The following is a 55,862-nucleotide window of genomic DNA, read 5'->3' on the forward strand; positions in this document are numbered from 1 at the left end:
TACAGATCGTCTCACCAACGGCTATTGCGCCAGCGTGCTCACAATCGTGAGTACACCCGCTGAGTACACAAGCGTGGTTTCACCTCGCAAAAAATGACAGAAAACCGTGGGCTTCCACCCCTCCCGACCCCTCCCGTAGGGATCACCACGCTAGAGCGCGCGGTCGGCGCGACATTATCCGCACTTTGGCGTTTGAGACTGCACGGTTCTGCCTGACTGCTAAGACGCCTTAGCCGATGTCGGTCCACTTAACGCGCGGCCGCGACAGATACCGATCGGTGATCGCCGCGTCCAAGCGGCCCGCTCAAATCATAACTTGCAATCGCCCGTGTGTGGATTCATCGTAGTTTCACAGGGGCCACGGCTAGGTGCCACGGGGTGTGGCCTCCGTAATTGATACGCAGAGATTCGTTCTTGTTTTCAGATAGTTGAAAAGCTGCACCGGCTGGCTGGGGCGGCAGGATTCGAACCTGCGCATGGCGGCATCAAAAGCCGCTGCCTTACCGCTTGGCGACGCCCCATCGGGCCGGTGCGAGGCGCGCTCTATAGCGGGTCGCCGCCTTTGGCAAGCCAGCCTTCGGCAGCCTCGGGCGCACGACGCACCCTGCGCGATGCCGCCGAAATCAGAGCCGCGTGACCCAGCCATGCGGATCGGCGGCACGGCCGCGCTGGATATCGACCAGCTTGTTCTTGAGCACGCCCGTCACCTGTCCGGGGCCGCCGGCACCGATCGTGAAACTGGTCTCCCCGCGCGTGACCCGGCCCACCGGAGTCACCACCGCCGCAGTGCCGCAGGCGAAGCTTTCGGTCAGGCGGCCGCTTTCCGCATCGGCCTGCCATTGATCGATCGAATAGCGCTCTTCGCGGACGACCAGCCCCGCGTCGCGAGCCAGCGTGATGATCGCATCACGGGTGATGCCGGGCAGGATCGTCCCGGTCAGCGGCGGAGTGACGATGCTCCCGTCGTCGAACACGAAGAACATGTTCATCCCGCCGAGTTCCTCGATCCAGCGATTTTCCGCCGCGTCGAGGAAAACGACCTGATCGTGCCCCTTGGCGATCGCCTCGCTCTGCGCGATCAGGCTCGCGGCATAATTGCCGCCGCATTTGGCCGCGCCGGTCCCTCCCGGTGCGGCGCGGGTATAATCCTCCGACACCCACAACGACACCGCGGGGGCACCCGACTTGAAATAATTGCCGACCGGTGAAACGATGACGAGGAAATGATATTCGGCCGCGGGTTTCACGCCCAGAAACACTTCGCTCGCGTACATGAAGGGCCGAAGGTAGAGCGCGCCGCCCTCTACCGGCGGGAACCAGTCGGCGTCGACCGCCACGGCTTCCTTCACCGCCGCGATGAAAAGCTCTTCGGGCAGTTCGGCCATGGCCATACGCCGCGCGCTTGCATTGAAGCGGGCCGCATTCGCCTCGACACGGAACAGCGCCATCGACCCGTCGTCGAGGCGGTAGGCTTTCAGCCCTTCAAAGATTTCCTGCGCATAATGAAGCACGGCCGTCGCCGGATCGAGCAACAGCGGTCCGCGCGGCATCACCTGTGCATCGTGCCAGCCCTTCGCATCCGAATAGCGGATCGAGACCATATGATCGGTGAACACGCGCCCGAAGGCGGGATCGGCGATCGCCGCCGCGCGGACATCCTCCGCCGTCGGAGCGGGATGAGGCAAACGTCGGAAGGCGGGAGCGAGCATTGCGATACACCTGATGAATCGGGGACAAACCTGCGCGCCTCTTGCCAAACGAGGGCGCGCGGCGCAACGGTAGTGACTATGCCGAATGAAAATTTTCTTTCACAAGTACCCGCCGCTTCTGCCCTTTTCTTGCGCGAGGATGAAGTGCGCCGGGGTATCGAATATTTGTTTTTCGGCCATGGCGCCCTCTGGCGTGCCATCGACACGCGGCTGGCCGAGAATGAGCTGGGCCGTGCGCATTACCGGGCGCTCTACTTCATCGCGCGCGCGCCGGGGATCACGATTTCGGACCTGCTCGCGCTACTTGGCATCACCAAACAGTCGCTGGGCCGGGTCGTAAAGGAGCTGGAGGCGCGCGATTTCCTGACAACCCGCCCCGGCAATCGCGACCGCCGGCAGAAGGAGCTTCGTCTGACCTCCGGCGGACGCGCGGTAGAGGCTGCGATCTTCGGGCAGCTTCGCGATGCGATGAGCCGCGCCTACACGCACAGCGGCCAGCAGGCCGTGACCGGATTCTGGCAGGTCAGCGAGGCATTGATGACGCCGCGCGAACGCGCGCGCGTTGCAAAGCTTGGCGCCGACGGCGGCTAGGGCGAGGATCCTAAGGCCGAGACGCGATCAACCCTGACCCCGCGCCAGATCGGCGAGTTCGCGTCCGCGGTCGCGCGCCGCGCGAAGCACGTTGGTGAACAGCGCCGCCAATTGCCCATCGCTGTCGAGCACGTCGAGCCCCGCCTGCGTCGTCCCGCCCTTGCTCGCGACCTGCGCGATCAGAGTCCCCGGCTTTTCAGCGCTGTCGGCCAGCAGCGCAGTCGAGCCGCCGAAGGTCGCGATCGCGAGCTTGAGCGCATCGTCCGCCGACAGGCCCAGTCGCTCGCCCGCGGCCGCATAGGATTCGATCAGCCGGAAAACGAACGCCGGGCCGCTGCCGGTAAAGGCCGTGACCAGGTCCATCGTCGAATCGTCGGCCAGCGTGACCACGGTGCCGAGCGGCTTCAGCAGCGCATCGATCGCGGACGCATCGGAATCGCCGTGGCTGGCGACCGCAGAAACACCGGCGCCGATCCGGGCCGCGAGGTTCGGCAGGATGCGCACCTGCGCTCTGGCTTCGGGAAAACGCTGGGCGAGATCGGCGAGCGAAACGCCGGCGAGGATCGACAGCAGGTGGACGTCGGCCGACAGGACGGGCGCAAGATCATCCGCGACTTCGCCCAGTTGCTGCGGCTTCATGCCGAGCATGATCCAGTCGGCGGCGCCGCCGGCGTCCTTCCACGCGGCAAGCGATGCGAAGTGCGGCACGCCTTCGCGCGGCGTGGCGAAGGGATCGGCGATCGCCACCGCCGCAGGGTCCAGCCCCGCAGCCAGCCAGCGATCGAGCATCGCGCCCGCCATATTGCCACACCCGACGAGCAGCAGCCGGCCGGAAAATTTCCGTAAAGTCTTCGTCATCATCCCCGTTCTTCTTTATCTATCGACAACTGCTTTCCGGCCCCGACAGAAGGTCCAGACAGCGGCCGTCGATCTTGCCCGCGTCGACCGGCACCCCGATGACCGACGCCAGCGTCGGCAGAATGTCCACCGTCATCACGGCATTCGGTTGCTCGAATCCGGTCAGCCCCTTGCGCCAGAAGAGGATCGGCACGCGCCGGTCGTAATCCCACACCGATCCGTGCGTCGCGACATAGCCCATGCCCGATTCGGGGATCGGCGTCACGCGCGGCTTCAACACGACGATGAAATCGCCCGACCGCTGCGCATTATACGACGCGCGAAGCTTGTCCATCAGCGTCCAGGTGTCGGGGGAACGCCTCGAGATCGGATAGGCGGCGAGTTCCTCGCCAGTCACCACCGCCTCGACCTGCCGCTGCGCCCTGAAACGCGCAGTCAGTTCGGCCATCGCCGCCTTTCGCTGCGCGGCAGTCAGGGTCTTCGACAGATACATGTCGCCGAACGGGCCGTCGCTGTAGAGGAGCGGCTGCGGCAACCCCAGCTTTTCGGCAACGGCCTTTCCGATCGCGTCAGGATCGAGCGCCTTGTCGACACGCTCGGCCATCGGCAATGCGTTCTGACGGTTGCGTTCGGGGATGTCGTGCCCGCCGTGATCGGCGGTCAGCGCTACCATATAGTCGATCCCCGTGGCGTCGAGCCGAGCAAAAAAGTCGCCGAGCTCGCGGTCGAGCGCGAGCATCTGGGTGCACATTTCGCTGCCCGCGGTGCCGGTGCCGTGCCCGATATAGTCGGTCGCCGACAGGCCGAGGATCAGCAGGTCGGTTGCGTCGCCCTCACCCATCTTGCGCGCGGCGCGCAGCGCAGCACCCGTCGCCAGAACCGCACCGTCGGCTTCGGGCGATGCCATGAAGCGGCGGAAATCGCCGCCATCACGCTGAAATCTCCAGGTTCCCACCGTGGCACCCTTATCGCCAACAGGGATCGCGATGTCGTGCGATGCACAATCGGCGGGAAGCGCCAGCGCCGGACGCGGCGCGGCGATCGCCGCCGCGATCGCGGTGCTCGCCTGCTGCGCGGTCGGGGACAGGGTCGTTCCGCGATAACTCGTCAGCCCGCCGGGAAAGAGCCACATCAGCTCGTCGGCCTTGCGCCCGCCCATCATGATCGCGGCCCGGTCCTTGCCCGCGACCGAAACGACCTGCGCTTTGGGACTGGCGGCTTTCATCCAGTCGCCAAGCGTCGCGACCATCAGATGGTTCACCGACGCCACATATTTCCCGCTCTTCGAGCTGGTGTCGGGGAGAGTTTCATCTTCGGCGCAATAGAGCCGCTTGTCCTCTCGCGCGATCGACAGGTCGAAGAAATTATTGGCGATGATGCCCGTGTGCGCGGGATGATTGCCTGTCAGGATCGTCGAATGACCCGGGCAGGTCTCGGTCGCGCCGTGCGCCTGATAGCCCGACGGAAAGACGACGCCCTGCGCGAGTCGCGCGAGGCCGCCGGTGAAATGGCTGCGATATTCGGCGAAAAGGTCGGCCGAAAACTGGTCGACCGCGATGACGACAACCAGCTTTGGCGCGGGCGTCGCCGCCGTGACCTTTGCCGCAGGAGCGGGCGCGGAATCCTGCGCAAAGCCTGTCCCGATCGTCGTCAGGGACAGCGCGCCGGCAAGAACTGTGGTCAGATTTTTCAATTTCACGATCAGCTTCTCCGTGCGGGGCGTCGGCGCGGGCTGTCCTCTCGACGAAAGCTGCCTATATGGCAAGTATCGAGAGACGAACGGCGCGGGCGGACAGTGGAATTGCGTAGGCATGTTTTTGTGACAATTTGCTGGCGGACTGCGCTGGCGATTCTGATGCTCGCCGTGCTGGCGCTTCAGCCCGCCCGCGCGCAAAACCCGCATATCGCAGCAAGGCTCGTTGCCGAAACACCGGTTCCCGCGCCGGGCGGCGCCACCGCAATCGCCCTCACGATGGCGCCCGAAAAAGGCTGGCACGGCTATTGGATGAATGGCGGCGATGCAGGCTTCGGCCTGGCGGTCGACTGGAACCTGCCCGAAGGCGTATCGGTCACACCCTTTCGCTATCCGGTGCCGGAGGCGCTGATTCTCTTCGGCATGATGAATCATGTCTATGAACACCCCTATGCCCTGCTCGCCGATGTCCGCGTCGACAGCAAGGTCATGCCCGGAACCGATCTGACGCTGACCGGCATCGCCCACTGGCTCGCCTGCACCGACAAGGTGTGCGTTCCCGAAAAGTCGGTGATCGCGGTCGCGCTGAAGGCGGGGGACGGTACGATCGCGCCCACGACGCGCGAGCGGTTCGACGCCTGGCGTGCGAAACTGCCGCAGCCGCTTGATCGCGCCGGGGCGTGGGAACGCAAGGGCAAGATGGTCCGCTTTGGCATTCCCCTGCCCGAAGGTGCAGCCATCGACGCACCGCACCTGTTTCTCGAAACCCAGAACGTCGTCGATTATCCGGCGCCGCAGGAGTTCAGCCGCAACGGCAACTGGATCGTCGTCGAGGCGAAGGCGAAAGGCGATGCGGCGGACGTCGTGCAAGGCCTGCTCAAACTCGGCGACGGGCGCGGACTCGCGGTCCGGTTCGCGCCGGGGCCGGTACCCACCGCCGGACAGGCGATAGCAACGCGCGGCGGCGGTATCGACCTGACGCTCTTTTGGAGCGCCCTCGGCGGCGCAATATTGGGCGGGCTTATCCTCAACCTGATGCCCTGCGTCTTCCCGATTCTCAGCCTCAAGGCGCTCAGCCTCGCGCGATCGGGCGGCGACGCCCGCACCGCAAAGATCGAAGCACTCGCCTATACGGCGGGCGCGATCGTAACCGCGCTGATCCTCGGCGGTGCGCTGCTCGCGCTTCGGGCGGCGGGCGAGCAGGTCGGATGGGCCTTTCAGTTGCAACATCCGGTCAGCGTGCTGGCGCTGCTCGTGCTGGCCATCGCGATCACGATGAACCTGCTCGGTGCCTATGAGCTGCCGTCATTTGGCGGGGGTCAGGCTCTGGCGGAAAAGAGCGGCGCGGCAGGCGGCTTCTGGACCGGCGCCCTTGCCGCGTTCGTCGCGACTCCGTGCAGCGGACCGCTGCTCGGCGCGGCGCTCGGCGCCACGCTGGTATTGCCGGCCTGGGCGGCGTTGCCGGTGTTCGGCGGCCTCGGCCTCGGCCTTGGCCTGCCCTTCCTCGCGATCGGCTTCCTTCCCGCCTTGCGCGGCCGCCTGCCCAAGCCGGGACCGTGGATGGGACGATTCCGCAAATGGATGGCGCTGCCGATGGGACTCACGGCCCTTGCGCTGGCCTGGCTGTTCTGGCGCCAGATCGGCAGCGGCGCACAGCTCGTCTGGCCGCTCGTAACGGTCAGCATGGCTGTCGTCCTATTCGCCCACTATGGCGCGATCCAGCGCGGCGACCGGCGTTCATGGCTGCTCGTCGCGGCTGGCCTGCTCTTTGTCGGCAGTCTTGTCGGCACGGTCGGCGACGTCGCCCGAACCAACCGCACTGTCGATATCGCCGGGACCGCTTACTCCCCCACCACGCTTGCCAAGGCGCGCGCCACCGGCAAGCCCGTCTTCGTCTATTTCACCGCCGACTGGTGCCTGTCGTGCAAGGCGAACGAAGCCGGAGCGATCGACCGCGAAGCCGTGCAAAGCGCATTTGCGAAGAAAGGCGTCGTGACTCTGGTCGGCGACTGGACCAATGGCGACCCAGCGATCACCCGCACCCTGGCCGAGCATGGTCGCAACAGCGTCCCGCTCTATCTCTGGTATGCACCGGGCAAACCGGAGCCCGAAATCCTGCCGCAGATCCTGACTCCCGGACTGCTCGTCGGCAAGGCGGGCGGCTGATGGCGAAGCAACGCGCCGACCAGCTAATCGTCGACCGCGGCCTTGCCGAAAGCCGGACCCGCGCGCAGGCGCTGATCCTTGCCGGCCTTGCCTTCGTCGGCGACCGCAAGATCGATAAGGCGGGTCAGCAACTCGCCGACGATGCGGACATCGTCGTCAAGGGCCGGGACCATCCGTGGGTGTCGCGCGGCGGGGTCAAGCTCGACCACGCGCTGACACATCTGGGCTGGGATGTTTCCGGCGCCGTCGCGATCGATGTCGGATCGTCTACCGGCGGCTTCACCGACGTGTTGCTCAGCCGCGGTGCGGTGCGCATCTATGCCGTGGATTCGGGCACCAATCAGCTCGCTTGGAAGCTGCGACAGGACGACCGGGTCGTCGTCCACGAACAAACGAGCGCGCGGATCCTGACCGCCGATCATATCCCCGAACCCATCGACCTGATCGTCTGCGACGCGAGCTTCATCGCGCTGTCAAAGGTTCTGCCGGTGCCGATGCGCTTTGCAAGGGCGGGTGCCCGCATGGTCGCCCTGATCAAGCCGCAGTTCGAAGCTGCGCGACACGAAGTCGGCAAGAAGGGCGTCGTTCGCGACGCGGCGGTCCACGCCCGTGTGTGCGAAGAAGTGCGCCTTTGGCTGGAGAGCGAAGGCTGGAGCGTCCTCGATCTCGTCGAAAGTCCGATCACGGGCCCCGAGGGGAATGTCGAATTCCTGATTGCTGCGACGCGGCGAAGCGCTTGACGGCGGCAATTCCGCCCGCAACACCTGTAACCTGCAGAATCGCAAAGGCAGAATCGCCAAAGTCAGGGACCGACCCCGCATGACCGAGATTGCTACTCCGGGCCAGTTACGCATGTCCTATTGGCGCTGGGCGATGGTTACCGTGCCCTCGATCGTGCTGGTCGGCACCGCGATGGGACTGTTGTCGAACAGCGGCTACGGCAATCGATGGTTCGCCGCGCTCGATCTGCCGGCCATCGTGCCGCCGGGATGGGTGTTCGGGGTCGCCTGGACGATCCTCTACATCTGCATGGGCCTCTCGCTTGCGATGGTCCTGCATGCGCGCGGGGCAAAGGGACGTGGGTTCGCGCTGCTTCTCTTCTTTGTCCAGCTCATCGCGAACTTCGCCTGGTCGCCGCTCTTTTTCGGCATGCATCAGGTGACGAACGCGCTGTACCTGATCATTTTCATCCTGATGGCGGCGGTCGCCACTGTCTTTGCCTTCGCACCGATCCGCAAAGCCGCCGCGTGGCTGCTCGTCCCGTACATCGCATGGCTCTGCTTCGCTGCGATCCTCAATTTCCAGATCGACCAGCGCAACCCCGACGCCGAAAGCAAGGGGGTTGTCGTCCCCGCCGCGACTACCCAGATAGGGTGAAGGCGCAAGGGTTTCTCCCCGACGAAGGAAGTTCAGGATGCAGAGCGAAAACCGATTTTTCGACGATCTGGCCAAGATGATCAATGGCGTCGCCGGAACCGTCGCCGGCGCCGGCCGCGAGGCTGAAGCCGCGATGCGCGAACGCGCGAAGGAATTTGTCGGCCGTATGGATTTCGTGAGCCGCGAAGAGTTCGAGGCGGTGAAGGAAATGGCCGCCAGGGCGCGCGCCGAGGCCGAAACGCTGAAAGCCCGGCTCGACAAGCTGGAGGGAGCGGCAAAGCCCGCAGCTCCGGCAAAGCCCGTGGCTCCGGCAAAGGCGGCTGCGGCGAAAGCGGCGGCGCCAAAGCCCGCCGCCAAGCCGGCCACGCGCAAGCCCAAAGGCTGACACCAGCCCATTTATGCACAGGAAAGTCCCCGAAGGCGGCGGGACGCGGACTCGCGTCTTCGCCGCTTTCGGTCTAAGGGCCGCGCATGACCGACGATATCTACGACGACGATGACGGGCAGGAAGCCGCGCCGATCGACATGATCGCTTCCTATTTCGCCGCGCACGACTGGCCGCACGAGATGGTCGGCGAGGACGAGATCGTCGCGACCGCGCAGGGCAGCTGGACGAGTTACGAAATGCGCGCGGTATGGCGCCCCGACGACGGGGTAATCCAGCTTCTCGCCTTCCCCGACATCCGCGTCGTCGAAGACAAGCGCGCGGTCGCACACGAAGCGCTCGCGATGATCAACGAGCAATTATGGCTCGGCCATTTCGAACTCTGGTCGAACAGCGGCACGATCCTGTTCCGCCACGGCATGCTGCTCGGCAGCGATGCGCAACTGCCGCTCGATCTGACCGAAACGCTGATCGAAAGCGCTATCGACGAATGCGAGCGCTTCTACCCGGTGTTCCAGTTCGTGTTGTGGGGCGGCAAGACTCCGGCCGAGGCACTCGCCGCCTCGCTCATCGAGACGCGCGGCGAAGCCTGATCGTTACCGCTTCTCGAAGCGCTGCAACCCCGGTCCCAGCTCGTTCGGTCCGATCGCCAAGGCTTCGCCGCTCCAGTCGGCGACGAAGAAGGATTTGCGGCCCATGTCGGCCGGCAGGCTCGCGCGATTGCCGCTGATCGAAAGCCCGCGCGACGGATTGCCGCGATCCTCGGCGGCTACGGCGATGAAGGCCGAGTAGTTTTCCTTGTTCCGACCTTGTACGAACAGATTGTCCGTGATGCTCCCCACCGAGCCCGACGGCAGGTCGATCATATAATTTGTCGCGGTGCCCTGTGTGTCGTCGAAGCTGTTATCGCGAATCTCGACCTGCTTCGCGCGCGTCTTGAGGTAATGGCCGCCGGTGCCCTTGTCGAAACGGGTGTGGGTGACGACGACGCGGCCATAAACACCGGTATAGACGCTGTGCGCACAGCTCAGCCCGCGGTCGCAGCGGCCGAGCCGCGAAAAGGTCGATCGATCGATCGTCAGCGTCGCTTCGGGGTCGTCCGCCGTCAGGATGCCCTCTTCGCTCGACCGAAACATGCTGTTGACGACGTCGAGGTCGCTCTTTTCGAGGCGGATGCCCGCGCCATTGCCATCGGGCACGCGCATGTTCTGAAACACGATGCCATCGACGCGCGCACCCGCGCCGCGCAGCACCAGCGCCGCCTTGCCTTCGCACGTCACGCCGTCAAAGATCACGCGGCCAGGCTCGGCCGCGACAAAGGCGATCCGCCCCGCGGTCTGGACGGCGCACTCGCCATGATAGCCGGGTGCGATGCGGATCGTTCCTTCACCGTCGCCAATCGCATCGACGGCATCCTGCAACCGGCCGAAAGCACGGCCGGTTTCCGCAACGACATAGGCGCCGGGACCGGACTGGGCGGGCAACGGCACGGGCGCCAGGAGCAGTGGAAGGGCGAGCAGCGGCAGTAATGGCCGGCGAAAGAACATCTGGAACATGCCCGCTTTATAGCGGCTTCCGACCCGCCAGTCGTTCGCGAAGCTGGTTAATCCCGCGCCTGTCCCCTATTCGGACAGGCGCGGATTACCCGGTTAATCGAGGTTCGGACGCAACCAGCGCGTCGCGGTCTGAATATCGACCCCGCGCCGCAAGGCATAATCGGCCAACTGGTCTTCACCCACCCGCGCGACGCCGAAATAACTCGCGTCGGGATGGCCGAAGTAAAAGCCCGAGACGGCAGCGGTCGGCAGCATCGCGAAATGATCGGTGAGCGTCGCGCCCGACGTGTTTCCAGCGTCGAGCAATTCGAAAAGGATGCGTTTCAGGCTGTGTTCGGGACACGCCGGATAGCCCGGCGCCGGACGAATGCCCCGATATTCTTCCTTGATGATCGCCTCCGGCGTCAGTTGCTCGCCGGGGGCATAGCCCCACAGGTCCGTGCGGACATGCGCATGAAGCCGCTCGGCAAAAGCCTCGGCAAACCGGTCCGCGAGCGCCTTCAGCAGGATGTCGCTATAATCGTCATGCGCCGCCTTGAAGCGCGCGAGATGCGGCTCGATACCGTGGATCGCAACCGAAAAGCCCCCGATCCAGTCGCCGTCGGCGCTCACGAAATCGGCGAGGCACATGTTGGGGCGCCCCTCGCGCTTCGCGATCTGCTGGCGAAGGAACGGGACCCGGACGTGGCGTTCCTCTTCCTCCAGGTGGATGACGACATCGTCCCCGTCGCGGCGGCACGGCCAGAGAGCCGCAACCCCCTGCGCGTGGAGCCAGCCTTCGCTGACGATATTCGCCAGCATCGCCTTCGCATCGGCGAACAGGCCGCGTGCGCTTTCCCCTACGATCTCGTCGTCGAGGATCGCGGGATAGACACCCGCAAGCTCCCACGCGCGAAAGAAGGGCGTCCAGTCGAACCATTCGACAAGTTCGGCCAGGTCCCAATTGTCGAAAGCATGGATGCCCGGCTTTTCGGGCGGAAAAGGCCGGATATGCTCGTCGATCGCAAAACCGTTGGCGCGCGCGTCCTCGATCGGGATCAGTGCGCTCTGCCCCTTGTTCGCGCGCACTTCGCGGACATGCTCATAGTCGGCCTTATATCCCTGGACAAAAGCGTCGCGACCGGTGTCGCTGACCAGCGACGTGGCGACGCCGACGGCCCGGCTGGCATCCAGCACATGCAGCACGGGACCCTGATAGGCAGGATCGATCCGGAGAGCGGTATGAACGCGCGAGGTCGTCGCGCCGCCGATCAGAAGCGGCATTGTCATGCCCGCGCGCTGCATTTCCTCGGCGACGGTTACCATCTCGTCCAGCGATGGCGTGATCAGACCCGACAGCCCGATCATGTCGGCGTCATTCTCGTTCGCGGCCTCGAGGATCTTCGACCAGGGCACCATGACGCCCAGATCGACGATTTCGAAGCCGTTGCACTGGAGCACGACGCCGACGATGTTCTTGCCGATATCGTGGACGTCGCCCTTCACGGTCGCCATCACGACCTTGCCCTTGCCCTTTGCGCCGGGCTCCTTCTGAGCCTCGATAAAGGGCAGCAGGTGCGCGACCGCCTTTTTCATCACGCGCGCCGACTTGACGACCTGCGGCAGGAACATCTTGCCCGACCCAAACAGGTCGCCGACGACGTTCATCCCGTCCATCAACGGCCCCTCGATCACCTCGATCGGCCGCGGCATTGCCAGACGCATCTCTTCGGTGTCATCGACGACATAGGCGTCGATACCCTTCACCAGCGCATGTTCGAGCCGCTTTTCGACCGGCCAGCCGCGCCATTCCTCGGCCGCCTTTTCCTGCGCCGCGCTGGTGCCCTTGTAGCGCTCGGCGAGCGCGATCAGGCGTTCGGTCGGCGACTCCGATTCCCCTTCGACCTTGCGGTTGAGAATGACGTCCTCGCACGCATGGCGCAGTTCGGGGTCGATCGTGTCGTAAACGTCGAGCTGGCCCGCGTTGACGATCGCCATGTCGAGCCCTGCCGGGATCGCATAGAAAAGAAAGACGCTGTGCATCGCGCGGCGGACCGTTTCATTGCCGCGAAAGCCGAACGACAGGTTCGACAGCCCACCTGAAAAATGCGCATGCGGACAGCGGACGCGGATTTCCTTCACCGCCTCGATGAAATCGACCGCATAATTGTCATGCTCTTCCAACCCCGTCGCGATGGCAAAAATATTGGGGTCAAAGATGATGTCCTCGGGCGGAAATCCGATGCCCATGAGCAGATCATATGCGCGGGCGCAAATCTCTATCTTGCGGTCTTTCGTGTCGGCCTGCCCGACCTCGTCGAACGCCATCACGACGACAGCCGCGCCATAGGCCATGCATTTGCGCGCCTGCGCGAGGAACGGCTCTTCCCCCTCCTTCATGCTGATCGAGTTGACGATCGGCTTGCCGGGAACGCATTTCAGTCCCGCTTCGATCACGGTCCATTTCGAGCTGTCGATCATCACCGGAACCCGCGCGATATCGGGCTCTGCGGCGATCAGCTTGAGAAAGGTCGTCATCGCATATTCAGCGTCGAGCAGGCCCTCGTCCATGTTGACGTCGATGATCTGCGCGCCATTTTCGACCTGCTGGCGTGCGACCTCGACCGCGGCGGCATAATCGTCCGCGAGAATCAGCTTCTTGAACGCCGCCGAACCCGTAACGTTGGTGCGTTCGCCGATATTGACGAAGGTGGAGGAGGCGGATGCATTCTCGGTCATGTGTCTTCCTGGCCCTCCCCGCTCGTGGGGACGGAAACCGCCGCAAGGCGGTGGTGGAGGGGGCTCTCCGCAAGAACCATGGCTGCTGACCGAGAGCCCCCTCTGTCAGCGCTGCCTGCTGCTGCCACCTCCCCGCGAACGGGGAGGGTCGTTATGCCGCCATCGTAAACGGCTCCAGCCCGGCGAGGCGCGTGCGCACCGGTACCTGGGGAACAGAGCGCGGGGCGAGACCCGCAACCGCCTTCGCCATCGCCGCGATATGCTGAGGCGTCGATCCGCAGCATCCACCGAGGATGTTGACCTGTCCATGCTCGGCCCATTCGCGCACGAGGCCCGCGGTGGTGTCGGGCAGCTCGTCGTATTCGCCGAGTTCGTTGGGAAGGCCCGCGTTCGGATAAACCATCACCAGCGCATCGGCGATGTCCGACAACACGCGAACATGGGGGCGAAGCTGCGCCGCACCGAATGAGCAATTGAGCCCGATCGTCAGCGGGCGCGCATGGCGCACCGCATACCAGAAGGCCTCGACGGTATGCCCCGACAGATTGCGACCCGACAGGTCGGTGAGCGTCATCGATATCATAAGCGGCAGGTCACGTCCCACCTTCGCCTCGGCCTCGATCGTCGCGGCGATGCCCGCCTTGGCGTTCAGCGTGTCGAAGATCGTTTCGATCAGGATGAAGTCCGCGCCGCCTTCGGCCAGCGCGACCACCTGGTCGAGATAGACGGCCTTCAGCTCATCGAAGTCGATTTCGCGAAAGCCCGGATTGTTGACGTCGGGCGACAGCGACAACGTCTTGTTCGTCGGCCCCACCGCTCCAGCCACGAACCGGCGGCGTCCATCCCGATCTGCGAATTTGTCCGCGGCTTCGCGGCCCAGCCGGGCGCTTTCGTGGTTGATGTCGGCGACCAGATGCTCAGCGCCATAGTCGGCCTGGCTGATCCGGTTTGCGCTGAACGTATTGGTCGATACGATGTCCGACCCGGCCGCCAGATAGGCCTCGCCGATCGCCGCGACGATGTCGGGCCGCGTCAGGGCAAGAATATCGTTATTGCCCTTTTGGTCATGTGACAGCCCCAGATTGCCGGCATAACAGGCCTCGGTCAGCTTGCGGAGCTGGATCTGCGTGCCCCAGCCGCCGTCGGTCAGCAGAATACGCTCCTTCGCGGCCGCCTGAAGCGCGCCGCGCGCATCGGTCTTTGCTCCGGAAGTCATGCCGCCTGGTCCTTTGCCGTCGCAACCGGCCGCAACCCCAGCAGATGACAGATCGCGTAGCTGAGTTCCGCCCGGTTGAGCGTGTAGAAATGGAAATCGCGCACGCCGCCCGCATAAAGGCGGCGGCACATTTCGGCGGCGATCGTCGCCGACACGAGCTGTCGCGCCGCCGGATGGTCGTCGAGCCCGTCGAACAGCGAGACCATCCACGCCGGGATCGCGGTGCCGCACATGTCGGCCATCCGCCGCGTCTGCGACACGTTCGACACCGGCAGGATGCCCGGGATGATCGGCGCGTCGATCCCCGCCGCGGCGGCCGCATCGCGAAAGCGCAGGAAGCTGTCGGGCGAGAAAAAGAACTGCGTGATCGCGCGCGTCGCGCCGGCATCAAGCTTGCGTTTCAGATTGTCGAGGTCCGACTGGGCGCAATCGGCGTCGGGATGCACTTCGGGATAGGCGGCAACCGAAATGTCGAACGGCGCGACGGCCTTCAGCCCGGCGACCAGTTCGATCGCATTGGCATAACCATCGGGATGCGCGCGATAGGGCGCCCCGCCCGGCACATCGCCCCGCAACGCGACGATATGTCGCACGCCCGCGTCCCAATAGGCTTGCGCGACCTCGTCGATCTCAGCGCGCGATGCCTCGACACAGGTCAGGTGCGCGGCGGGCGGCACGGCGCTTTCCGCGGCAATCCGCGCGACCGTCGCGTGGGTGCGTTCGCGCGTCGATCCGCCTGCTCCGTAAGTGACCGACACGAAGCTGGGGGCGAGCGGTTCGAGCGTGCGGAAACTATCCCACAATTGCGCTTCCATCTTCTCGGTCTTTGGCGGAAAGAATTCGAAGCTGACGCCGATATCGCCCGCAAGATCGGCGAAGAGCGGCGAGGCGGCGGCGCGGCGCGCTTCCGCCAGCGAGTTCAGATTCGACGTCATGCCGCCAGCCTTTTGCTTGGTCCGCTTTCGGTAGCGGGGTTTTGATCCTCGTCGCTCCGCCGCCGGCCGAGCCACAGCTTCACCGCAAGATCGCCGCCTCCCAGCGTCTGCGTCGTTTCGAGCAGCAGCCCAGCCGAAGCGAACCAACCGCGGATCTGCGCATCCGAAAAGCCGAGACGCGCATGCGCGGCAAGCGTGCGAAGGTCCTCGTCCTCGTGCGGGGCGAAATCGACGATCAGCAGATGCCCGCCGCCGCGCAACACCCTGCCCGCCTCCGCGATCACCCGGTCGGGTTCGTGCGCGAAGTGGAGCGCCTGATGGATGACGATGCTATCGGTGCTCGCGTCAGCCAGCGGCAAGTTCAGGAAGTCGCCCTGAAGCAGGTCGATCGGAACCGGTTGCCCGGCCAGCTTCGCCCGCGCGATGCGTAGCATTTCGGGACTGCGATCGAGTGCGGTGATACGACGGGCGGTCGGCGCGAAAATCTCGGCCATCCGGCCCGTCCCCGTGCCGATGTCCAGTAAATGGCCAAGCCGGCGGTTGTGCATCATCGCCAGCATCGCGGCCTCCACCTCGCTCTCGGCGATGTGGCGCGATCGGATCGCGTCCCATTCGGCGGCATGATCGGCAAAATAGCGGGCGGCCGCTGCCGCGCGTTCCTCACGAACCGCGGCCAGTCGCCGCGCGTCGTGCGCGATCACCAACGCCTCGCGGGCAGAAAAGGGCCATTTCTCCGCTTGCCCGATGATCTCACCGACCGCGCCGTTCGCAGCGATCCGCAGGAATACCCAGCTGCCCTCGCGCCGCCGATCGACAATCCCCGCCTCAACCAGAATGCGCACGTGGCGCGACACGCGCGGCTGGCTCTGCCCCAACACGGCGGCGAGTTCGCCGATCGCAAGCTCCATTTCACGCAGAAGCGCGACGACTCGCAGTCGTGTCGGGTCGGCAAGCGCCCGAAAAATATCAATCAACTCGGTCACGGACAGAGATATAAAGGATTCTTTATATCCGGTCAACAGACGGTGGGGCGCAGATTCCGGCGGCTCCCGCCTCGCGACCCCGAAATTGCGACGAAACACGGGATCAGCTCGAAAAAGGACATTGCACCGATTCTACCGAGGCGGTAGTTCTGCGCGCGATTGGCAGTTTCCGGGAGCGAATTGGTCCCATGCCGGTCGATCAGTTCCAAACCGAGAGGGGTATTCCCAAATGAAGAAGTCGATCACTCTGTCGCTCGTCCTGGCCGCCACGATGGGCCTCGCTGCTTGCGGCGAAAAGGCTGCTGACACCGCCACCACCGAAACCCCGGCGACCGAAACCGTCGAAGGTGCCGCCGATGGCGCGATGCAGGCTGCCGAAGGCGCTGCCGACGCCGCCGCCACCGCGAAGGACGCCGCGACCGAAGCTGGCGACGCTGCTGCTGCTGGCGACGCTGCCAAGGCTGGCGACAAGGCTGCCGAAGCGGCTGGCGCTGCCAAGGAAGCCACCGACGCTGCCAAGGCTGCTGTCGACGCTGCCAAGAAGTAAGCATCTTTCCAGCCATCCGGCTGAAACGATCGAGGGTCGTCGGTTCACGCCGGCGACCCTTTTCTTTTGGGCGAGGCTCGTCGCCTTTGGACGGGCTTCGACGCTGCTATGTTGCCAAGCCTCTGATCGACGGTTACTTCTCTGCATCGATGGCTGGCGACCGGCCATTGGAGTTCGAAAGGATATAGCATGCGCAAGATCATTATCGCTTCGATGGCCGCCGCGGCCTTCAGCCTCGCCGCCTGTTCGGACAAGGCGCAGCAGGAAACGTCGGAAGCGGCGGGCGCCGTCGCCGACGACGCGGCTGCCGCTGGCGACGCGGCTGCCGATGCGGCCACTGACGCGGCCGACGCGACCGCCGATGCCGCGAAAGATGCCGGAGCCGCTGTCGAAGGCGCCGCAAAGGATGCAGGCAATGCCGTCGAAGGCACGGTGAATGCCGCCGGCGACGCCGCCGCCAAGGCTGGCGACAAGATTGCAGCCGAAACCAAGAAAGCCGAAGCCAACGACAAGAAGTAAGTCGTCGGCACGCCTTCGGGCTGATATCGAGGGGGCTCCATCCGATGTAGATGGGGCCCCTTTTTTTTCGGGAAGCGAATGATGCGACACCTTTGGCCGGCAGCTCTCGCCCTTGCCCTGCTTGCGGCGGGATGCAGCCGCACGGAAAACGAGCCCGGTCCCGGCGGGGTCACGGTCAGCGAAGCCAAGGCGCTCGACGACGCGGCCGAAATGCTCGAAAGCCGCGACAGCATTGCGGCAACGACCGACCAGCCGGCGGCGGACGGAGCCGCCAAATAGACTTTCCTCCAGGCATCGCTGGCAGTAGAGGAGCGGGACCCTGCGACTGGCGCTGAAGATGGAGCTCCATCGGGAAGCGGGGTTTGGCCGACCGCCAATTCGAGCCGCGCGCCTGGGCGATCCCACCATCGCGAAGGCCATCGCATGACCGATACACCCACCACAACGATCCTCTTCGTCCTGTTCCCCGGCATCACCCAGCTCGACTTCACCGCGCCGGCGCAGGCGCTGTGCCGGCTGCCCGGCGCGCAGCTCGTCGGCGCCGCAGCGAGCCTCGACCCGATCGCAACCGACAGCGGCTTTTCGATTCTGCCGACGCATGATTTCGCATCGGCTCCGTCGGCCGACATCCTTTGCGTTCCCGGCGGCCACGGCGTTGCCGACGCGTTGCACGACGCGGAGACGATCGCGTTCATCGCCCGGCAGGCCGCCCATGCCCGCTGGATAACGAGCGTCTGCACGGGAGCCTTCCTCCTCGGCCGGGCCGGACTTCTGGAAGGCCGGAAAGCCACGACGCACTGGGCCTACACGCACCTTCTCCCGCGCGTGGGCGCTACGCATGAAGCGGCGCGCGTCGTAGAGGACGGCAACGTCGTCACCAGCGGCGGCGTGACGTCGGGGCTGGATTTCGCGCTGACCCTGATCGGACGACTGCGCGGGCCGGCGACGGCGCAGGCCATCCAGCTCGCGATCGAATATGACCCCGCGCCACCCTATGCCGGCGGCCATCCCGATCGGACGCCCGAAGCCGTCACTGAAGGGCTGAAAGCCCGTGTCTATGACGCGGCGGCCGCCCGCATGGAAGCCGCGCTCACCAGCTAGCGGCAGTCGGCGAGTGCGATCTCATAGAGTTTGGGCCAGTATTTTCCGGTAACGAACAGGCGTTTCTTCCTTGCGTCCCAGGCAATGCCGTTGAGCACGCTGTCGTCGCCGGTCGCCCCGGCATCCTGCTTCAGGCCGGTCAGATCGACATAGGATGTAATGTCCCCGCTCGCGGGGTCGATGCGCACGATCAGATCGGTCATCCAGATATTCGCCCAGACCTGACCGTCGATCGTTTCGAGCTCGTTGAGCATCGCCAGCGGGCGCCCCCCGAACCGGACGGTGACGCGCCGCTGTTCCTTCATCGTCGCGGGGTCCATGAAACGGAGCTGCGACGATCCGTCGCTGAGAACGAGGCTGTCACCGACCATCGTCAGCCCCCAGCCTTCGCCCTCATATCGGAATGTACCGACGCGCTTCAGATCCTTGATCGTCCAGCGGTTGCCGATGCCGTTCTGCCAGGTGACGCCGATGATCTGGTCGCCCCAGCGCGTAATGCCTTCGCCGAACTGGTCGGACGGCAGCTTCGTCTGCGCCAGCGCCCCGCCGGTCTTGAGATCCAGACGCGCAACACGCGAACGGCCATATTGCCCGGTCCCCTCGTAAAGATGCCCGTCGTCCCAGAAAAGCCCTTGGGTAAAGCTGGTCGTATCATGCGGATAGCTTTGAACGACGCGGTATCCGCAGCGCTCTACCGGCGCGGGGTCGGCAGCGACGGCGACGAGGGCAAGGAGCAAGCTCATGCGACGTAGCTATGCGCCGCAGCGTGAACTGGCAATGTCTCGGACCTCCTATTTCGTCATCCGCGTCGGCCAGCCCACGCCCCGACGAAAAAGGGCCGGAGGATTTCTCCCCCGGCCCTGTTTCTGTTGGCTGGATGCCTAACGGGTCGGACTTAGAAGTCCATGCCGCCCATGCCGCCCATGCCGCCGCCGCCCATCGGCATCGCCGGCTTGTCTTCGGGCAGTTCGCTCACCGCCGCTTCGGTGGTGATGAGCAGGCCGGCAACCGAAGCCGAGTCCTGAAGCGCGGTGCGAACGACCTTGGTCGGGTCGATGACGCCCGCCGACACCAGATTTTCATAGGTGTCGGTCGCCGCGTTGAAACCAAAGCTCGTGTCGGCCTGGTCGAACAGCTTGCCTGCCACGACCGCGCCGTCAAAGCCGGCGTTTTCGGCGATCTGACGCACCGGCGCCTGCAGCGCACGACGGATGATGTCGATGCCGCGGGTCTGGTCTTCGTTCGCGCCGGTCAGGCCTTCGAGCGCCTTGGTCGCATAGAGAAGCGCGGTACCGCCGCCGGGGACGATGCCTTCCTCGACCGCAGCGCGGGTCGCGTGAAGCGCGTCGTCGACGCGATCCTTGCGTTCCTTCACTTCGACTTCCGACGCGCCGCCGACCTTGATCACGGCAACGCCGCCAGCAAGCTTCGCGAGGCGTTCCTGCAGCTTTTCGCGGTCGTAATCCGAGGTCGTGGTTTCGATCTGCGCGCGGATCTGTTCGACGCGGCCCTTGATCGCTTCGGCTTCACCCGCACCGTCGACGATGGTGGTGTTGTCCTTGTCGATGGTGACGCGCTTCGCCTGGCCCAGCATGTTCAGCGTGACCGATTCCAGCTTGATGCCCAGGTCTTCGCTGATCATTTCACCCGCGGTGAGGATCGCGATATCCTGCAGCATCGCCTTGCGGCGATCGCCGAAGCCCGGTGCCTTGACGGCCGCGACCTTCAGGCCGCCGCGCAGACGGTTCACGACGAGGGTCGCGAGCGCTTCGCCTTCGATATCCTCGGCGATGATCAGCAGCGGACGGCCCGACTGCACCACGGCTTCGAGGATGGGAAGCATCGACTGGAGGTTCGACAGCTTCTTTTCGAAGATCAGGATGTACGGATCGCTGAGCTCAACGAGCATCTTTTCCGGATTGGTGATGAAATAGGGGCTGAGGTAACCGCGGTCGAACTGCATGCCTTCGACGACGTCGAGTTCGAAATCGAGGCCCTTGGCTTCCTCGACGGTGATCACGCCTTCCTTGCCGACCTTTTCCATCGCCTCGGCGATCTTCTCACCGACTTCCTTGTCGCCGTTCGCCGAAATGATGCCGACCTGTGCGATTTCGGACGAGCCCGAAACGGCCTTCGACTGGCCCTTCAGCGTTTCGACAACCTTGGTAACGGCGATGTCGATGCCGCGCTTCAGGTCCATCGGGTTCATGCCGGCGGCAACCGACTTCATGCCTTCGCGAACGATCGCCTGAGCGAGGACGGTCGCGGTGGTCGTGCCGTCGCCGGCCTTGTCGTTCGCCTTCGATGCGACTTCGCGCAGCATCTGGGCGCCCATGTTTTCGAACTTGTCCTTCAGTTCGATTTCCTTGGCGACGGTAACGCCGTCCTTGGTGATGCGGGGCGCGCCGAAGCTCTTGTCGATCACGACGTTGCGGCCCTTGGGACCGAGTGTGACCTTCACCGCGTCGGCGAGGGTGTCGACGCCGCGCAGGATGCGCTCACGCGCGTCGCGGCTGAATTTTACGTCTTTGGCAGCCATGTGCTTATTCCTTTCAAAGGCGCAGAAAACTGCGCAACTTTACTCGCAAATCGATGATCAAGCTCAGGCGATGACGCCGAGGATGTCCGATTCCTTCATGATCAGCAGTTCTTCGCCGTCGACCTTGACTTCGGTGCCCGACCATTTGCCGAACAGGATGCGATCGCCAGCCTTGACGTCGAGCGGGGTCACCTTGCCATCGTCGGCGCGGGCGCCCGAACCGACCGAGACGACTTCGCCTTCCTGCGGCTTTTCCTTGGCGGTGTCGGGAATGATGATGCCGCCGGCCGTCTTTTCTTCGGCTTCGATACGGCGGACGAGCACGCGGTCGTGCAGCGGACGAAATTGCATGGATATTCCTCCAGAGATGCAAATGATGTCGGTTTAGCACTCACGGGGTGCGAGTGCTAACAGGGGGGCATATGGGTCGCACCCCAAGGGGCGTCAAGCGGAGTCCAACGAAAATTTTACGTCTCATCGCCATAAGTCCATATATGACCGTCGAAGCCACAGATAAGCTACCCGAAGAAACACCGGAAAAGCCTGAAGACGCAGCGCGTCCCTGTCTCGACGGTATGCCCTATCGAGCCATCGTTTTCGCTCGACTACATAGCAATGAAGCAAAGACGCCACTCTATTGGGTCGGTGGAGTTGCTGGTGGCCCATGGAGCGCCATTAACAGTCTGAAGAAGGCCGTCGCCGTTCACGGTGCGACCTGCTTCTATTGCTCCACGGGATTGGCAAAAGACACGGTGACGATCGATCATGTCGAAGGGCAGATCGGCGAGATACCCAACGCTATCCAGAATCTGGTGTTGGCCTGCAAGCCCTGCAACGCGAAGAAGGGTCATTTACCTATCGACGCCTTCAAACCCGAAGCAGGACGCGAATGGCTGCAAGCACTCCACACGCAAATCGAGGAACGACTGCGAAAACTGGGTGCGCAGACCAAAATTAAATAGGGAAGGTCCCTATTTAATGGGCAACAACCCCAGCCGCCCCCGCATCCGCCACCGCGTGAGCAGCAGCGCCGCAACGACGACCAGCCCGACGGCAAGACCGATCCACACGCCGACGCCCGCCATCGAAGTCCAGAAACCGAGGTAGATCGCGGTGCCATAACCCGCGATCCAGTATCCACAGATGGCGATGATCATCGGCGTGCGCGTGTCCTGCAGCCCGCGCAGCACCCCAGCGGCGACCGTCTGGGCGCCATCGAAAAGCTGGAAGGCGGCAGCGACGACGAGGAATTGCATCGCGAAGCCGACAAGCGCCGCATTCTTGGCATCGTGCACATCGACATAGATTGACAGCACGAGCCCCGGAAACAGCCAGATCAGCAGCGCGGTAAACCCCATGAAGCCGATGCCGAGGCCAAGCGACGCGCGGCCCGCGAGCGCGATGCCGCGAGGGTCGCACGCACCATAGGCAAGCCCCACGCGGATCGTCGCCGCCTGCGCGACCCCGAACGGAATTTGAAAGGCGAGCGCCGCGATCTGCAGCGCGATCGTATGCCCGGCAAGCTGCGCCTCGCCGATCCGGCCCATCAGGAATGCGGCGCCCGTGAACAGCCCCGCTTCGGCCAGAATGGTCAGGCCGATCGGAGTACCGATCCGCAGCATCTCCGCGAACCGGCTCCACTCGCTGCGCCACCAGTTGCCGAACAGATGATAGCGGCGCAGCCGCCGATCGCTCTGGATGACGACGACATAGGCGACCAGCATCGCGGTGCTGGTGAGGATGCTCGACAGCGCCGAGCCGTGAAGGCCGAGCGCGGGCAGGCCGAGATGGCCGAAAACCAGCGCCCAGTTCCCGAACGCATTGACGAACAGCGCGAGGAAAGTGATCGCCGTCGCGATCGTCGGCCGGCCGAGCGCCGAGACGAAGATGCGTAACACGCTGGCCGCGATCATCGGGAACATGCCCCACATCAGGATCAGCAGGAAGCTGGCGGCGTGATGCGTCAGTTCGGGCTCCTGCCCGGTCGCGCGCATGATCGGACCGCCCGCCGCGCAGATTCCCATGAAGGCAAGCGAAACGAGCAAGCTCAGCCACAAGGCCATGCGAACGGTGCGCCGGACCTCGCGCACGCTATGGTTGCGGCGACCCAATTCGGCGGCGATCAACGGAGCGGCAGCCCCCACCAGCCCGGTGCCGGTCCAGAGCAGAAGGCCGAAGATCGCGACGCCGAGCGACGAGGCCGCAAGCGCCGCATCGCCGAGCCGGGCAACGAAGATGACGTCGATCGCATGAACGAGCATCTGGAGGAGGTTCGCCGCCGCCAGCGGCAGCGCAAGCGCCAGCGTCGCGCGAAATTCGGCGCGGAACGTCTGCGGCGGCGCCGCGGACAGAGGATGGGCCTGCTCCAGCATAGCCGGCCCGGATAGGCGCGGGCCTTCTGGCGTTCAATAGCGGTGAAGCACCGCGCGCGGTTTCGGAGGCGGCGGTGATAAAAGAGCAACAGCCCCTTACGTCATCCGGCCCACAGCGTCGTCATTTCATAGGCGAAAGCCAGAAACGTCGCCGTCAGTCCCACGACGAACAACCGATAGGCATAGGCCAGGTAGCGATATTTGCGCCGCGCGAGGATCAGGCCGTTCTGATAGGTGTCGCGCAGGATCGTCTCGTAAAGATCCTCCTCGGTCCGCATCCGTTCCTTGACGGCATCGATGAACTCGTCCTCGTCCATCTGCGCGAAACGACCGAAGAACAGGATATTGCTGTGATCCTTACCGTCGCGATACACGGCGGGCGGCGCCTTGCCGACGCGCGGCAGAACCGCCGAGATCGCCAGCAGCGCGGAGAGAAAGGAGAAGGTCGCGAGCACCGTCAGCGGCAGCGCGAAGGCACCCGCCCCGACCCGCGCCTGTCCGACCGCGAGCGTGAAGACGACGAAGGTGGCACCCATCAGGATCGACGCCTTCTGGTCGGCCATCTGCGACAATTGCATCGTGATCTGCTGATTGGTGCGAACGAGGTGAACCGCGTTCGGCGGAAAGGAAATCGCCGGACGGTCCGGCGCCACGGTCGATTTTTCGCTGTCCATCCAGTCCCATCCCTGCCAGCGCGCCCGATACAGGGATGGCATGAAGTGTCGTCAGCGGCAAGATGCTGCCCGATTCCCGCCGCATTCGCTTGCCAAGCGGGATTCATCGCGGCATTCCGCCCGCAACTTCATTCCTTGATGGGACGCACCTTATGAGCACCGCCCTCACCGAGCAGATTCACGGCCTGATCGAACCCTTCAACAAGAAGGGCATCGCACTGACCGATGCCACCACCTTTGCGGGCGACCTCGAATGGGATAGCCTGACGGTGATGGATTTCGTCGCCGAGGTCGAAGACACGTTCGACATCATCATCAGCATGAACATGCAGGCAGAGATAGAAACCGTCGGCCAGTTGGTTGCGGCGGTCGATAAGCTGCAGGGTTGATCCGCCGATGACCGACCTTTTTTCCAAATTCGATCCGCTGATCCAGCAGCGCGAAGCGTTGCTCGCGACCGGCGTCACCGATCCGTTCAGCCTGGTGATGGAAAAGGTCGTTTCGCCGACCGTCGCGATCTGCAACGGGCGCGAGACGATCCTGCTCGGTACCTATAACTATATGGGCATGACCTTCGACGAGGATGTGATCGCCGCGGGCAAGGACGCGCTCGACAAATTTGGCAGCGGCACGACCGGCAGCCGCGTCCTCAATGGCACCTATCAGGGCCACAAGGAGTGCGAGGACGCGCTCAAGGAATTTTACGCCATGGACCACGCCATGGTGTTCTCGACCGGATATCAGGCCAATCTTGGCATCATCAGCACGATCGCCGGCAAGGGCGACTATGTCATTCTGGATATCGACAGCCATGCCTCGATCTATGACGGGTGCAAGATGGGCGACGCCGAGATCGTCGCTTTCCGTCACAACGACATCGAAGCACTTGAAAGGCGGCTGAAGCGCCTGCCTCCCGAGGCAGGCAAGCTGGTCGTGCTCGAGGGCGTCTATTCGATGCTCGGCGACATCGCGCCGCTGAAGGAGATGATCCGCGTCGCGAAGGAAAATGGCGCGATGGTGCTGGTCGACGAGGCGCATTCGATGGGCTTTATCGGCGAGCATGGTCGCGGCGTCGCCGAGGCGCAGGGCGTAATCGACGACGTCGATTTCATCATCGGCACATTCAGCAAGAGCGTCGGCACCGTCGGCGGATTTTGCGTATCGAACCATCCGAAGTTCGAGATCATGCGGCTGGTCTGCCGACCCTATGTCTTTACGGCCTCGCTGCCGCCGAGCGTCGTCGCGACCGCCGCGACTAGCATCCGCAAGCTTATGCATGGATCGAACAAGCGCGCGCATCTGTGGGAAAACTCGAAAAAGCTTCACAAGGGCCTGCGCGCCCTCGGCTTCACGCTCGGCACCGAGGAACCCCAGTCGGCGATCATCGCGGTCATCATGCCCGACCTCGAGCGCGGCGCGATGATGTGGGAAGCGCTGCTTGAGGAAGGGCTGTACGTCAATCTTGCCCGCCCACCCGCGACGCCGGCGGGCATGACCTTGTTGCGCTGTTCGCTGTGCGCCGAACATACGAGCGAGCAGGTCGACGAGATTCTCGGCCGTTTCGACCGCGCGGGCAAGCGCGCCGGCATTATCGGCTGATCCCGGACGGCCGCCGACCAGCGGATTCCTTTTCGCGGCGAGTTGAAGACGGGCAAGCGGCACGCGGCCTTCCTTGCTTTGCCCGGCGGCGCTTGTCCGATACAAGCTCCGTGTGTTCGAGAGGGATCTGGAAAATGAGACCGAAGGTCGGCGGGAGCGTTTGCGCTTCTGGCTGACGATCGGTTTGGGCGCGATTCTGACGGGGGTCGTGGCCGCCCTCGTCCTGCTGCTTGCGCGGGCCAACGACAATTACGACCGCTCGCTGGGCTGGCAGGCGCATAGCCTGGAGATCATTTCCCAGACGCGCAGCCTCGACGCCGCGCTCGCCCGCGCCGAAGCCGCACTCGGACGCTTCGCGGTCGGACTGCAGAAGGAGGACGGCCGCGTCTATCAGCAGCAATGGGGATTGTCGCAGCAATATCTGACGATGCTTCAACGCAACGTCCGCGACAATGCGAAGCAGGCCGAACTCGTCCGCAAGCTGGCAGCCGAACTTCACGCCCGCGGCGAACAACTCGGCGACGCCGCACTCAGTGCCAATTATCGGCAGACGGTTGCCGCCATCTCGAAGTATAACGCCGCAGGTCATGACGCCGCACTGATCAGGATCGACCGCCTGCTGTCGGAACTGATTCGCAACGAGCGTACGATCCTTGCCGAACGCAACCGCGTCGCGGCATCGGATCGCGCCAGCCTGAACCAGGCGATCCTGCTCTTTTCGCTGCTCGGCGCCGTCGCCGCGGTCATCGCGATCGCGGCCACCGTATCGCTGGTCCGCGCCGAAGGCGAACGCCGCGCAGCGCGGCGCGAACAGTTTTTCGAAGCCGATCGCGCCATGCAGCTTGAAACCGCAGTCGAAGAGCGCACCGCGGAACTGGCCGAGGCGAACATCGCGCTGCGCAGCGAAATGGTCGAACGCGAAACCGCCGAAGCCCGACTGCGCCAGGCGCAAAAGATGGAGGCCGTGGGGCAGCTAACCGGCGGCATCGCACATGATTTCAACAATATGCTGGCGGTCGTCGTCGGCGGTCTCGAACTCGCGCAGCGGCTGGTCGAAAGCGCGCCCGACAAGGCGCGGCGACACATGAGCAACGCGATGGACGGCGCCAACCGTGCGGCCGACCTGACACGCCGCCTGCTTGCCTTTGCACGATCGGAACCGGCGCGCCCTGAAATAGTGCTGGTCGATGAGTGCATCGCGAGCTTTGCAGAACTGATCGAACGCACGATCGGCGACCGGATCGCGCTGACGCTGGACCTTCATGCCGATGGTCTTGCATGCTGGCTCGACCGGCAGCAGTTTGAAAATGCGCTGCTCAATCTGGCCGTCAACGCGCGCGACGCCATGGCCGGACACGGCTCGCTGACTATTCGCACCTTGCGCGACGAGGAAGAACATACCGCGGCGCTTGCCGTGCAGGTGATCGACACCGGCTGCGGCATGTCGCCCGAAGTGCTCGAACGGGTGTTCGATCCATTCTACACGACCAAACCGGCGGGTCAGGGCACCGGTCTTGGCATGAGCCAGGTCTTTGCCTTTTGCCGCCAGTCCGGCGGCGAAGTGCAGATTTCTTCGGCCGAGGGCGAAGGAACGAGGGTCGCGATGCTGATGCCGGTCGCACTCCCCGACGATTCCAGCGTTCCCGCCAGCGATCCGGACGCCGCCACCTCCATGGATTCGCCGGCGAGCGCGCTCAGCATTTTGGTGGTCGAGGACGACAAGCGCGTTCTTGCCGCCACGGTCGATGCCGTCGAGGAACTGGGACATACCGCGATCGCCTGCGCCAATCCGCTCGACGCCGAAAGGCTCGTCGAGGGACGGCTGGCCGAGGGGGGCAGCTTCGACCTCGTCCTTTCCGACGTGCTGATGCCCGAACTCACCGGCCCTGAAATGGTTGCACAACTGAAACGGCGCTGGCCCGAACTGTCGGTTCTTTTCGTCACGGGCTATGCCGGCGACGCCAGCGAGATCGAGGCCTTCGGCGACCATGATGTGCTGCGCAAACCGTTTACGCTGACCGCGCTTGACCATGCGATCCGCCGCAGCGGCGAAACCCGGCCCGACGGGCAACGGCTGGCCAGTTAACGCAGACTGCCATTGCCGCCCGCGCCGGACCGCCGCAGGCTATCGAATAGCGCCGCTTTTCATCAGCCGCGGCACCAGTGTCAGCGCGGCGACCAGCGGCCAGCGGCGCTGCCATGGCTTGATCTCGATCTTGGTGCCAGCGTGCCGATTGATCTTCCACGCCAGATAATCGATCCCACCGGCATAAGTGAGGCTGGCCTTCGCGAGCCGCGCCACGCTGAGCAGCTTGCCTTCCAGTCGGCGTCTCGCCCAGCCGCCACTGGTCGCGTCTGGCCCGATCGCGGCGATCACGGGGCCGGTGAAACGCCGATAGCGATCGGCATCGGCGTCAACGACCGACTGCGCGCGGCTGGTCCGCTCGGCGCGCAACTCGACTGAATAGGTGAGCGAAAAGGCGCGGCGCCACCAATCAAGCGGCGGTTCGCCATCGACCGGCCCCGCTGCGGCCAGCAGAGCCGGAGCGGCGCGCGAGATCCCCGCGATCGCCCGATCGCGCGCCGTATCATCGACCGCCCACACGAGCCGCGACGGCTGCGCAAAGCGCGCCCACACCGAGACATTGCGCGTTTCAGGCCCGTTCAGGCGATGAAAGTCGGTCTCGCTGAGGACCGCATATTTGGCGATCAACCCGCCGTGCTGAAACGGAAAGACATTGGGCGGGATCAACCGGTTCGCGATCGCCATCCAGCGTTTCGGATAGGCATCACCATAGTCCGAGACGATCAGGTAGAAATCGAGCATCAGTCCGTCGAGCTGCGTCTCGCGCAGGCAACTGCCGTAAAAAAGCACCGCGCGCGCACTGCCCGGATAGGCGGCGGCTATCGAGGCCGCCATCGCGGCGACCCGCGGATCGACCGGCGTCGACAGCTCTTCGCGGACAAGAGACGAAAGACTGGACATCGAATGGCCTCGGGCCCTCAGGCGGCGAGGCGCAGAAAGGGCACCGGCTGGGTCGAGGTCAGGATGATGGGCATGCCACGCTTTGCCTGATAGATTTCGCCGTCGAGAATGACGTTCGACCGCTCGCCCTCGATCCGGATCTCGTCGCCCTGCTGAAAATGCACGCCTTCAAGCTGGCGCTGTCCCAGCGTACCCCGCCAGGTCGCACCGAGCATTCGAAACAGTGCCCCAACGCTGCGATCGACCGCGAGAAGTTTCATGTTGCCGTTGGAACCGTGACTTTCGCTGGTCCGGATATTCAACAGCAATTTTTCGAGCGTCGTGACGATCAGTAGCGAGAATTTGCCCTTGAATTCGCCATGACGGATCAGCGAGACGGTCATCGGCTGCGGCTTCGGCGGCAGGCGGCCGCCGCCCAAGCCAAAGATCATCGCGAACAACCCGAGAATGGCCGCCAGCGTATGCGACAGGCCGTTCGGCAGGCCGAGCGGGTATATGCGGTTGCGGCAATAAAGCATCACGTCGGCCAGATAGGCTCCGCCAAGGAACATGCCGAGCACCGGTCTGGTGCCGCCACCGTCGAGCGAGATCAACTGGCGTTCGATGACATGGTCGGCCAGATGCCCGGCTTCGACCACTTCCACGACACGCTCCAGCGCCTTCAACGGATTGCCTTCGGCGCCAAGATCAAGCGCGATCAGGTTGGTCTTGCCGTTCGGCAGCACCGCGACGGGCGGTGGAGATCCGCCGAAATGGCCGCCAGAATAGAGTTCGGTCAACGCCGCCTGAACCGTGCCGTCCCCGCCGTTGATCGCGATGACGCATGGCGATACCATCGCGATGGTACGGATCGCTTCGCCGATCTGGTCGACGTCTTCGACTTCATAATGAAAGATGTCGGGATGCGCCGCGCAATATTCGCGAACCCGCGGCAACAGGGCACGATTCCCCGTAGAGCGCGGATTGGAAAGAAGCGCGACGCTCGCCATCGCTATTCGACCGGATCGAAAGAAAGTCCGTTGACATAGTTCAGCACGATCGGAACCCGCCGTGTGGCGCCGCCGACCGCAAAGCTGACCGTCGCCAGTTTGGGCTTCCGCTTGAAGATGAAGTCGGTGACCTTCATGTCGGGATTTCCCGACAGGCCGGCGCCGTCGCTGCGATCCGACTTGCCGTTGGCGTTCATGTCATGACGGACCGAGATGACGTAGCTGCCCGGTCCCTTCACCGGCACGCACACCTGCATATTGCCCGCGCGCGTCACGGGAACATCGACGCGGTCGAGCCATTTGCGCTTTTCGAGATAGGTGCTGGTCGCGGCATAGATCTGGACGCGCAGAGTACCGGTGCGCTGTTTGAAACCCCGCACGTCGACGAGTACCGCGGTGGCGTTGCTGTTGCACAGCGCCGCCGAAGGACCCAGCGTCGCACCTTGCGCCGCCACGGGCATCGTCAATGCGCCGGCCGCGCTCGCGGCGAGCAGTCCGGCGAGAAAAACTTTCGACATGACCTCAAAACCTCCAGAGGCTGTAGCCGTGTCAGCGGTCAAGCCGACGCGGGTCCCTGTCGCCCTTGATCGGCATATCGGGAACATTTGCGGCCAAATCATGGTGACGGAGGGACAAAAGATTGATCTGGAATGGAACTCGTCGCACCTGCAAGCCGCAGAAAATCGCCGAATTCCTTGCCCGCAACACGTCTTCGACGTCGGCCTCGATCGACACGGCGCCCTGTTTCGGCCGGCTGCCGCACCGGCAAAAACGAACGCCCCGCCGAATTCGCCATCGATAATGCGTATCGCAGCCTCGCGGACATGGACAATCGCCGCTTTTCCGTCGATAGGGTGACGGAACGCCGCCCAGCGGCTGACGCTGGATAGACATTGACGGAAATATGGTTCCTACCCACCGACCGGCATTTTCTGCGGCTGACCGCCACCGGACCGAATATGGCGCCTTCCCGTTGCGGGAAGCGTGTGCGGCCGGCGGCGCGCCGCTTTCGTCGACGCGCGATTGTCGCGTCGGAATGACCTGATATGTCGAAGATAGACCGTTATATCGCGAGGCTGATTTTCATCCCCCTCGTGGCTAATCTGACGATCGCGTTCGCTATCCTGATCATCGACAAGATGCGGCGCCTGTTCGACTTCGTCGCGACCGAGGGCGGGCCGGTTCGCGTCGTGTGGCGCATGCTGGCCAACCTGATTCCCGAATATCTTTCGCTGGGCATCCCGATCGGTCTGATGCTCGGCATCCTGCTCGCCTTTCGCCGGCTCGCGACGTCAAGCGAACTGGACGTGCTGCGCGGCGTGGGAATGGGCTTCGGCCGACTGCTGCGCGTCCCCTATGCCTTTGCGATCGCGCTTGCACTGCTCAATCTCGCGATCGTCGGATTTATCCAGCCCTATGCCCGCTACGCCTATGAAGGGTTGCAATTCGACCTTCGTTCGGGCGCGCTCGGCGCATCGATCAAGGTCGGCGAATTCACCAAATTGGGCAACCGGATGACGCTCCGCATCGAGGAAAGCTATAATGACGGGCGGAGCCTGCGCGGCATTTTCGTGCGCGGCGACAACAAGGACGGCCAACGCGTCTCGGCAACCGCGTCGCGCGGGCAATTTCTGGCGACCGACGATCCCGACACGATCATCCTGCGACTGACGCAGGGCGTGCTGATCCATGAATCGCCGAAGTTCGCCGTGCCCCGTGTGCTGACGTTCGACAACCACGACCTGCCCATCCCGTTACCGAAGATCGAGGCCTTCCGGCTCCGCGGCGGGGCCGACCGCGAACTGACGATCCCCGAACTGCTGGTTGCCGGCAAGGACCAGAACGAGACGCTGAAGACGCGCCTCGAATCGCGGGCCAATTTTCATTTCCGCATCGTCGAGGTCGCCTCGATGTTCCTGATACCGCTGATCGCGATCGCTCTCGCCATACCGCCGAAGCGGTCGACTTCGGCTTTGGGGGTCTTCTTGTCGATCGTCCTGTTGGTGACGCAGCACAAGATCAATCAATATGCCGAGGATCTGGGCGCGCGCGGCGCGGTGGATCCGATCATCGCGCTGTGGGTTCCATTCCTGCTGTTCGCGGCGCTCGCGGTCTGGATGTATTATACGCTCGCGCACGTACCGGGCGGCCAGCCGATCGGCGCGCTCGAGCGCGTTGCCGCGAAGGCCGCGCAGCGCTTTCGCAGCCTCCTTCGCTTCTTCCAGCGCACGCCGCGGTCGGTCTGATGCATCAACTCAGCTTTTTCCCCTCGCGCACGATGGCGCTTTATGTCGGGCGGCTGTTCCTGGTCCGGTCCTTCTCGATCCTGTTCGCGCTGGTGCTGGTGCTCCAGACGCTCGACCTGCTCGGCGAAAGCGGCAAGATCCTGGCGGTCGCGGGCAATGGGGACGGCGAGGTGTGGCGGTATGTCGGGATGCGCGTCCCGCAGATCATCGAAACCTTCCTGCCCTTTTCGGTCCTGCTCGCAACGATCCTGACGCTCGCGACGCTGAACCAGAACAGCGAAGTCATCGCGATGAAGGCGGCGGGGATGTCCGCGCATCAGGTCCTGGCGCCGCTGTTCCTTGCCGCATTTCTGATCGCGGGAGTCAGTTTCGCCTTCAACGAACGGATCGTGACCCGATCGACCGCCGCGCTCAGCGCCTGGCAGAAGGTCGAATATGCGAAGGTCCCACCCGACAGCGGGGTGCGAACGAACATATGGGTCCGCGCGGGTGACGACCTGATCAACGCCGGAGCGGTCGAGACCGGCGGGCCAACGATCGTCCTGCGCGACATCACCGTCTATGAACGCACACAGGGCGTGCTGTCCTCGATGCTCAAGGCCGACAGCGCGCGGCAGGTCGCCGGCGGCTGGGAAATGACGAACGCGCGCCGCTTTCTCCGCCGTTCGGGAACGGTCGAACAGCTTGGCACGATCACGGCGATGCAGGGCGTTCGCCGCGACCAGTTCACGCTGGCGCAGGTCGACGGCGATGAATTGCCCTTCACCCAGCTCCGGTCGGCGATCGCCGATCTGGAAGCCGCGGGCCGCCCCGTCGATGCACTGAAAGGCGTGCTGTGGCACAAGATTTCGGGGCCGCTCTCGTCGATCCTGATGCCGCTGCTCGGCGCGGTCGCGGCGTTCGGGCTGGCTCGATCGGGCAAGCTGTTCGTCCGCGCGATCCTGGGAATGTTCCTTGGCTTCGCCTATTTCGTCGCCGATAATTTCGCGCTCGCGATGGGCGATCTGGGCGCTTATCCGCCGTTTCTCGCGGCGTGGGGACCGTTCATCCTCTTCGCCTTGATCGGTGAGATGATCCTGATCCGAACCGAGGAATAGCGGGCGGCGCCCCGACCGTCGTCGTCAGGCGGCCGCCCCGCGCGCCGATCCCGCGACCAGCTTGATCACGAGCCCCGGCAGCCCGCGATAATTCGCTGCATGATATTGCGAATCGGCGGGCAGCGCGTCCTTCAGGCGACGATGCGCCTCGGGCAGCGCGTGATAGGGCACGCCGGGCAGCAGGTGATGCAGCGCGTGATAGCGCAGGCCCACCGGCGCCCAGAGCTCGGGCAGAAAGCCCGGCGGCGGCACGTTGACGCTGTCAAGGAACTGCGCGGTCACGGTCAGCACTTCTCCGTCATTTTCCCAAAGATGCGCAACGAGGGTCCGGATCTGGTTCAGCACGATGCTGGCCGATGCGATGCCGCCGAAGATCAGCAGGGCGCGGGTCGGCACCCAGCCGAAAATCGCCGCCGCGACCAGCAGCGTCGACCAGAGCCAGGCGCCGCCTTCCTGCCACGCCCATTGGCGGCGGAACTCGCCCTCGGGCGGGCGGCGGCGGAACATCGGATTGATGATCAGGCCCGAATATCGCTCCATCACCAGCGTGCGCAGCGGCGGAATCAGGAAGGACAGCGGCGTCAGCACCGCATAGCGGAATATCAGCGCGAACGGCGCGAACGCCGCCGCGACGACGAACAGTGGCACCGTCCACGGCTTCATCAGCGCCAGCGGGAGATATTCCGGATCCTCCACCGTGCCATATTTGGTCCGGTTGTGATGCAGGCTGTGAATGCCTTCGTACATGAACGACGGGATCAGCAGCGGCACGCCGACAAGAATATTCCACCAGAGGCGGAAGCCCGGCAGCGCATTTTTCCGGATATGCGTGATTTCGTGAATGAAGCTTCCCGCCCGGTACAGCGCCAGCACGGCGACGAATGCCGCCGCGAGCATCCAGCCGGTCGACGGCGCGAGGATAGCGGCCGCGACCCCCGCATAGCCCACGAACGCCGACGCCAGAAAGTCGGTCCAATAGGTGCGGGCACTGGGCGTGACGAGATCGCGCGTCAGTTCCGACGCCGCGCGGATCATCGCCATATCGTCGACGATGGCCGATTTCGGGATAGCGCTTCCGTCGGGAGCAGACAGGCGATCGACAAGGGTATTCATCGCTAACATATCCGGGTCTTCACCATGATTTCGTGGCAGCAAAATGGCCGAATGCGGGTCGCCAGCGCCACAGCAATGCCCTAATGCGTCGCCACAAATATAGGGCGACCAGTTCAGGAAACCACCCATGACCGCACATAATGACGGCCCGATCAGCATCCATCCCGTCCGGAACAAGTCGGAAAAGCGCGAGTTTGTCGAGCTTGCCTTCCGGCTCAATCGCGGTGATCCGGCATGGGTTCCGCCACTGAAAGGCGAGGCGACCGACCTCCTGACCCCTGGCAAGAACCCCTGGTTCGAGCATGGCAAGGCGCAGTTGTTCCTCGCGCGCCGCGACGGCCGGACGGTCGGCCGCATTTCGGCGCATATCGACGATCTGGCGCTGCAACAGTCCGCCGCGCAGGGGATGGGGCCCGGCACCGGGAACTGGGGCCTGCTGGAGGCCGAGGATGCCGACGTCGCGCACGCCCTGTTCGTCGCCGCCGAAGATTGGCTGCGCGGCCAGGGAATGCATCGGTCGCTGGGGCCGCTGTCGATTTCGATCTGGGATGAGCCGGGCCTGCTGATCGAGGGGTTCGAAAACCCGCCGACGATCATGCTGGGGCACAACAGCCCGCTCTATCGCGGCTGGGTGGAGGCCGAAGGATATCGGCCGGTCAAGCAGTTGCTAAATTATGGCGTCGAGGTTCGCGACGGATTCCCCCCGCTGGTCAATCGCATCGTCGCCGCGGGCGAGAAAAACGCCCGAATCCGCATCCGCAAGGTCGACAAGAAGAAGTTCGATGCGGAAGCGAAGCTGATCATGGGCATCCTCAACGATGCCTGGTCGGACAATTGGGGGTTCGTGCCGCTCACTGACAGCGAGATCGCCTTCGTCGGCAAGAAGCTGAAGGACATCGTTTTCGAGGACCTGATCCGCGTCGCCGAAGTCGATGGCGAACCCGTCGCGTTCATGATCGTGCTGCCGAACATCAACGAAAAGCTGATCGACATGGACGGCTCGCTGTTTCCGTTCAACTGGGCGCGACTGCTCTGGTGGCTGCGCAAGCCGAAAAGCAAGCGGCTGCGCGTCCCGCTGATGGGCGTGGTCAAACCCCTGCAGAACAGCCGGATGGCCAGCACGCTGGCCTTCATGATGATCGAATATATCCGCCGCGACGGCGTCGCCCATTATGGCGTCGAGGAAGGCGACATCGGCTGGGTGCTCGACGACAATCAGGGGATGAACGCCGTCGCCGAAGCGATCAACGCGACCATCAACCGCGTCTATCAGATCTACGACAAGCCGCTCTCTTGACGCCCCTCGCGTACCGTCTAGGCTGACCCAAGGCAGCGGGCGGGGACAGATTATGTGCCGGGCGATGATGTATCTGGGCGAACCGGTGCAGCTCGACGACCTGTTGTTCAAACCCGACAGCAGCCTCGTCAATCAGGCCTATATGCCCAAGATGCTGCACATGCTGAACCTGGCCGGGTTCGGGATGATGGCGTGGGATTCGACGAGTTTCGTCCCCGAGCAACCCTACCGCTATCGCTCGCCCTCGCTTCCCGTCTTCGACGGCAACCTGAAATCGCTGGCGGTGAAGACCCGCGCCGAATGCGTCATCGCGCATGTTCGCGGCGTCGCCTATTCGACGACGGTCAAGGTGAGCGAGCAGAACACCCACCCCTTCCACTTTCCCGGCGCCGCGGTCGCGATGGCGCACAACGGCGACATTTATCGCATCGGCGAGATGAAGGGCACGCTGATGGCCGACATCGATCCCGCCCTGCTCGCCGAAATCTCCGGATCGACCGACAGCGAGTGGGTGTACGCGATCCTGCTGTCGCAGCTTCCCGACTGGCGCGTCGAGCCGAACCGCGACGCGCTGGTCGCGGCGGTGCAGAAGACGGTCGACATCCTCGAGGCGGCGCGGCGGCATCACGGAATCGCAATTTCGTCGAGTTGCAATCTGTTCGTCACCACGGGACGACAGATACTGGGCCTGCGCCACTGCTTCGACTTCGGGCATTACCGCACCGGATCGCCCGATCAGGTGCACGAGGCGAACATGAATTTCCTGTCGATGTGGTTCACGACGGGGCGCGACTATGGGCTGCACGACGGCGAATGGCAGATGGTTGGCGGCGAGGAGGAACCTCGCGCGGTGATCGTCGCGTCGGAACCGCTGTCATCGAACAGCGCAACGTGGATGCCGGTCCCCGAATATGCGATGGTTCACGCCGAGATGGATGGAAACCTACCCCGATTCAGGGTGATACCGCTCGCGCGTTAGGGTCAGGACCCCTTAGGATCAGAACCCTAGGCCGCGACCGCGTGGCCGCGGCGCATCGCGAGGATGCGCGCTTCGACCTGGTCGAGCGCATCGAGCGCGGTGACGAGGTCGGCGTTGACCGACGCGCCGAGTTCGCGGCTGAGCGTGTCGCCCGTTTCCATCATCTCGATGAAGGTCGCTCGGTCGAAGGCGAGAAGGGTCGACTGCTCGCTGGTTCGGAGCAGGCGGTCGTGCGGCCCGTCCAGCAGCATCGCGGCGATGCCGACGAGCTGGCCCGGACCCGTGACGGTGAGCTGATAGATGCCGCCCCGGTGCGGCAGCGCGCTGCGTACCGCGCCGCGCACGACGAGCCAGACCCGCGCCGACGCGGCGCCGACGCGCGCGAGATCGGTGTCTGCCGCCGCCTCGATCCGTTCGCCCGCATTCCAGAAGGCAAGGCGCTGCGCCGGCGTCATCGCGGCGCAGCAAGGCAGCTTTGCGAGGAAGGGTTCGGGCGCAAAATCACCCTCGATGATCGGCGCCAGCGCCCGCTGCGGGCGCGGGGTGAAAGCATCGGGACCATCGATAAGCAGCGCCGCGATGTCGCCGGCCTTCGCGACGACGCGCGCCGCGACGAGCCGCCCCAGTTCAGCCTGCAATTGCAGCGACGCCGGGCGAAGTTGCGACAGCGCAGCGCGGAACTGGTCGGCGGGCAGATACCATGTCGCGACCGCGCCGCGCGCGATCCCCATCGCGGTGCGGCGGATATCGCGGCCGACCAGCGCCATGTCGCCGATGACGTCGCCCGCCCCGACCTTCGCCAGCAAGGCCAGACCGCCACCGGGCAGGCGTTTGCCGATATCGACGCGGCCGTCGTCGATCAGGAACAGCCCTTCGGCGCGCTCGTTCTGGATCAGGACCGCTTCGCCATCGGTGAAATGGCGCGGCGTGAAAGCCCCGGCAAGGTCCGTTCGCGCGGCCTCGTCAAGCGCTGCGAAGAGCGGCACGTCCGCCAGTCGGCTGGCGGACAGCGACATCATGCAAAGACCGCCCAGGTCGGTGCGTGGTCGCTCGCCTTCTCGCGCCCGCGATGATCCTTGTCGACCCCGGCATCAATCAGCCGATCGGCCAGCGCCGGGCTGAGCAGCAGATGGTCGATGCGGAACCCGTGATCGCGCTGCCAGCCACCCGCCTGATAGTCCCAGAAGGTCCAGACACCGCCCATGGGATGGCGGCTGCGGATTGCATCGGTCCAGCCATCGCCGAGCAGGCGAAACCAGGCATCGCGCGATTCGGGCTGCATCAGCGCATCGGTCGCCATCGTGCGCGGGTCCCAGACGTCATCGTCGTGCGGGATGACGTTATAGTCGCCCGTCAGGATCGCCGGAGTTTCGGACGCGAGCAGCGTCCTGGCGCGTTCGCGCAGCCGCGCCATCCAGCGCAGCTTGTAATCGAACTTGGGCCCCGGCTGCGGATTGCCATTGGGAAGGTAGAGACAGCCGACGCGCACGCCATGCACGTCGGCCTCCAGATAGCGCGACTGTTCATCCTCGGCTTCGCCGGCAAGGCCACGCTGAATCTCGACCGGCTGCGCGTCCCTGGCGAGGATCGCGACCCCGTTGAAGCCCTTTTGCCCATGATAGAGAAAGCCGTATCCCGCCGCCTCGATCTCCCTGGTCGGCATCGTCTCGTCGCTCGACTTGAGTTCCTGGAGGCAGGCGATGTCGGGCTGCGTTTCTTCGAGCCATTCGACGAGGCGCGGCAGGCGCGCCTTGATCCCGTTGATATTGAAGGTCGCGACTTTCATGGCCCTTCCTATGGCAGGAAGCGACCGGCTTAGAAAGGCGTCAGATCGAGAAGCTCGACCCACAGCCGCAGCCCGAGGCGGCGTTCGGATTTTCGACCTTGAACGACGATCCACCGAGCGAATCGACGAAATCGACAACGCAGCCGCGGACAAGATCGATGCTGACCGGATCGACCACCAGCTTCACGCCGTCGGTTTCGGCAATGATGTCATCGCCGTCGATCGTCTCGGCCAGTCCGAAGCGGTATGTGAAGCCCGAACAGCCGCCGCCATCGACCGCCAGCCTGAGCGCGGGTTCGATCCCGCCCTTGCGTTCGGCGATCCAGCGCACGCGCGCCGCGGCGGCCGACGAAAGAGTGATATCGGAAAGCTGTGTGGCCATGTTCGCAAGATAGGAGGTCTTCCCCCAAATGAAAAGGGCGCCCCGGCCTGTGACCGTCGAGCGCCCCTCCTCTCCGACCCAGGAAAGTCTGTTTATTCGGGACCGCCCATCGCGAGCTTCTTGTTCCCCGTCATCGCCGCGATCGACATCGTGTCCGACTGGCAGAAGGGCATCGGGTTGACCGGAGCGCCTTCGATGCGGACTTCGTAATGGAGGTGGTTGCCGGTCGAACGCCCCGTCGAACCGACATAGCCGAGAACGTCACCCTTCCGCACCGACTGTCCGGGGACGACGACATAGGACGACATGTGGCCGTAGCGGGTCTGGATGGCGTTGCCATGTTCGACCTCGACATAATTGCCATAGCCGCCGAGGCGCTGGGCGCGGCCGACGATGCCGTCGGCGGTCGCGTAAATGGGGGTGCCGTAGGGCGCCGGGATGTCGATGCCGTTGTGGCGCGCGAGCTTTCCAGTCACCGGGTGGACGCGCATGCCATAAGAGGACGACAGCGACATCTTCTCGATCGGACGGCGCGACGGAACCGCAACGCCGATGCTGGCAGTGAGGCCGGTGTCGAGACGACGCCACGCCTGGAAAATCGCGCGCGCTTCGCTGTCTTCGCCGGGAGCCTGCGCGGTGGGGTTGAAGCTGTCGTCATCGGGCTCGTCGGGAACCACGATGCTGGCATCGCTGCCCGAATCGGCCGCGTGCGCCGCCGGAGCGGTGATGCCGACCAGTGCCGAAGCACAGAAAATCAGGCCAAAATGAAACTTTTGCGCCAGTGAAGCGTATCGCACGTATCGACCCCGCAGTCCTTGTCGCCAGCGCCCGATTTCGAGGGCCTCTGGTGCCGGATGTTTGCTTCGGATGGGATAATTCCCTGCCCGCGAGCGGTGATGACGGCGCAAAGCTTACCAAGCAATAACGGCGTAGAAGTCTTGCGTTAAACCGGCTTGATGACGCGCCGAGTCGTTGAACGGAGGCTTCAGAGCTCCCCGGAATCGCGATTTTACGAGGCTTTGCCACGTTTCGACGACGTTGAATCCCATTTCATCGCACTTTCGGCCGAACCAGGCTGTGCCCGCGGTCACATGGCGGATTTCATCGTTGTAAATACGCGATAAAATTTTGGCTGACGCTTCATCGCCAGCGGCACGGAAGCGATCGACGGTCGCCGGCGTCACGTCGAGCCCCCTTGCTTCCAATACCATTGGAACGATCGCGAGCCGCGCCAGCGCATCGTCGGCAGTGGCTTCCGCAGCCTCCCAGAGACCCGCGTGCGCGGGCAGTTCGCCGTAGAAGCTGCCAAGCTGGCGCAATCGGCGGTCGAGCAAGGCGAAATGCATCGCTTCATCGGCGGCGACGCCGATCCAGTCATCGACGAAGGCGCGCGGAAACTCGCCGCCGAAGCGTCCGACAAGATCGACGGCAAGGTCGATCGCCACGAATTCGATATGCGCGAGCGCGTGGAGCATCGCGATCCGCCCGCGTTCGGACCCGCCCCTGCGTCGCGGCATCTGACCCGGCGACAGCAATTCGGGCCGGTCCGGCCATGCGGGCCGATCGGGCATCGGTGCATCGCAGCGGTGATCCAGATCGCCGCGCCGCCAGGACCGGGCCAGCGCGCGGGCCGCGCGCCGCTTGGCGTGCGGGTCCGGCGTCAGCAGGACCGCGCGCGCGGCTTCGCCCAGCGTTGGCATCAAAGACCTTTCGCAGCCTCCAGCACAGCCTCGGCGTGCCCCTTCACGCGCACCTTACGCCATTCCCGAGCCAGCTTGCCGTCGGCCCCGAACAGGAAGGTCGAGCGTTCGATCCCCATGTAGGTGCGCCCATAGTTCTGCTTTTCGACCCAGGTGCCGAAGGCTTCGCACACGGCGCCATTCTCGTCCGAGGCGAGCCGGACAGTCAGGCCATATTTGTCGCGGAATTTGCAAAGCTTCGCTGGCGCGTCGCGCGACACCGCCAGAACCTGTGCTTTCAGATGCGCGAATTCGGACGCGAGGCGGGTGAAGTCCTGTGCCTCGACCGTGCAGCCGGGCGTGTCGGCCTTGGGATAGAAATAGACGACCAGCGGCACCCCGCTCATCGCCGCCAGATCGATAGTCGCGCCGTCGGCATCGGCGAGTTTCACGGCGGGGATGGCATCGCCAAGGGCGAGAGTCATGCGCTTGTCTCCTGCTGCGGGGGGCGAATCGACGCCCACCAGTCGGCGACCTCCTGCCGCGCCGCGTCGTGCGCCGCAAGCAGTTGCGGCCAGCCGGGCTCGCCGCAGCGGCTGGCAACGAGCTGGCGCGCGGCCGCCGTCGCGGGTTCGCCCTCAGGCGCAGTCAGGCGCAGCATCACGAGCATGCGCCCGAGCAGCGCGTGCGCGTCGCAAATCGCCGCAGGGGCGAGGCCGTCAACGCGCATGCAGGCGAGCGCGGAGCCGATATTCGGATCGTGGCACCGGCCGCTCGCAAGCTGGGTGACCTGCATCGCGAATTCCAGATCGACGAGGCCGCCGGGTCCGCCCTTGATGTCGAGCGCTCCCTTTGGCGGTTTGTGCGCAGCGATCTTGTCGCGCATGTCGGCGGCGTCGCGCGCGAGCGTTTCGGGGTCGCGACGGGACCCGAGCAGGTCGTCGATGATGCGCTGTACCTCGCCCCGGGCGGCATCCGACCCATAGACCGGTCGGGCGCGGAGCAGCGCCATATGTTCCCACGTCCACGCTTCTTCGCGCTGATAGCGTTCGAAGCTGTCGAGCGTGACGACCAGCGGCCCCTGCGCGCCTTGCGGCCGGAGCCGCGTATCGACGTCGTAAAGCTTGCCCGCCGCCGTCGGCACCGACATCGCGCCGGTCACGCGCTGCGCCAGCCGATTGTAATAGGTCGTCGCGCCGAGCGGACGCGGCCCATCGGATTCGGCCAGATGGTCGCCGGTAAAAAGATAGATGAGATCAAGGTCCGAGGCATGAGTCAGCGCCCGGCCGCCAAGGCGCCCGAGTGCGAGAACAACCAGTTCGCTGTCGGCGATCCGCCCATGCGCGGCGACGAATTCGGCGACCGTCGCATCGGCAAGCACCTGCAACGCGGCCTCGGCGAGTTCGGAATAGCCGCACGCGATCGTCAGCGGATCGGTCGCACCCGCGATCAGTTGAACCCCATATGCGAAGCGCCGTTCGCCGACCCGATCGCGAACCCGGTCGAGCAGCCGTTCATAATCCAGCCCGGAAAGGCCCGGCGCCCATTCGGACAAGAGCTCGGCCTTGGTCGCGGGCGCCTCGAACGCGCGCTTGTCGATCAACCCCTCGATCAGTTCGACGCGCGCGCCCAGCGCATCGGCGAGCGCCGGCGCCAGCGACAATATCTGCGTCGCGATCTTTGCCAGCTCGGGCTGCGCGGCGAGCAGGTGGAAGAAATTGACCGCGCTCGGCAAGCCGCTGACGAGCTTGTCGAACCGGATCAGCGTCGCTTGCGGATCGGGTGCGGCGCCGATCGCCCTTACCAGTTCGGGAAGCACGGTTTCCAGCGCCTCCAGGGCCGCCGGACTGCGCAGCGCGCGCAGCTTGCCGCCGCGCCATTCGGCGATCGTGCGCAGCGCGGCGTCGGGCGGCTCGAAGCCGGCGGCGACCAGCGCGACGGCAAGTTCGCCCTCGTCACGCGGCAGGCCGGTCGTCACCGCGCGTTCGGCGACAAGCCGGTCGTAGCAGGTTCCGACGTCGCGCACGACCGGCAGGAGTGCGGCCAGCAGCCCTGCACCGTCGGCCGCGCCATCGAGCCGCGCCACCGCGTCCAGCGCCGCAGGCTGAACCGGAAGGGAGTGCGTTTGCTGGTCCTCGATCATCTGGAGCCGATGCTCGATCCGGCGGAGCGTCGCGTAATGATCGGCGAGCCGCCCAGCGATATCGGCGTCGATGCGGCCCGCCTTCGTCAGCGCGGCGAGCGCATCGACCGTGGCAGGCACCCGAAGCGATGGGTCGCGCCCGCCATAGATGAGCTGATGGACCTGCGTGAAAAACTCGATCTCGCGAATACCGCCGCGCCCGCGCTTCAGGTCATAGCCGGGCCCAAACGCCTGCCCTTGCGAGAAATGATCGCGAATCCGGTCACTCATCGCCCCGATTTCCTTGAGCTGGCGGAAATCGAGGCTGCGGCGCCAGATGAACGGCTGAATCGCCGCCAGGAAATTTTCGCCGAGCGCCCGGTCGCCCGCCGACGCGCGCGAACGGATGAAAGCCGCCTGCTCCCACGCGAGCGCTTCGGATTCATAATAAGAGATCGCCGCGCTTTCCGGCAGGACGATCGGCGTCACCTCGGGATGCGGACGCAAACGCAGATCGACGCGCAGCACATGTCCGTCGGCCGTCCGCGCCGACAGGATTTCGACCATCCGCCGCGCGATCCGTACCGCCGCCTCTCCGGGATCGTCGCGCGACCGGCGCGGCATCGTGTCGGGATCGAAGATCAGGATCGGGTCGATATCCGACGAATAGTTGAGTTCGTGACTGCCCAGCTTTCCCAGCGCGATTACCGCGAGCCCGCGCGGCTCCTCATCGGGCACCCGTTCGGCAAACGCCGCCGCGATCGCGGCGTTGCAAGCCTCGTCGGCGAAGATCGACAGCAACCGCGTCGTGGTCGCAACATCATGCTCCCCCGACAGGTCGCCCAGCGCCAGGAGCAGCGCCATCCGTCCGCGCCATTGTCGAAGCGTGCGCATGATGTCGTCGCCGGCCGGCGGCGGCGCGACCTGCCCCAGCGCCGCATCGGTTCCCTCGCGCAGGAAGCGCGTGACATCGTCGGGATTGATCTCGGCAAGCCGCGCGAGAAAAGGCGCGTTGGCGGTCAGCCGGTCGAGCGCGGACTGGCGCGCGGAAGCGTCAAGGGCGGTCATCGCCCGATGCTATCGCCTGCGATGGAACGGGTAGCAACCCCCACCTCGTCATTGCGAGGCGCCGCAGGCAACGAAGCAATCTCCCACCATCGGCCTCGCGCCGGACCGATGGCGGGAGATTGCTTCGCTTCGCTCGCAATGACGAAGGTTCAGGATATCGGCGTCAGGCCGGTACCGTGCTTTCGTCGAAAAAGAGGACCTGCGAGATCGCGGCGCGCAGCGTTGCCGGTTGATAGGGCTTGGTCAGCAGGAAGGCCGGCTCGGGCCGGTCGCCGGTCAGCAACCGCTCGGGAAAGGCGGTGATGAAAATGACCGGAACCGTCACATCGGTCAGGATTTCCTGCACAGCCTCGATCCCCGAGCTGTTGTCGGCAAGCTGGATATCGGCGAGCACCAGACCCGGCTGATGCTTCTGCGCCTCAGCCACCGCCTCGCTGTGCGTCGTGGCGACCGCGACGACATCGTGGCCGAGATCGCGGACGATCATCTCGATATCCATCGCGATGATCGGCTCATCTTCGATGATCAGGATGCGCGCGCGCGTCTGCCGGTCGATCTCGTCGGTCGCTTCATGGATCAGCTTGTCCACGGCCGCCGCGTCGCGGCCGACGATACGGCCGGTTTCTTCATGGCTGAAACCTTCGACTGCGGTCAGCAACAGCGCCTGCCGCGCCAGCGACGGAATCCGGCGCAGCCGCGCGTCCGCGATCGCGATTTCCGGCGCCACGGCCTCTTCGGCCGGCTGCGCTCGGGCCGCGACGAGACCGAAATTGTCGTGCACCATGCGATAGAGCTGAATGCGCAGATCGTGGCCAGTATCGACGGCGTCGGGATTGGCCACCAGCGTTTCCAGAAGCCGAGCGACCAGCGCATCGCCGCTTTGCTGACTCCCCGAAATCGCACGGCCATAGCGCCGCAGATAGGGAAGATGCGGCGCGATCGCCTGACCCAATGACATAGAAAACCCTCCAGAAACGGGACAAAACCCCCGAACAGGCGCGAAACACGACCGAAAGCCTGCCGCGCGCCGACATAATTTCACCCCTTGGGAACGATTCAAGTGTAAAATAGTTTCACGATTAACGAACAAAGGCGCATTGCGCTTTGGTTTACGCACGGTTAGCACAAGGGCCTATGTCCAAGAGATGCGACTATAATGACGTCTAAATCCGGTTCGCCGACAGACAAGCCGGCCGGGAAGGACGCCGAAAAGCCACTCCCCAGGAAGGTGCAGGACGTCAATGTCGCGCTGCGCCGCGCTTATGATTCCGCGGTGGACGAGACGATTCCGCAGTCGATGCTCGACCTGCTCAGCAAGCTGAACTGACTTCCGATCGCGACGACTATTTCGCCGGGTGCCGATCTATTTTCCGTAACGCGCCGCGAAGTCCTGCTGAAACGCAGCAAATGATCCCGCCGCGATCGCAGTCCGCATTCCCTGCATCAACGCCTGATAGAAATGCAGATTATGCTGCGTCATCAGCATCGCGCCCAGCATTTCGCCTGCGCGGACGAGATGGTGCAGATAGGCGCGCGACCAGCCCGTGCACACCGGGCAATCGCACGACGGATCGAGCGGTGCCTTATCCTCGGCATGTTTGGCGTTCCGGATATTGACCGGCCCGTCCCAGGTAAAGGCCTGACCGTTCCGCCCCGATCGTGTCGGCAACACACAATCGAACATATCGACGCCGCGCGCGACCGCCCCCACCAGATCGTCGGGCTTGCCGACCCCCATCAGATAGCGCGGCTTGTCGGCCGGAAGCTGGCCCGGTGCGAAATCGAGCACGCCAAACATCGCGTGCTGCCCCTCGCCCACCGCGAGACCGCCGATCGCATAGCCGTCGAAGCCGATCTCGGTCAGCGCCTCGGCCGAGCGCGCGCGCAGTTTTTCGTCGAGCGATCCCTGCTGGATACCGAACAGCGCGGCGCGTTCCGCATGTTCGCCGCCCGCGTCGAAGCCCGCGCGGCTGCGCGCGGCCCAGCGCATCGAGCGTTCCATGCTCGCCTCCGCGCGCTTCGCATCGACGCCGTTCGGCGGGCATTCGTCGAACGCCATCACGATGTCGCTGCCAAGCAGGCGCTGGATTTCCATCGAGCGTTCGGGGGTCAGCATATGACGCGATCCATCGAGATGGCTCTTGAAAGCCACCCCCTCCTCGCTCTGTTTGGTGAGCGCCGACAGGCTCATCACCTGATAGCCCCCACTGTCGGTAAGGATGGGCCGGTCCCATCCCATGAAGTCGTGCAGGCCGCCCAGTCGCGCCATGCGTTCGGCACCGGGGCGCAACATCAGGTGATAGGTATTGCCAAGGATGATGTCGGCGCCGGTCGCGCGCACGTCCGCCGGCCGCATCGCCTTCACCGTCGCCGCGGTACCGACGGGCATGAAAGCGGGCGTACGAATATCGCCGCGCTGCATCCGGATCACGCCCGTCCGCGCGGCGCCGTCGGTCGCGGCGATCGCAAAGGTGAATCTGTCGCTCATGGCGCGCGCCTATGACGGGATGCGCGCGATAAGTCGAGGGTGACGGCCGCCGTTCGTCCTGCGACCGGGTTTATCACATCACGCCTTTTCCTCTTCGCTCGACGGCGTTTCTTCGGCCGCTTTCGCCTTTTCCTTCGGTTTTTCCTTTTCGAATATCTTGATCAGCTCGCGCTTCTTCGCGGCCGACAAGCCCTTCTCGGCGACGGGGAACATTTCTTCCTCTTCCTCGTCGATGTGATGGAGATATCGCGCCTTCATCGTTCGAAAGCGCGTGAGCCAGCCGGTGGATCCGAAATCCATCTCGAACAATTCGGTCAGGAAATCCTCGATCTCCTTATGCTCGGCAACGCTGTGCTGCGCCTCGTCGCGCAAGTCGGCGTCGGCGAGCATCGTTGCATAGAGCGACATTTCCTCGGAGGCCGCATGCGCCGTCACCTCGACTCGAAAACTCTCGAACAGATAGCGGCGATCGTCGCTGTCGCCCTCGGTCTGGTCGATACGGTCGAGCAGGTCGCGGTGCCGGTCGTGATCGGCCTTCAGTCGCGCGAATATCCGGGTCTCGGTCATCGTCATCTCCGTCCATCATGGTCGAAGACAAAACGGGTCAGTCCCGCTCAGGTTCCGTTTACGCCGCTTTCCAGTCGTTCGTCGTCGTGAAAGACGGCAGCGCAAGCTGCGAGGTCGCCTGCTGCGTCGCGGCGGCGATCAGATAGGGCGAAACGCGGTGGCGCGTGCAGAGCCCGCCATTGCCGTCGCTGACCATCGTCTGTTCGAATTCGATGCCCTGCTGATGCTTCATCGAACGACGAACCGTCGCGGTCGCAAGCTGGCCTTCGCCAAAATCGATCACGAACCGGGTGCCGACGGGCACGTCCAATATCCCTTCGATGAAGGCGCCGGTCGTCGACAGGTTGCGGATGACGACATTGTAGCGATGATTGTCGTGGATCGCGCCGACCTTGCGGAACATCTGGAACCGGTCGTTGCGCTGCTTCGCCGGTCCCGAGGGCTTGATCGTCCACGATCCCGCTTCGGCATGTTCGATCAGCAACTGGTGCCCCACCGGCTTGCTGTACACATAGCCCTGGACATGGCTGACGTTGAGCGTGCGGATGAGGTCGAGCTGGTCGAGCGATTCGATGCCTTCGGCCGTCGTTTCCATCTCCAGCGCTTCGGCCAGCGCCACGATCGCGGCGATGATCGCCCCGTTGCGCGATCCCGGCACGGTCGCGCCGCGCACGAAGCTCTGATCGATCTTGATCTTGTCGAACGGCGCCGACTGCAGATAGCCGAGCGAGGAATAGCCGGTTCCGAAATCGTCGAGCGCCAGACGGACACCAAGCGACTTCAGCGCCTTGAACATAAGGGCGGTTTCGGCCGAATCCCCAAGAAACACGCTTTCGGTGATTTCCAGCTCCAGCCGGTCGGCGGGGAGGCCGGTCGTCGCCAGCGCGTTCGCCACGATCTTGGGCAGATCCTCGTTCGCGAACTGGATCGGCGAAACATTCACCGCGACGCGCAGGTCGCCCGGCCAGCGCGCGGCGTCCTCGCACGCCTTGCGCAGCACCCACTCGCCAAGCGGCCAGATCAGATTGGCTTCCTCGGCAATCGGGATGAACACCGCGGGCGAGATCACTCCGCGCTCGGGATGCGTCCAGCGGATGAGCGCTTCGACGCCGGTCACCATGTTCGATTTCGACTGGACGACCGGCTGATAGGATAATTCCATCTCGCCGCGCGCCAGCGCGTCGCGCAAATCCTCTTCGAGCGCGCGCCGGTCCTCGGCCGCCTGGTGAAGGTCGCTCGAATAGAAGCGAAAGCGGCCGCGGCCGTTCCCCTTCGCCGCGTAGAGCGCAAGGTCGGCGTTGCGGATGAGGTCGTCGCTGGTCTGCCCGTCGAATGGCGCGATCGCGACGCCGACCGACGCGCCGATGATGCAGCGGCTGCCTTCGACAGAATAGGGCTGCGACAGGCTGCCGATGATGTCGGCCGCCATGTCGCCGAGCTTGCCGCGATCCTCGAGGTCGGGAAGGATGATCTGGAACTCGTCGCCGCCAAGGCGGCTCACCATTTCCTTGTCGCCGAAAATCTTGAGCAGGCGCTGCGCCACCTGCCTTAGCAGCGCGTCGCCGGCGGGGTGGCCGAGCGTGTCGTTGACCTGTTTGAACCGGTCGAGGTCGAGCAGCATGATCGCGCAGCTTCGCTGTTGCTGCGAAAATGCGGCGAGCGTCGTGTCGAGCTTTTTCGAGATGTGGAACCGGTTGGCGAGCCCCGTCAGCGAATCATAGAGCGCGAGACGCGAGGCGTCTTCGGCCGAGCGGCGCTGCGCAGTGATGTCGGAGCCGCTTCCCCGCCATCCGGCAAGGTTGCCAGCGCTGTCGAGGTGCGGGCGCCCCGACACGGCCCACCAGCGATCGTCGCCCTCGAACGCGCTGCGCAGCGGCAGTTCGTCGAACTTCGACTGCTTCGTCATCAGGAAGGGCAAGGTGCGCTGCCGCTCGCCGTGGCTGTCGACGGGGAGGAAGAGGTCGGTGAAGGCCTTGCCGAGCAATTCACCGCTCGATCGTCCCATCAACCGGGCGACGGCATCGGTGATATAGGTGATGCGGCCTTCGGCGTCGGTCGCCCAGAACCAGCCACGACCACTTTCCTCGTAATTTTGGAGCAGCAGCAGGGCGTCGCGCGTATGCAGGTTCGCGGTCACCGGCTCGCTGCGCTGGCGCCCCATGCGCGCGCCGAGCTTGCCGAAAAAGCCGCGCGATCCGTCGTCGGTCGCGGTCTCGTCCTGATCACCGGAAATATGTGACGATGGCATGTCCATCAACGAACTCTTGCTGGCCCCTTTAACGCAGGAGTCCGCAATGCCCGCAATGCCTTGCCATATTGTAAATATTCCCGTGGCCGGACGGGCATTTGTCCCATTTAGGGGCGAGGCGCGCCGAACAGAGCCAGACGACGACGGCGGCTACGGGGCCACGACGGAGAATGAGAGCCTTGCCTCGCCAACACTCTTGGCGGTCGCGGAGCGTTTTTCTGCCGATCCACAACACCGTCTGAAATCAACGGATTCCGACGCTCGACGGAGTGCCTTCTTCTTTCGGTTTTGCCACCGTATCCGAAAGAACTCGAAACAGATCAGATTTTTGCAACAGGACTCCTACGCCATGAAGCGAGAGGTGGCGATCATCGAAATAGAGGGCATGCCCCAGGGGATCGATGGCAGGGCAGATATCCCGCCCACATAAGTGGTCGGAGGGGCGTATCGCGACCGCGCCAGTTCGCGCGACTACACCGTCCAGATGGCGACTTATCTCCGCCGCTGCTCGATGAAAAGCGAGAGCGCTGGCGGCCAGTCCACGATCGCTCTCGTTCCTGTCGGTGAGGATGGCGAGTCCCGAAGGAACGTCCATACTCGGCCCCGGCACCGGGTAAATCAGTATCACTTTTTTGCCACTCGTTTGGAGACGTCTGACGGCAAACTCGAGTTTCCGGGCATGTTCGGCATAGTCGACCTGATAGGTCAGATAATGTGCCGCGACCACGACGGCCTTTATTTCTCTATCTCGTTCAAGCCCGGCCAAAACCTCTCGATTGAATGCAGTGCATCTTTCTTCATACGTCGACTTTTCGTCCAGACCGGGCGAACAGGCCGATGCGGTGAACTGGCGAACAGCCCCGTCCGACGCCTCCATCTGCTTCCCGATCACATAGGCCATTTCGGCGCCGAAGCTGTCCGCCCAAATCGCCACTGATGCGGGAACGCCGACGCCACCCAGAACGCAGCCATCGGCATAGCGGAATTGGCCTACATGCTGAAAATGACAGTCTCCTCGACGGGGGCTGAAATCCTGTCGCGCCTGCTTCATTGCAGCTAGCGCGCGATCGCTGAAGCGTCCCTCCAGTCCGTTCAAATGGAACAGCGTCATGGACGAAGCCCCGATGACCATCAGTCCCGCGGCCGATGCCGCGAAAACCGTCCGTTGATTTCCACGGGACATGATGATCGGCTTCTCGACATATCGATAGGATGCCCATGCAAGGGTCGTCGAAACCGCCGCAAGAACGCCGGCCTGTCCAATCGATAGCGGGCCTAGGTTCACATATCGGGCCAGCACGAGAACCGGCCAGTGCCAAAGATAAAGCGAGTAAGAGATGTTGCCGAAGAACTGGAAGAAGCTTCCCGAAATCAGGCGCCCGCCCTGCGAAGAACCACCCTGCCCGGCATAGATGACAAGGGCTGTACCAACACAAGGAAGCAGCGCGGCGAACCCAGGAAATCGCGTAAGATCGTCGAAAACGGCGAAGCAGTAGAGCAGCATCGCCAGCCCGACAAACGACAATGCATTGCGAACGAACTGCGACGGCGCAGCTGTCACAAAACCCATCGCCAGTGCAGCACCGATCAGCAATTCATAGGCGCGTGCAAATGGCAGGTAGAACGCCGCAGAAGGGCTCCTTCCCAACAGCCACACGCACATCGCCAATGACATCAGGGCACCAGCAAGGGTAACACCAAATAGAAGTTTCCGGTTCCGCCGCAGCGCATATATGACTAACGGAAAAGCTATATAGAACTGCTCTTCAACTGCCAGCGACCAAGTATGCACAAGAGGAAGATACTCGGCAGCGGGAGAAAAATAGTCGGACGTTTGGAAGTAAAAGAGGTTCGCCAGAAACAAGATTGTTGCGACCGTGGCTTCTCCCAAGCTTGCAAGCTGAGGCGGCGGCAATATTATCATTCCGGCCAGGACAACGGCGGTCAGCATCACGAACAATGCGGGAAACAAGCGTTTCGCTCGGCGTTCATAAAAATCGGCGATCGAATAGCCGCCACCGGCAATCTCTTTGAGGATGATGCCGGTTATCAAATAACCCGATATGACAAAGAATATGTCGACCCCGACGTAACCGCCCGGAACCCATTGCTCATGCGCATGGTACAGGACGACGGGGACGATCGCGAGCGCGCGCAAACCCTGAATATCGGCACGGAACCGCTGTACGTCTGACATAGCGCTGAAAATGCCCCCGTTTCCTGCAATTCAGCGGGATATCTTCTTTTGCGAAAGGCGCAAGCCGAGGAACGTCTGCGCCCCTGTCGCCAGTCCTAAGGTGGGACAAAGGCGCGGCCGTTCCGTCACCGCTCGGCACTCGGTCCGTCATTCCAGAACTGCTAGGGATCGGAAAGTCGATCGAACGAGGCAAGCGCGCCTTCGCCCTATGGTTCCGGCAGCAACAGGCTGGCGTCCCCATAGCTGTAAAATCGATAATCGTGCCCGATCGCGTGGGCGTAGGCAGCCTGCATTCTGTTCAGGCCCATCAACGCGCTGACCAGCATGAACAGGGTTGATTTGGGGAGGTGGAAGTTGGTCATCAGGCCGTCGATCGCCCTGAAACGATAGCCGGGGGTGATGAAGATCGACGTATCCCCCTCGAAAGGCGCGATCCTGCCTTCGTCGCGTGCTGCGCTTTCGAGGAGGCGGAGACTGGTCGTGCCGACCGCGATCACGCGGCCGCCGCCCGCGCGGACGGCGTTGAGCCGATCGGCGGTCGCGGCGTCGATCCGGCCCCATTCGGCATGCATGACATGATCGTCGGTGTCGTCGGCCTTCACCGGCAGAAACGTCCCCGCGCCGACGTGAAGGGTCAGCGTCTCGCTGGCGATTCCGGTCCTTGCGAGCGCGGCGAGCAATTCGGGGGTGAAGTGCAGTGCCGCGGTGGGCGCCGCGACCGCGCCATCCTTTTGCGCGAACATCGTCTGATAATCGCTGCGGTCGGCATCATCGGTCGGCCGTTTGCCCGCGATATAGGGCGGCAGCGGCATCGTACCGGCGCGTTCGAGCAGCAATTCGACCGGTTCGTCGCCGCCGAACGCCAGCACGAAGCTGCCGTCGGAAAGCCGCTCTTCGGCCAGCGCGATGACGTCGGCGCCGAAATCGATGGCATCCCCGACGCGCAACCGCTTCGCATTGCGGACGAAGGCCTGCCAGCGACGGAGGTCGATCCGCTTGTGGAGCGTAGCACCGATCTTCGCCCCGGACATGTCCTGTGCATCGTCCCCAACCCGCGCCGCACGCCGCCCTTCGAGCTGAGCCGGAATGACGCGGGTGTCGTTGAACACGAGGCAATCGCCGGCGCGCAGCCAGGACGGCAGATCGCGGACGCCGGCGTCGGTCAGGCCGCCCTTCGCCACGACGAGCATCCGCGCCGCGTCGCGCGGGCGCGCGGGGCGGAGCGCGATGCGCGCGGGCGGCAGTTCAAAATCGAAGGCGTCGACGCGCATAGGAGTGCGGGCGCGTCCCCGCGCTTACCGCTTGATCGGCGCGTTAAGCTGATCGACCGTGACCTCGACCGGCGCGGCCGGCCGCTCCTCGGTCAGCAACGCCGCGGGCGGCATCGGCTTGTTGTCGGCGGCGACCGACATCTGGACGATGCGCGACATGATCGCGGGCGGCTCGCCCTTCGCGACCGCATCGATATATTGCATCCCCGATATCACGCGGCCGAACGCCGTGTAGCGATGGTCGAGGCTGAAACGCGGCTGCAGCATGATGAAGAACTGGCTGTTCGCGCTGTCGGGATTTTCGGCACGCGCCATCGACAGCGTACCACGCAGATGCGGCGTATCATTGAATTCGGCCTTCAGATCGGGAAGCTGCGAACCGCCTTGCCCGGTGGCGGTCGGGTCGCCGGTCTGGGCCATGAAACCGTCGATCACGCGGTGGAACTTGATCCCGTTGTAAAAACCCGCGCGCGCCAGCGTCTTCATCCGCTCGACATGCGCCGGCGCGACATTCGGATAGAGCTGGATCACCACGCGGCCGCCGGTCGAAAGATCGAGATCGAGCATATACTCGGGATTGCCCATATATTGGTCGGGCGCCATCGTCGGGGCGGCGGGCGCCTCCGCGGCCGCTGCGGCGGGGTCGCCCGATGCCGGAGCCGGTGCGGACGGCGCTTCGCCGCCCTGCGGCGCGGGGGGCGCCGGCGGCACCTCCTGCGCGACGGCCGAAGCCGCGAGGCCGAATGCCATCGCCGTCAGAATCAGAGGGCGGAAGGAAGGTTTCATGCTGGATCGGCCTCTTATTGAAAACTTGAACTGCGCCCCGCTCGGCGCGCCGTAGCTGGAAAAAGCTGAACGCTCAATGATTGGGATCAGGCTTCGCCCTGCCGGATGCCGCGTTCGTCGATCCGCTGCACCACGGCATCGCGTACCGACGGCGTTACGAACTTGTGGATGTCGCCGCCAAAGATCGCGATTTCCTTGACCAGCCGCGACGCGATCGGCTGCAGCCCAACGTCGGCCATCAGGAACACCGTTTCGATCCGGTCGTTGAGCTGCTGGTTCATGCCCGCCATCTGATATTCATATTCGAAGTCGGCGACCGCGCGCAGCCCGCGCACGATCACGCCCGCCCCTTCGCGCTGCGCAAAATCCATCAGCAGGGAATTGAACCCGACGACGCGAATATCGCCGCCAATGCTCGCCACCTCGTGGCGCACCATCTCGATCCGCTCCTCGTCATCGAACAGCGGCGACTTGGTGATGTTGGTCGTGACCCCGATGACCAGCCGGTCGACCAGCTTCGCCCCCCGACGGATGATGTCCATGTGACCGAGCGTGATCGGATCGAAGGTTCCGGGATAAACCCCAATGCGCATCAATGATCCCTTTCGACGACATAGCGTGCGATCGCGCGCAGCAGCCCAGCCTCTTCGCCGAAACCGGCGAGATGCGCAATCGCCTGTTCGACCAGCAGCGCGGCCTGTTCGCGCGCGCGCTCGAGCCCCATCAGCGTGACGAAGGTCGCCTTGCCCGCTGCCGCGTCCTTGTGCAGCGCCTTGCCGGCGAGCGTCTCGTCGCCCTCGACGTCCATGATGTCGTCGACAATCTGGAACGCCAGCCCGATGTCGCGCGCATAGCCGCGTAGCGGACGCCGTCCCTCCGGCGGAATGCGCGCGAGGATCGCGCCCGCCTCGACCGAGAAGGCGATCAGCGCGCCCGTCTTGAGCTGCTGCAGCCGGGTGACCGTCGGCAAGTCGAAGTCGGCGGTTTCTGCGGCCAGGTCCATCATCTGCCCGCCCGCCATCCCCGCTGGCCCCGCCGCCAGCGCAAGCTCGCGGATCAGTTCGGTACGGACGAACGGGTCGCTGTGCGTCGCCGGGTCGACCAGCCATTCGAACGCGAGCGCGTGGAGCGAATCGCCCGCCAGCACGGCGGTCGCATCGTCGAACGCCTTGTGGACCGTTGGCTTGCCGCGCCGCATATCGTCATCGTCCATGCACGGCAGATCGTCATGAATCAGCGAATAGACATGCATCGCCTCCACCGCGGCACCAACCCGCAGGCTGAGCGCGCGATCGACGTGGAACAGATCGCCCGCCGCGCGCACGAGCAGCGGCCGGAGGCGCTTGCCGCCCGCGATCGCGGCATGCCGCATCGCCTCGTAAAGGCGGCCGCGCGGGTCCGCCGGAACGGCCAGCAGGCGATCGAAGAGCTGGTCTATTCCGGTCGCGACCTCGTCCTGCGCGCGCTCCAGCAAGCGCGCCGCATAATCGGTATCGCCATCGACGACCCCCATCATCGCTCAGCTTTCGCCGAAAGGCGTCGTTCCCGCCGGCTGGCCGTCAGCGCCAAGGCCGACCTGCTCGATCCGCGCCTGCGCCGCCGCGAGGCGCGCTTCGCAATGCTGGCGGAGCGCATGACCGCGTTCGTAGAGCGCGACGGACTTTTCGAGGCTGACATCGCCGCTTTCGAGCTGGCGAACGATGCTTTCAAGCTCGCCCATCGCCGCTTCGAAGGTCAGCGTGGAAATCGGCGTCGTGCCGGGGGAGGAAGGGGTCGCTTCGGGGGTATCCGTCATCGCCCTGCTTTGGCCCCTTCGCCCCTGTGCGGTCAAGCTTGACGTCGCCCCCGGGAACGATAACCTCGGCGCATGTTCATCGGTCACTTCGCACCGGCGTTCGTCGCCGCAGCGCGGCCCAAAGCCGCAGGGCTCGGCACACTGTTCGTCGCGGCGCAGCTTGTCGACATCGGCTTTGCCGCGATGCTGATTCCGGGGATCGAAGCGATGCGGATCGTGCCCGGCATCACGGCGATGAACCCGATGGACCTTTACCACATGCCTTTCACGCACAGCCTGCTCGGCGCGACGGTCTGGGCCCTGCTGTTCGGATTGATCGTCTGGGTCTGCACCAGGCGGATCGCGGCAGCGATCGGCGCGGCGCTGGTGGTCGTGTCGCACTGGTTCATCGACCTGCTGGTCCATATTCCCGACCTGACGCTTCTCGGCACGCCGCCAAAGCTGGGCTTCGGCCTGTGGAACTATCCCGCTATCGCGATGCCGCTCGAGATTCTGCTGATCGGTGCGGCGTTCGCATATTATGTCCGGCGGACGCGGGCCGTTTCGGCGTCCTACCGGCTGTGGATTCTTGCCGCGCTGCTGGCCCTGTTCCAGGCGATCGACTGGTTCGGGCCGAAGGAACCGATTTATTCGCTGGCGATCCCCGCGACGATGCTGCTCGCCTATGTGGTGCTCGCGGGAGCCGCAGCATGGGCCGGCGCCAACCGCATGCCAGCATCCACATGACCCCGCAGGCGGGCGCCGCCTAGGGTCAGGACACCCTTACCCGGCGCAATCACGATTCGGCTTTTTGCAATTGCTGACGCGCGCGCTGCGCGTCATGCTGCAACGCACAAGAAGAGAGGGGCTCGAAGGCAAGTTTTCTTGAATCGACAAGGACTTGCACCATGAAAAAGATTCTTCTTCCCATAGCCGCCCTGTTCGCTGCCGTGCCGGTGGCGGCTCATGCCCAAGAGCAGCGTTTCGAACATGAGGGGCGCATCTACAGCTATTCGGTCACGCAGGCCGGCGGCTATCGCGTCATCAGCGGCGTCGAGGAAAAGACCGGAAAACCGTTTGTCCTTCGTGTCGGCGAGCATCGTGTCCGCGGCACCGTCGGCTCGCAGCAGGTCAGCTTCACGCTGCGCGAGGTCGAACCGCTGGCGAAGGTCACGATTCTCGCTTCGCGCTGAACTCGCTCCGTCCGCAGACCCCATGGCGCAAAATGCGCTATGGGGTCTGTTCGTTT

56 protein-coding genes, 1 tRNA gene and 1 riboswitch are annotated in these 55,862 nt (G+C 64.2%); of the genes, 21 read left to right on the forward strand and 36 right to left on the reverse strand.

Features of this window, described 5'->3' with window-relative positions:
• Positions 1-446: 446 nt before the first annotated feature.
• Both JNM03_RS04260 and JNM03_RS04265 read right to left on the reverse strand, forming a co-directional pair.
• A tRNA-Gln gene (locus JNM03_RS04260) sits at positions 447-521 on the reverse strand.
• Between the two features lie 102 nt (positions 522-623).
• The gene (locus tag JNM03_RS04265) at positions 624-1,709 is read right to left on the reverse strand and encodes a branched-chain amino acid aminotransferase (RefSeq protein WP_294034676.1); all 1,086 of its coding nucleotides are present in this window, start codon (positions 1,707-1,709) and stop codon (positions 624-626) included.
• 78 nt (positions 1,710-1,787) lie between these two features.
• Here JNM03_RS04265 and JNM03_RS04270 point away from each other — a divergent pair, with 78 nt between their 5' ends.
• A complete protein-coding gene (locus JNM03_RS04270) occupies positions 1,788-2,300 on the forward strand; it encodes a MarR family transcriptional regulator (protein WP_294034678.1) in 513 nt (170 codons plus the stop codon).
• 27 nt (positions 2,301-2,327) lie between these two features.
• On the opposite strand, the gene proC is transcribed toward JNM03_RS04270, so the two are convergent.
• Together proC and JNM03_RS04280 are read right to left on the reverse strand one after the other, a co-directional pair.
• The gene (gene proC, locus JNM03_RS04275; RefSeq protein WP_294034680.1) at positions 2,328-3,161 is read right to left on the reverse strand and encodes a pyrroline-5-carboxylate reductase; all 834 of its coding nucleotides are present in this window, start codon (positions 3,159-3,161) and stop codon (positions 2,328-2,330) included.
• Positions 3,162-3,177: 16 nt separating this feature from the next.
• Positions 3,178-4,857 (reverse strand): alkaline phosphatase family protein, encoded by a 1,680-nt coding sequence (locus tag JNM03_RS04280; RefSeq protein WP_294034681.1) that lies wholly within the window; start codon positions 4,855-4,857, stop codon positions 3,178-3,180.
• 156 nt (positions 4,858-5,013) lie between these two features.
• Between JNM03_RS04280 and JNM03_RS04285 the strand changes: the two genes are divergently transcribed.
• The 5 genes from JNM03_RS04285 to JNM03_RS04305 all read left to right on the forward strand — a co-directional run bounded on the left by JNM03_RS04285 (position 5,014) and on the right by JNM03_RS04305 (position 9,372).
• Positions 5,014-7,017 (forward strand): thioredoxin family protein, encoded by a 2,004-nt coding sequence (locus JNM03_RS04285; protein ID WP_294034683.1) that lies wholly within the window; start codon positions 5,014-5,016, stop codon positions 7,015-7,017.
• Positions 7,017-7,757: a TlyA family RNA methyltransferase gene (locus JNM03_RS04290; protein ID WP_294034685.1), complete on the forward strand. Its 741-nt coding sequence runs from the start codon at positions 7,017-7,019 to the stop codon at positions 7,755-7,757. Before JNM03_RS04285 ends, JNM03_RS04290 begins: the two co-directional genes overlap by 1 nt.
• Positions 7,758-7,836: 79 nt before the next feature.
• Positions 7,837-8,394, forward strand: coding sequence for a TspO/MBR family protein (locus tag JNM03_RS04295; protein ID WP_294034687.1), 558 nt, complete (start codon positions 7,837-7,839; stop codon positions 8,392-8,394).
• A 37-nt stretch (positions 8,395-8,431) separates the two neighbouring features.
• Positions 8,432-8,779, forward strand: a complete 348-nt coding sequence (locus JNM03_RS04300; protein WP_294034689.1) for an accessory factor UbiK family protein — start codon at positions 8,432-8,434, stop codon at positions 8,777-8,779.
• A gap of 86 nt (positions 8,780-8,865) precedes the next feature.
• Positions 8,866-9,372, forward strand: coding sequence for a YbjN domain-containing protein (locus JNM03_RS04305; RefSeq protein WP_294034691.1), 507 nt, complete (start codon positions 8,866-8,868; stop codon positions 9,370-9,372).
• A 3-nt stretch (positions 9,373-9,375) separates the two neighbouring features.
• Here JNM03_RS04305 and JNM03_RS04310 read toward each other — a convergent pair whose 3' ends face one another.
• The 5 genes from JNM03_RS04310 to JNM03_RS04330 all read right to left on the reverse strand — a co-directional run bounded on the left by JNM03_RS04310 (position 9,376) and on the right by JNM03_RS04330 (position 16,187).
• Positions 9,376-10,335, reverse strand: a complete 960-nt coding sequence (locus tag JNM03_RS04310) for a right-handed parallel beta-helix repeat-containing protein (protein ID WP_294034693.1) — start codon at positions 10,333-10,335, stop codon at positions 9,376-9,378.
• Between the two features lie 93 nt (positions 10,336-10,428).
• Positions 10,429-13,053 (reverse strand): methionine synthase, encoded by a 2,625-nt coding sequence (gene metH / locus JNM03_RS04315; RefSeq protein ID WP_294034695.1) that lies wholly within the window; start codon positions 13,051-13,053, stop codon positions 10,429-10,431.
• 151 nt (positions 13,054-13,204) lie between these two features.
• On the reverse strand, positions 13,205-14,269 hold the full coding sequence (locus JNM03_RS04320; protein WP_294034697.1) for a homocysteine S-methyltransferase family protein: 1,065 nt from the start codon (positions 14,267-14,269) through the stop codon (positions 13,205-13,207).
• Positions 14,266-15,204: a methylenetetrahydrofolate reductase gene (metF, locus tag JNM03_RS04325; protein ID WP_294034699.1), complete on the reverse strand. Its 939-nt coding sequence runs from the start codon at positions 15,202-15,204 to the stop codon at positions 14,266-14,268. The genes JNM03_RS04320 and metF overlap by 4 nt, the downstream gene beginning before the upstream one ends.
• Positions 15,201-16,187: a metalloregulator ArsR/SmtB family transcription factor gene (locus tag JNM03_RS04330; RefSeq protein ID WP_294034701.1), complete on the reverse strand. Its 987-nt coding sequence runs from the start codon at positions 16,185-16,187 to the stop codon at positions 15,201-15,203. The genes metF and JNM03_RS04330 overlap by 4 nt, the downstream gene beginning before the upstream one ends.
• A 229-nt stretch (positions 16,188-16,416) precedes the next feature.
• Between JNM03_RS04330 and JNM03_RS04335 the strand changes: the two genes are divergently transcribed.
• From JNM03_RS04335 to JNM03_RS04350, 4 genes are all read left to right on the forward strand, one after another.
• Positions 16,417-16,734, forward strand: a complete 318-nt coding sequence (locus tag JNM03_RS04335; RefSeq protein ID WP_294034702.1) for a hypothetical protein — start codon at positions 16,417-16,419, stop codon at positions 16,732-16,734.
• 189 nt (positions 16,735-16,923) lie between these two features.
• Positions 16,924-17,253: an entericidin EcnAB gene (locus JNM03_RS04340; RefSeq protein ID WP_294034704.1), complete on the forward strand. Its 330-nt coding sequence runs from the start codon at positions 16,924-16,926 to the stop codon at positions 17,251-17,253.
• 78 nt (positions 17,254-17,331) lie between these two features.
• The gene (locus JNM03_RS04345; protein WP_294034705.1) at positions 17,332-17,532 is read left to right on the forward strand and encodes a hypothetical protein; all 201 of its coding nucleotides are present in this window, start codon (positions 17,332-17,334) and stop codon (positions 17,530-17,532) included.
• A 32-nt stretch (positions 17,533-17,564) separates the two neighbouring features.
• Positions 17,565-17,657: riboswitch (ZMP/ZTP riboswitch) on the forward strand.
• Positions 17,658-17,676: 19 nt separating this feature from the next.
• Entirely contained in the window at positions 17,677-18,354 is a 678-nt protein-coding gene (locus JNM03_RS04350) for a DJ-1/PfpI family protein (RefSeq protein WP_294034707.1), read from the forward strand.
• Here JNM03_RS04350 and JNM03_RS04355 read toward each other — a convergent pair.
• The 3 genes from JNM03_RS04355 to groES all read right to left on the reverse strand — a co-directional run bounded on the left by JNM03_RS04355 (position 18,351) and on the right by groES (position 21,244).
• Positions 18,351-19,097 (reverse strand): glutaminyl-peptide cyclotransferase, encoded by a 747-nt coding sequence (locus tag JNM03_RS04355; RefSeq protein ID WP_294034709.1) that lies wholly within the window; start codon positions 19,095-19,097, stop codon positions 18,351-18,353. The genes JNM03_RS04350 and JNM03_RS04355 overlap by 4 nt on opposite strands.
• Before the next feature lie 152 nt (positions 19,098-19,249).
• On the reverse strand, positions 19,250-20,893 hold the full coding sequence (gene groL, locus JNM03_RS04360) for a chaperonin GroEL (protein WP_294034711.1): 1,644 nt from the start codon (positions 20,891-20,893) through the stop codon (positions 19,250-19,252).
• A gap of 63 nt (positions 20,894-20,956) precedes the next feature.
• Positions 20,957-21,244 carry a co-chaperone GroES gene (gene groES / locus JNM03_RS04365; RefSeq protein ID WP_088440350.1) on the reverse strand — a complete coding sequence of 96 codons (288 nt, stop codon included), beginning with the start codon at positions 21,242-21,244 and terminating at the stop codon, positions 20,957-20,959.
• A gap of 143 nt (positions 21,245-21,387) precedes the next feature.
• Here groES and JNM03_RS04370 point away from each other — a divergent pair, with 143 nt between their 5' ends.
• Complete coding sequence (locus JNM03_RS04370; protein WP_294034712.1) at positions 21,388-21,855, forward strand: HNH endonuclease; 468 nt, start codon at positions 21,388-21,390, stop codon at positions 21,853-21,855.
• A gap of 9 nt (positions 21,856-21,864) precedes the next feature.
• On the opposite strand, the gene JNM03_RS04375 is transcribed toward JNM03_RS04370, so the two are convergent.
• Both JNM03_RS04375 and JNM03_RS04380 read right to left on the reverse strand, forming a co-directional pair.
• A complete protein-coding gene (locus tag JNM03_RS04375) occupies positions 21,865-23,265 on the reverse strand; it encodes an MATE family efflux transporter (RefSeq protein WP_294034713.1) in 1,401 nt (466 codons plus the stop codon).
• Between the two features lie 101 nt (positions 23,266-23,366).
• Positions 23,367-23,939 (reverse strand): Pycsar system effector family protein, encoded by a 573-nt coding sequence (locus JNM03_RS04380; protein ID WP_294034714.1) that lies wholly within the window; start codon positions 23,937-23,939, stop codon positions 23,367-23,369.
• A gap of 152 nt (positions 23,940-24,091) precedes the next feature.
• Between JNM03_RS04380 and JNM03_RS04385 the strand changes: the two genes are divergently transcribed.
• From JNM03_RS04385 to JNM03_RS04395, 3 genes are all read left to right on the forward strand, one after another.
• The gene (locus tag JNM03_RS04385) at positions 24,092-24,328 is read left to right on the forward strand and encodes an acyl carrier protein (protein ID WP_294034715.1); all 237 of its coding nucleotides are present in this window, start codon (positions 24,092-24,094) and stop codon (positions 24,326-24,328) included.
• A 7-nt stretch (positions 24,329-24,335) separates the two neighbouring features.
• Complete coding sequence (locus JNM03_RS04390; RefSeq protein WP_294034717.1) at positions 24,336-25,538, forward strand: aminotransferase class I/II-fold pyridoxal phosphate-dependent enzyme; 1,203 nt, start codon at positions 24,336-24,338, stop codon at positions 25,536-25,538.
• Positions 25,539-25,650: 112 nt separating this feature from the next.
• Complete coding sequence (locus tag JNM03_RS04395) at positions 25,651-27,624, forward strand: ATP-binding protein (protein ID WP_294034719.1); 1,974 nt, start codon at positions 25,651-25,653, stop codon at positions 27,622-27,624.
• 39 nt (positions 27,625-27,663) lie between these two features.
• Here JNM03_RS04395 and JNM03_RS04400 read toward each other — a convergent pair whose 3' ends face one another.
• The 4 genes from JNM03_RS04400 to JNM03_RS04415 are packed head-to-tail and all read right to left on the reverse strand — an operon-like array spanning position 27,664 to position 30,248.
• Complete coding sequence (locus tag JNM03_RS04400) at positions 27,664-28,524, reverse strand: hypothetical protein (RefSeq protein ID WP_294034720.1); 861 nt, start codon at positions 28,522-28,524, stop codon at positions 27,664-27,666.
• Positions 28,525-28,541: 17 nt separating this feature from the next.
• Positions 28,542-29,513, reverse strand: a complete 972-nt coding sequence (locus tag JNM03_RS04405; protein WP_294034722.1) for a diacylglycerol kinase family protein — start codon at positions 29,511-29,513, stop codon at positions 28,542-28,544.
• A 2-nt stretch (positions 29,514-29,515) separates the two neighbouring features.
• Entirely contained in the window at positions 29,516-30,031 is a 516-nt protein-coding gene (locus JNM03_RS04410) for a DUF2141 domain-containing protein (protein WP_294034723.1), read from the reverse strand.
• 31 nt (positions 30,032-30,062) lie between these two features.
• Positions 30,063-30,248, reverse strand: coding sequence for a hypothetical protein (locus JNM03_RS04415; protein WP_294034724.1), 186 nt, complete (start codon positions 30,246-30,248; stop codon positions 30,063-30,065).
• Between the two features lie 311 nt (positions 30,249-30,559).
• Between JNM03_RS04415 and lptF the strand changes: the two genes are divergently transcribed.
• Together lptF and lptG are read left to right on the forward strand one after the other, a co-directional pair.
• Positions 30,560-31,759, forward strand: coding sequence for an LPS export ABC transporter permease LptF (lptF, locus tag JNM03_RS04420; RefSeq protein ID WP_294034725.1), 1,200 nt, complete (start codon positions 30,560-30,562; stop codon positions 31,757-31,759).
• Positions 31,759-32,856, forward strand: coding sequence for an LPS export ABC transporter permease LptG (gene lptG / locus JNM03_RS04425; protein WP_294034727.1), 1,098 nt, complete (start codon positions 31,759-31,761; stop codon positions 32,854-32,856). The genes lptF and lptG overlap by 1 nt, the downstream gene beginning before the upstream one ends.
• 24 nt (positions 32,857-32,880) lie before the next feature.
• Here lptG and JNM03_RS04430 read toward each other — a convergent pair whose 3' ends face one another.
• Positions 32,881-33,969, reverse strand: a complete 1,089-nt coding sequence (locus JNM03_RS04430; protein ID WP_294035323.1) for a fatty acid desaturase — start codon at positions 33,967-33,969, stop codon at positions 32,881-32,883.
• A gap of 127 nt (positions 33,970-34,096) precedes the next feature.
• Here JNM03_RS04430 and JNM03_RS04435 point away from each other — a divergent pair, with 127 nt between their 5' ends.
• Positions 34,097-35,266 carry an N-acetyltransferase gene (locus JNM03_RS04435; RefSeq protein WP_294034729.1) on the forward strand — a complete coding sequence of 390 codons (1,170 nt, stop codon included), beginning with the start codon at positions 34,097-34,099 and terminating at the stop codon, positions 35,264-35,266.
• Positions 35,267-35,330: 64 nt separating this feature from the next.
• Positions 35,331-36,245, forward strand: a complete 915-nt coding sequence (locus tag JNM03_RS04440; protein WP_294034731.1) for a class II glutamine amidotransferase — start codon at positions 35,331-35,333, stop codon at positions 36,243-36,245.
• A gap of 26 nt (positions 36,246-36,271) precedes the next feature.
• On the opposite strand, the gene JNM03_RS04445 is transcribed toward JNM03_RS04440, so the two are convergent.
• From JNM03_RS04445 to JNM03_RS04480, 8 genes are all read right to left on the reverse strand, one after another.
• The gene (locus tag JNM03_RS04445; RefSeq protein ID WP_294034733.1) at positions 36,272-37,264 is read right to left on the reverse strand and encodes a cyclic nucleotide-binding domain-containing protein; all 993 of its coding nucleotides are present in this window, start codon (positions 37,262-37,264) and stop codon (positions 36,272-36,274) included.
• On the reverse strand, positions 37,261-38,031 hold the full coding sequence (xth, locus tag JNM03_RS04450; RefSeq protein WP_294034735.1) for an exodeoxyribonuclease III: 771 nt from the start codon (positions 38,029-38,031) through the stop codon (positions 37,261-37,263). The genes JNM03_RS04445 and xth overlap by 4 nt, the downstream gene beginning before the upstream one ends.
• Positions 38,032-38,071: 40 nt before the next feature.
• Positions 38,072-38,413, reverse strand: coding sequence for an iron-sulfur cluster insertion protein ErpA (erpA, locus tag JNM03_RS04455; protein ID WP_294034736.1), 342 nt, complete (start codon positions 38,411-38,413; stop codon positions 38,072-38,074).
• A 92-nt stretch (positions 38,414-38,505) separates the two neighbouring features.
• Positions 38,506-39,210, reverse strand: a complete 705-nt coding sequence (locus JNM03_RS04460; protein WP_294034738.1) for a M23 family metallopeptidase — start codon at positions 39,208-39,210, stop codon at positions 38,506-38,508.
• A 114-nt stretch (positions 39,211-39,324) separates the two neighbouring features.
• Positions 39,325-40,113: a ferritin-like domain-containing protein gene (locus JNM03_RS04465; protein ID WP_294034740.1), complete on the reverse strand. Its 789-nt coding sequence runs from the start codon at positions 40,111-40,113 to the stop codon at positions 39,325-39,327.
• Entirely contained in the window at positions 40,113-40,577 is a 465-nt protein-coding gene (locus tag JNM03_RS04470) for a peroxiredoxin (RefSeq protein WP_294034742.1), read from the reverse strand. The genes JNM03_RS04465 and JNM03_RS04470 overlap by 1 nt, the downstream gene beginning before the upstream one ends.
• Positions 40,574-43,282, reverse strand: coding sequence for a bifunctional [glutamine synthetase] adenylyltransferase/[glutamine synthetase]-adenylyl-L-tyrosine phosphorylase (locus JNM03_RS04475; protein WP_294034744.1), 2,709 nt, complete (start codon positions 43,280-43,282; stop codon positions 40,574-40,576). The genes JNM03_RS04470 and JNM03_RS04475 overlap by 4 nt, the downstream gene beginning before the upstream one ends.
• A 163-nt stretch (positions 43,283-43,445) precedes the next feature.
• Positions 43,446-44,240 (reverse strand): response regulator, encoded by a 795-nt coding sequence (locus JNM03_RS04480; RefSeq protein ID WP_294034745.1) that lies wholly within the window; start codon positions 44,238-44,240, stop codon positions 43,446-43,448.
• 198 nt (positions 44,241-44,438) lie between these two features.
• Between JNM03_RS04480 and JNM03_RS04485 the strand changes: the two genes are divergently transcribed.
• Positions 44,439-44,609 carry a NepR family anti-sigma factor gene (locus tag JNM03_RS04485; RefSeq protein ID WP_294034746.1) on the forward strand — a complete coding sequence of 57 codons (171 nt, stop codon included), beginning with the start codon at positions 44,439-44,441 and terminating at the stop codon, positions 44,607-44,609.
• Between the two features lie 36 nt (positions 44,610-44,645).
• Here JNM03_RS04485 and tgt read toward each other — a convergent pair whose 3' ends face one another.
• From tgt to JNM03_RS04530, 9 genes are all read right to left on the reverse strand, one after another.
• Complete coding sequence (tgt, locus tag JNM03_RS04490; RefSeq protein WP_294034747.1) at positions 44,646-45,770, reverse strand: tRNA guanosine(34) transglycosylase Tgt; 1,125 nt, start codon at positions 45,768-45,770, stop codon at positions 44,646-44,648.
• Positions 45,771-45,848: 78 nt separating this feature from the next.
• Positions 45,849-46,337 carry a hemerythrin domain-containing protein gene (locus tag JNM03_RS04495; RefSeq protein ID WP_294034748.1) on the reverse strand — a complete coding sequence of 163 codons (489 nt, stop codon included), beginning with the start codon at positions 46,335-46,337 and terminating at the stop codon, positions 45,849-45,851.
• Between the two features lie 58 nt (positions 46,338-46,395).
• Entirely contained in the window at positions 46,396-48,591 is a 2,196-nt protein-coding gene (locus JNM03_RS04500) for an EAL domain-containing protein (protein WP_294034749.1), read from the reverse strand.
• Between the two features lie 238 nt (positions 48,592-48,829).
• On the reverse strand, positions 48,830-50,782 hold the full coding sequence (locus tag JNM03_RS04505) for an acyltransferase family protein (RefSeq protein WP_294034750.1): 1,953 nt from the start codon (positions 50,780-50,782) through the stop codon (positions 48,830-48,832).
• 206 nt (positions 50,783-50,988) lie between these two features.
• Positions 50,989-52,053 carry a tRNA preQ1(34) S-adenosylmethionine ribosyltransferase-isomerase QueA gene (gene queA, locus JNM03_RS04510; RefSeq protein ID WP_294034751.1) on the reverse strand — a complete coding sequence of 355 codons (1,065 nt, stop codon included), beginning with the start codon at positions 52,051-52,053 and terminating at the stop codon, positions 50,989-50,991.
• 24 nt (positions 52,054-52,077) lie between these two features.
• Positions 52,078-52,803: a peptidylprolyl isomerase gene (locus tag JNM03_RS04515; RefSeq protein WP_294034752.1), complete on the reverse strand. Its 726-nt coding sequence runs from the start codon at positions 52,801-52,803 to the stop codon at positions 52,078-52,080.
• 122 nt (positions 52,804-52,925) lie between these two features.
• On the reverse strand, positions 52,926-53,432 hold the full coding sequence (coaD, locus tag JNM03_RS04520; protein WP_294034753.1) for a pantetheine-phosphate adenylyltransferase: 507 nt from the start codon (positions 53,430-53,432) through the stop codon (positions 52,926-52,928).
• A complete protein-coding gene (locus JNM03_RS04525; protein ID WP_294034754.1) occupies positions 53,432-54,355 on the reverse strand; it encodes a polyprenyl synthetase family protein in 924 nt (307 codons plus the stop codon). The genes coaD and JNM03_RS04525 overlap by 1 nt, the downstream gene beginning before the upstream one ends.
• A gap of 3 nt (positions 54,356-54,358) precedes the next feature.
• Entirely contained in the window at positions 54,359-54,634 is a 276-nt protein-coding gene (locus JNM03_RS04530; protein ID WP_294034755.1) for an exodeoxyribonuclease VII small subunit, read from the reverse strand.
• 72 nt (positions 54,635-54,706) lie between these two features.
• Here JNM03_RS04530 and JNM03_RS04535 point away from each other — a divergent pair, with 72 nt between their 5' ends.
• Together JNM03_RS04535 and JNM03_RS04540 are read left to right on the forward strand one after the other, a co-directional pair.
• Positions 54,707-55,360, forward strand: coding sequence for a hypothetical protein (locus JNM03_RS04535; RefSeq protein WP_294034756.1), 654 nt, complete (start codon positions 54,707-54,709; stop codon positions 55,358-55,360).
• 161 nt (positions 55,361-55,521) lie between these two features.
• Positions 55,522-55,806, forward strand: coding sequence for a hypothetical protein (locus tag JNM03_RS04540; RefSeq protein WP_294034757.1), 285 nt, complete (start codon positions 55,522-55,524; stop codon positions 55,804-55,806).
• Positions 55,807-55,862: the final 56 nt, after the last annotated feature.

The sequence above is a fragment of the Sphingopyxis sp. genome (genome assembly GCF_016793825.1).
GTDB lineage: Bacteria > Pseudomonadota > Alphaproteobacteria > Sphingomonadales > Sphingomonadaceae > Sphingopyxis.

Coding starts and splice junctions, on each gene's coding strand:
- xth (WP_294034735.1), bottom strand. CDS start 38,031: ATGAAAGTCGCGACCTTCAATATCAACGGGATCAAGGCGCGCCTGCCG.
- JNM03_RS04505 (WP_294034750.1), bottom strand. CDS start 50,782: ATGTCAGACGTACAGCGGTTCCGTGCCGATATTCAGGGTTTGCGCGCG.
- JNM03_RS04475 (WP_294034744.1), bottom strand. CDS start 43,282: ATGACCGCCCTTGACGCTTCCGCGCGCCAGTCCGCGCTCGACCGGCTG.
- JNM03_RS04400 (WP_294034720.1), bottom strand. CDS start 28,524: ATGTCCAGTCTTTCGTCTCTTGTCCGCGAAGAGCTGTCGACGCCGGTC.
- JNM03_RS04295 (WP_294034687.1), top strand. CDS start 7,837: ATGACCGAGATTGCTACTCCGGGCCAGTTACGCATGTCCTATTGGCGC.
- JNM03_RS04435 (WP_294034729.1), top strand. CDS start 34,097: ATGACCGCACATAATGACGGCCCGATCAGCATCCATCCCGTCCGGAAC.
- JNM03_RS04445 (WP_294034733.1), bottom strand. CDS start 37,264: ATGATGTCGCTGTCCGCCAGCCGACTGGCGGACGTGCCGCTCTTCGCA.
- JNM03_RS04355 (WP_294034709.1), bottom strand. CDS start 19,097: ATGAGCTTGCTCCTTGCCCTCGTCGCCGTCGCTGCCGACCCCGCGCCG.
- JNM03_RS04310 (WP_294034693.1), bottom strand. CDS start 10,335: ATGTTCCAGATGTTCTTTCGCCGGCCATTACTGCCGCTGCTCGCCCTT.
- JNM03_RS04440 (WP_294034731.1), top strand. CDS start 35,331: ATGATGTATCTGGGCGAACCGGTGCAGCTCGACGACCTGTTGTTCAAA.
- tgt (WP_294034747.1), bottom strand. CDS start 45,770: ATGAGCGACAGATTCACCTTTGCGATCGCCGCGACCGACGGCGCCGCG.
- JNM03_RS04540 (WP_294034757.1), top strand. CDS start 55,522: ATGAAAAAGATTCTTCTTCCCATAGCCGCCCTGTTCGCTGCCGTGCCG.
- JNM03_RS04515 (WP_294034752.1), bottom strand. CDS start 52,803: ATGGCATTCGGCCTCGCGGCTTCGGCCGTCGCGCAGGAGGTGCCGCCG.
- queA (WP_294034751.1), bottom strand. CDS start 52,053: ATGCGCGTCGACGCCTTCGATTTTGAACTGCCGCCCGCGCGCATCGCG.
- JNM03_RS04320 (WP_294034697.1), bottom strand. CDS start 14,269: ATGACTTCCGGAGCAAAGACCGATGCGCGCGGCGCGCTTCAGGCGGCC.
- JNM03_RS04430 (WP_294035323.1), bottom strand. CDS start 33,969: ATGAATACCCTTGTCGATCGCCTGTCTGCTCCCGACGGAAGCGCTATC.
- JNM03_RS04465 (WP_294034740.1), bottom strand. CDS start 40,113: ATGCCAACGCTGGGCGAAGCCGCGCGCGCGGTCCTGCTGACGCCGGAC.
- JNM03_RS04525 (WP_294034754.1), bottom strand. CDS start 54,355: ATGATGGGGGTCGTCGATGGCGATACCGATTATGCGGCGCGCTTGCTG.
- JNM03_RS04270 (WP_294034678.1), top strand. CDS start 1,788: ATGCCGAATGAAAATTTTCTTTCACAAGTACCCGCCGCTTCTGCCCTT.
- proC (WP_294034680.1), bottom strand. CDS start 3,161: ATGATGACGAAGACTTTACGGAAATTTTCCGGCCGGCTGCTGCTCGTC.
- JNM03_RS04535 (WP_294034756.1), top strand. CDS start 54,707: ATGTTCATCGGTCACTTCGCACCGGCGTTCGTCGCCGCAGCGCGGCCC.
- JNM03_RS04335 (WP_294034702.1), top strand. CDS start 16,417: ATGAAGAAGTCGATCACTCTGTCGCTCGTCCTGGCCGCCACGATGGGC.
- JNM03_RS04290 (WP_294034685.1), top strand. CDS start 7,017: ATGGCGAAGCAACGCGCCGACCAGCTAATCGTCGACCGCGGCCTTGCC.
- JNM03_RS04390 (WP_294034717.1), top strand. CDS start 24,336: ATGACCGACCTTTTTTCCAAATTCGATCCGCTGATCCAGCAGCGCGAA.
- JNM03_RS04500 (WP_294034749.1), bottom strand. CDS start 48,591: ATGGACATGCCATCGTCACATATTTCCGGTGATCAGGACGAGACCGCG.
- lptG (WP_294034727.1), top strand. CDS start 31,759: ATGCATCAACTCAGCTTTTTCCCCTCGCGCACGATGGCGCTTTATGTC.
- JNM03_RS04380 (WP_294034714.1), bottom strand. CDS start 23,939: ATGGACAGCGAAAAATCGACCGTGGCGCCGGACCGTCCGGCGATTTCC.
- coaD (WP_294034753.1), bottom strand. CDS start 53,432: ATGCGCATTGGGGTTTATCCCGGAACCTTCGATCCGATCACGCTCGGT.
- JNM03_RS04340 (WP_294034704.1), top strand. CDS start 16,924: ATGCGCAAGATCATTATCGCTTCGATGGCCGCCGCGGCCTTCAGCCTC.
- JNM03_RS04495 (WP_294034748.1), bottom strand. CDS start 46,337: ATGACCGAGACCCGGATATTCGCGCGACTGAAGGCCGATCACGACCGG.
- JNM03_RS04370 (WP_294034712.1), top strand. CDS start 21,388: ATGACCGTCGAAGCCACAGATAAGCTACCCGAAGAAACACCGGAAAAG.
- JNM03_RS04405 (WP_294034722.1), bottom strand. CDS start 29,513: ATGGCGAGCGTCGCGCTTCTTTCCAATCCGCGCTCTACGGGGAATCGT.
- JNM03_RS04470 (WP_294034742.1), bottom strand. CDS start 40,577: ATGACTCTCGCCCTTGGCGATGCCATCCCCGCCGTGAAACTCGCCGAT.
- erpA (WP_294034736.1), bottom strand. CDS start 38,413: ATGGCCACACAGCTTTCCGATATCACTCTTTCGTCGGCCGCCGCGGCG.
- JNM03_RS04480 (WP_294034745.1), bottom strand. CDS start 44,240: ATGTCATTGGGTCAGGCGATCGCGCCGCATCTTCCCTATCTGCGGCGC.
- JNM03_RS04345 (WP_294034705.1), top strand. CDS start 17,332: ATGATGCGACACCTTTGGCCGGCAGCTCTCGCCCTTGCCCTGCTTGCG.
- metH (WP_294034695.1), bottom strand. CDS start 13,053: ATGACCGAGAATGCATCCGCCTCCTCCACCTTCGTCAATATCGGCGAA.
- groL (WP_294034711.1), bottom strand. CDS start 20,893: ATGGCTGCCAAAGACGTAAAATTCAGCCGCGACGCGCGTGAGCGCATC.
- JNM03_RS04530 (WP_294034755.1), bottom strand. CDS start 54,634: ATGACGGATACCCCCGAAGCGACCCCTTCCTCCCCCGGCACGACGCCG.
- metF (WP_294034699.1), bottom strand. CDS start 15,204: ATGACGTCGAATCTGAACTCGCTGGCGGAAGCGCGCCGCGCCGCCGCC.
- JNM03_RS04285 (WP_294034683.1), top strand. CDS start 5,014: ATGCTCGCCGTGCTGGCGCTTCAGCCCGCCCGCGCGCAAAACCCGCAT.
- JNM03_RS04265 (WP_294034676.1), bottom strand. CDS start 1,709: ATGCTCGCTCCCGCCTTCCGACGTTTGCCTCATCCCGCTCCGACGGCG.
- JNM03_RS04305 (WP_294034691.1), top strand. CDS start 8,866: ATGACCGACGATATCTACGACGACGATGACGGGCAGGAAGCCGCGCCG.
- JNM03_RS04385 (WP_294034715.1), top strand. CDS start 24,092: ATGAGCACCGCCCTCACCGAGCAGATTCACGGCCTGATCGAACCCTTC.
- JNM03_RS04350 (WP_294034707.1), top strand. CDS start 17,677: ATGACCGATACACCCACCACAACGATCCTCTTCGTCCTGTTCCCCGGC.
- JNM03_RS04410 (WP_294034723.1), bottom strand. CDS start 30,031: ATGTCGAAAGTTTTTCTCGCCGGACTGCTCGCCGCGAGCGCGGCCGGC.
- JNM03_RS04485 (WP_294034746.1), top strand. CDS start 44,439: ATGACGTCTAAATCCGGTTCGCCGACAGACAAGCCGGCCGGGAAGGAC.
- JNM03_RS04375 (WP_294034713.1), bottom strand. CDS start 23,265: ATGCTGGAGCAGGCCCATCCTCTGTCCGCGGCGCCGCCGCAGACGTTC.
- JNM03_RS04300 (WP_294034689.1), top strand. CDS start 8,432: ATGCAGAGCGAAAACCGATTTTTCGACGATCTGGCCAAGATGATCAAT.
- lptF (WP_294034725.1), top strand. CDS start 30,560: ATGTCGAAGATAGACCGTTATATCGCGAGGCTGATTTTCATCCCCCTC.
- groES (WP_088440350.1), bottom strand. CDS start 21,244: ATGCAATTTCGTCCGCTGCACGACCGCGTGCTCGTCCGCCGTATCGAA.